This is a genomic window from Pseudomonas sp. TWP3-1 (genome assembly GCF_049896625.1).
GTDB lineage: Bacteria > Pseudomonadota > Gammaproteobacteria > Pseudomonadales > Pseudomonadaceae > Aquipseudomonas.
The window spans coordinates 228,638-286,308 of the sequence record NZ_JAFCUQ010000003.1; the positions used below are offsets into that span (position 1 = coordinate 228,638).

Here is a 57,671-nt window from a genome sequence, read left to right on the forward strand (position 1 = left end):
GAAGCGATGATTTCTGCCGGATCGCTTTCGCCTCCGAGCATGTAGGTGTTGGTCATGCGCGGCATCGGCAGGTGCGCGTAGGATTCGCGACGACCATTGCCGGTGCGCGCCACGCCCATCAGACGCGCGTTGAGCTTGTCCTGCATGTAGCCCTTGAGCACGCCGTTTTCAATCAGCGTGGTGCACTCGGTCGGGGTGCCTTCGTCGTCGACGCTCAGCGAACCGCGACGGCCGCTCAAAGTGCCGTCATCGACGATGGTGCACAGCTTGGAAGCGACCATTTCGCCCATGCGCCCGCTGTAGGCGGAACTGCCCTTGCGGTTGAAATCGCCTTCCAGGCCGTGGCCGACCGCTTCGTGCAACAGCACGCCAGACCAGCCCGAACCCAGCACCACTGGCAAAGTACCGGCCGGCGCCGGGATCGCTTCCAGATTGACCAATGCCTGACGCAACGCTTCACGGGCGTAACCCATGGCGCGGTCTTCAGCGAGGAAATAACGGTAATCGGTACGCCCGCCTCCGCCATGCCCGCCGCGTTCGCGACGGCCGTTTTGCTCGACGATCACGCTGACGTTGAAGCGCACCAATGGGCGCACATCCGCCGCCAGACCGCCGTCGGTGGAAGCCACCAAAATGCGCTCCCAGACCCCGGCCATGCTCACGGTGACTTGCTGGATGCGCGGATCAAGTGCGCGGGTGGCGACGTCGATGCGTTTCAGCAGCTCGACCTTCTCGGCGCGGCTGAGCACTTCCAGCGGGTTATCCGGCGCATACAACTGGGCGACGTCTTGGGTAGTGAATGCCTGCACTGTGCCGTTCTGCCCGGCACGCGAGATCGAACGGGCCGCGCGAGCCGCAGCGCCGAGGGCTTCAAGGGTGATCGCGTTGCTGTAGGCGAAACCGGTTTTTTCCCCGGACTGCGCACGTACGCCAACGCCTTGGTCGAGATTGAAGCTGCCTTCCTTGACGATCCCGTCTTCGAGTGCCCACGACTCGGAAATCTGCCCCTGGAAATACAGGTCGGCAGCATCGATGCCCGGGCCGGCCAGATCGCCAAGCACCGCTTGCAGGCTCTCAATAGTCACGCCGCCGGGCGCCAACAGGTGATCACTGACTGAGGACAACAACTCGCTCATAGGTTCTACGCCTTAAATTCATGTTCTGAAGCAGGTCGCTGCGCGCCCTGCGAGAAAAATCGCCGATGGCCCACCACCGGCATTCGCGCCCGGATGGACGCCTGTTCGCTGCTGTCTCTGTCGGCCAGCAGCACGGCCTCACCTTGGTCCTGCTGCGCCAGCACGCGACCCCACGGGTCGACAATCGCCGCATGGCCCCAGGTTTCCCGAGGCCCCGGATGCGTCCCGCCCTGGGCCGCCGCCAGCACATAACACTGTGTTTCTATGGCCCGTGCACGAATCAGCACGTCCCAATGCGCCGCGCCGGTCACTGCCGTGAATGCCGACGGCGCGCTAATCAATTCGGCCCCGGCCGCACGCAATTCGCTGTACAGCTCGGGGAAGCGCAGGTCGTAACACACCGTCAGGCCCAATCGGCCAACCGGGGTATCAGCAACCACCACGCCACCGCCATAAGCATAGTCATCGGATTCACGATAACGCCCGCGATTGTCCGTCACATCCACATCGAACAGGTGCAACTTGTCATAGCGTGCAACGATTTCGCCGTGATCATTCACCAGCAACGAACAGGCGTGCGACTTGGCGTCCGGTTGATCGACCGGCGGCAGCGGCAAAGTGCCGGCGACTATCCATAACTTGAGGTCGCGAGCGGTCTGTTTCAACCATGGCAGGATCGGTCCTTCGCCGAGCGCTTCGGCGCGGCCGATAGCGGCGACATCACGACGGCCTATGGCGGCAAAGTTTTCCGGCAGCACCGCGAGCCTGGCACCAGCGGCGGCCGCTTGTTCAAGCAGGCGCCGGGCATCGCGCAGATTGGCCAGCACATCGCTCTGGCTGACCATTTGAATGACCGCTAAAGACATGGCGCACTCCATGAGAGGTATGCGGCCATGCTACTCCATCGGTTCGGCGACAGGCTGATCAAAAAGGTTTGTCGAAAGTGATTTTCGGCTCTTTCCACGGGCCTTTGACCGTGTATTTGACGCTGGCAAAGCGCGCCACACGGTCGCCGATCAGCTTGTCGATCAGGAACAGCGCGCCGCCCACCGCTGGTGCACCGACGATCAGCGCGGCAATTGGCAGGTTGTTGGTCACCGGCAAGGTCACCAGCAATTTCGCATCGACCTTGTCACCAACCAGGTCCAGCGTGCCGTTGAGCTCGAGATTGCTCGAAGGCCCGGTCAGCTTGATCGGCTCCTTGGTCACGTACACACCGTTGGTCGCTTGCAGCAGGCCTTTGACCCGGTCGTAGCTCAGGCCTTTGCCGAACAGGTCGGAAAAGTCCAGACGCAGACGACGGCCAATCGAGTTGAAGTTGAGCAGACCGAACACCCGCAGCGCCTGCGCCCCGCCCTCCACTTCAACGAACTGACCCTTGTTCAGCGATGCGTCGAGGGTGCCGGAGAAACGTTTGGTCGCCAGCCATGCCGGTGATCCTGGCCAGCGGCCGTCGACGTCCATATGAAACTCTTCACTGGTGACGCTCGGCGCAAAGCCCCAGCCTTTGAGCACATCGGCGAGATTCTTGCCGCCAATGCGGCCCTTGTACCAACTGCTAGTCGCACCGGGCGCACCTTCCCAGCCGCCGCTGCCCTGCAACAAAATGCCCTTGAGACCGAGATCGAGATTGTTCAGCGCAATGCCTTTAGGCGTCGGGCGAATCTTCAGCGACCAGCCACCGACCAGATCCTGCCCCTGAAACAGCTGATTGATGGTGATATCCAGCGCCGGGATCTTCGTCGGATCGACATCGGCCAAAGGATCCGGCGCATTTTCGTCGGCCTGGACTGTCGGGTCCGGCGCCGGCAAGCGCACGTATTGCAGGTTGACCGCAATCGGCGCGGCTTTCGCATCGGGGATTGCGACCGTACCTTTGGCCTGCTGACTGTCGAGCGCCAGTGCCCACGCGGCCGGTTTGCGATTCAACTGCACCGCAGCCTGATCCAGAGTCGTGCCGAACGCCGTGAGCTTGCCGATCTTGAAGTCGGCGCTACTCAGCAGTTGCTTGGCATTGCCACCGGGGTTCTGTCCGGCGTATTTACCGAGCAGATCCTGCCACGGCTTGACGTCCAGCTCCGACAGCACACCGCGCACGCGCAGACCTTTGGCGCCGGGTAATACCGCCTCGCCGGCACCGAGGAACAGTTCGCCACGACCTTCGGCGAAATTGCTCGGCGGCGCAGCAAAGGTGAAGTTGGCCAGTTGATCGTAGTTGACCCAGTAACGCCGCTCTTGCCCCTGCAGAGTCATGCGGAAGGTAGTGTCGCGCCCGGTCTCGGCGCTCATGCCGAACGGCGCTGGCAGATCGACCGCTACACCTTTGAGATTGGAGCTGACCAGCAACTGACCGTCGGCACCGTCCAGATTCAGTTGTAACTGATAAGGAATCGTCCCGGAGACTGGCAGTGGCTGGGTCACGTTGAGCCAGTCGGTGAGTTTTTTGACCTCGACCTGCCCCGACGCGGCTACACGCGTTTTAAGCTTGCCGGGACTGCCATCGGCGAAAATCTGCGCTGTCACCGGTTTATCAAAGGCCCGTGCACTGATGTTTTGTCCGCTCAAGCCCTTCGCGCTGTCAAAGCGGAAGTCACCCTTGAGTTGCGTCAGCTCAAGCGTGGGTTCAGCCAGTTTCAGCCGCGCGTTGGCCGTTTTGAAATCGACGCGGATCTTCGGCTCGTCGCCCTTGGCCAGCGGAATATCCAGCTTGAGCTTGCCTTGCAGATCACCCGCGCCTTCCCAGCCGGCGAATGTTTCGCCCGTGCCGATCGGCGCGTCCTGCAGAATCTTCAAGCCATCGCCCAGCCCGCCAACGAACGCACCATCGAGGTACATATGCGCGCTCTGCCCGGTCGGCACATGCGGAATGTTGACGAACACATCACTGACCAGGGTATCGAGCAACTGACCTTTGCTGGCGAGAATGCGCACGCCGCTGTCCTCGATAAACACGTCACCGCTGACTTTGCTTATATGCGGCCAGCCCGGCTGGAACGCCAGTTCGGCATCATGCACCTTGAAGAACAGACTGATGCTGCGATCCGCTTCACCGGCGTTTTTGCTCAGCGATCCTTGATACTGGAAAAAGCCCTGATCGACCGCGCCTTTCAAAATCGCGGTGCGCAGCCATTCGTCGAGTGCCGGGCTCAACACTTTCGGCAAGTACTTGGCGGTGTAACGACCGTCGCCATCGACCAGGCCGACGCGCAGGTCCATGTAGTCTTCCTGGCTATGGTCGAAATGCAGACGGATCAGGAAGTCGCCGGCAATCTTGCCCTCCTCGCCCAGCACTTTCAGATACGGCGCGATCAGAGTGAAGCCTTCTTTATCAAGCTTCCATGTCAACCGCGCGTTGGCGTGAATGTATTGCCACGGCTTGGCGAAGATCGGGTCGAGGTGCAGGACGAAATCGTCGCTGTCCATGCGCAACTCACCGCCACCGAGGTTGCCGGTGAGGCTGCCGCTTACATTCCGCGCCGCCGGGGCGCCGTGATAGGCGTCGAACCCGATGCGCTCGAGGTTGGTGGCGAAGCTGAATTTAGTGTCGTCGGTGGCATTCGGCCGGAAATCCAGCAACACATTGCGCAGAACACCGGTGACTTTCAGGCGCTCGACGGCGGTGGCGACACCTTGCGGCAGAGGACCGAGGGCATTGAGTAACGGTGTAATCGGAGTCAGGTCGAGGCGGTCGGCCTGCAGATGCCAGAGCTCTTCGGCTTTATCGGTAGCAAGCGTCTGCTTGATCTGGACGCGAGATTCCCAGCGAGTTTCGCCGAAGTTCATCGCCAGCGAATCGAGAGTGACGGTCGCGCCTTCGGTACCGCGCTGGTAATAACCGTTGAGCGCCAGATTATCGAGCTGAATCGGTTTGCGCTCGGCGTAGGCACCTTTGACTTGCGGGGCGTTCAGACGGATCGCCGCGCTTTGCAGCGCGCCTTCGTTCCAGTCAACCCAGACCTCGCCGCCGGCCTTGATCGTGGAGAAATTCCATTGTTGAGTCAGACGCTCTGGCAGCCATTTCGACCAGTCACTTTGCGGCATGCTGACGTAACCTTCGACGCCGCCGTTCTTCCACTGATCGGCGCGAATCCGTGTGCGCAGACTCATGGCGACCGGTTGGCCATCGGGCAAGGTCAGTCGCGCATCGAGGCGCTGGCGGCTGGCACCGGTCTTGAGGCTGAGGCCGACGTACGTCAGGGTCATTGGCGGGTGATCCAGCGGCTGCAACGTCACCTGACTGTCGAGCACCGACAGTTGCTGGACCATTTGCATGCGATTCAACAGCTGCTTGGGATCCAGCGGCTGATCCTTTTGCACCGGCAAACCTTCCAGCGCCCACTGGCCGTCCGCGCCTTCCTTGAGGCTGATCTTCAAACCGTTGAGTTCGAGATGGGCAATGCGCACTTCGCGGGCCAGCAGACTGGCCCACAGATCCGGCACCACGCGGACCTGATCCAGACGCAAGGCATTGGCGCCATCGCCGACCATCACATCATGCGCCAGCAGGATCGGCGCGAACCCGCTCCAGTTGCCTTCCAGTTCACCGATCTGTAGCGGCATGCCCAAGGCCGCGGTGGCTTTGTCTTCAATCTCGGCACGATATTCGGCCACCAGTGGCGTGAGTTCCCGGCCGAGACTGACGTACAACGCCAGCAACACCAGAACCAACGCGCACAGGCTCAGACCCCAGCGGGTCAGTGCAGCCAAAATGCGTGTCAGACGGTCCATGTCAGGTGGCTCCCATGGCAAAAATACTGCAAAAAGCTGAGGCCAGCCGTTTCAGGAAAAATGTGCTGCAACGTTTCAGAGCAGCACCACGTCGTATTGTTCCTGCGAATACATGGTTTCGACCTGGAAACGAATCGTGCGGCCGATGAACACTTCAAGTTCGGCGACGTTGCCCGACTCTTCATCCAGCAAGCGGTCGACGACTTTCTGGTTCGCCAGCACGCGATAACCTTCGGCCTGATAGGCGCGGGCTTCGCGCAGGATCTCGCGGAAGATTTCGTAGCAGACGGTTTCCGGGGTCTTCAACTTGCCTCGGCCCTGACAGCTGCTGCACGGTTCACACAGCACTTGCTCTAGACTTTCGCGGGTGCGCTTGCGGGTCATCTGCACCAGACCAAGCTCGGTGATGCCGATGATGTTGGTCTTGGCGTGATCGCGCTCAAGCTGTTTTTCCAGCGTGCGCAACACCTGTCGCCGGTGCTCTTCATCTTCCATGTCGATGAAGTCGATGATGATGATCCCGCCCAGATTGCGCAGGCGCATCTGCCGCGCAATGGCGGTGGCGGCTTCGAGGTTGGTCTTGAAAATGGTTTCTTCGAGGTTGCGATGACCGACGAACGCGCCAGTGTTGACGTCGATGGTGGTCATGGCTTCCGCCGGGTCGATCACCAGATAACCGCCGGACTTGAGCGGGACTTTGCGCTCAAGGGCTTTCTGGATTTCGTCTTCAACGCCGTACAGGTCGAAAATCGGCCGCTCACCCGGATAGTGTTCCAGACGATCGGCAATTTCCGGCATCAGTTCGGCGACGAACTGTGTGGTTTTCTGGAAGGTTTCCCGCGAGTCGATGCGGATCTTCTCGATTTTCGGGCTGACCAGATCGCGCAAGGTGCGCAGGGCCAGGCCGAGGTCTTCGTAGATCACGCTTGGCGCGCCGATGGTTTTGATCTGCTCGTTGATTTGATCCCACAGGCGCCGCAGGTAGCGAATGTCCATGAGGATTTCATCAGCGCCGGCACCTTCGGCGGCAGTGCGCAGAATGAACCCGCCGACTTCCTTGATGCCTTCTTTGGCCACGCAATCGCTGACCACTTGCTTCAGACGTTCGCGCTCGGCTTCGTCTTCGATTTTCAGGGAAATGCCGACGTGAGCGGTACGCGGCATGTACACCAGATAACGCGACGGGATCGAAAGCTGCGTGGTCAGCCGCGCGCCTTTGGAACCGATCGGATCCTTGGTGACCTGCACCACCAGGCTCTGGCCTTCGTGTACCAGCGCACTGATGCTCTCGACTGCCGAGCCTTCGCGCTGGGAGATTTCCGAAGCGTGGATAAATGCCGCGCGATCCAGACCGATATCGACGAACGCCGCCTGCATGCCCGGCAGCACACGCACCACTTTGCCTTTATAGATGTTGCCGACGATCCCGCGTTTTTGCGTGCGTTCGACGTGCACTTCTTGCAACACACCGTTTTCAACCACCGCCACGCGCGATTCCATCGGCGTGATGTTGATCAGAATCTCTTCACTCATGGCAGGGTCTCGTTCAGGCGTGTTCACGATAATGGCCGCATCTTGATCCGCGCACCGCTTACGGCGCGCTCAGGGGTTGCCAACAGGGTATGCCGAAATGGCCGAGCAGTTCTGCGCTTTCGCATATCGGCAAACCCACCACCGCCGAATAGCTGCCGTTGAGCCCGGCGACAAACACCGCACCGAGGCCCTGAATGCCATAACCGCCGGCCTTGTCTCGAGGCTCGCCACTGGCCCAGTAGGCGGCAGCTTCCTCACGGCTGATCGGCCGGAAGCGCACCAGACTGCGTACCACTCGTGATTCGCAACGCGCGCCGTCGAGCAGAGCGATTGCGGTCAGCACTTCATGCTCTTGGCCGGACAACATCATCAGCATGGCGCATGCATCGGCTTCGTCCACCGGTTTGCCAAGAATTTTGCCGTCGAGCACCACGGCGGTGTCTGCGCCCAACACCACGCAATCTGCATCAGCGACCAGCGTGCGCCGTCCGGCCTCGGCCTTGCCGCGCGCCAGACGCTCGACATAGGCGGCAGGGGCTTCGTTGGCTTGTGCGGTTTCATCGATGTCCGCGCTGACGGCGGTGAACGGCACGCCGATCTGCGTGAGCAATTCACGTCGACGCGGCGAGCCGGAGGCGAGGTAGAGCGACTTCATCAAGACATCTCCCTGTCGAGGTGCGGGCACATGCCTGACCGAGTTAATTGATTTTGTACCGCCGGCGCAATCCACGCAGAGCGAAGCTGACCCACGGCCAGAGCAAGGCGCTGACCAGTGCCGGCAACACCAGTGCCAGCGTTGGCTGACGGTTGCCGGTCAAGGCGCTGAGCCACAACTGCACCAACTGCGCGAGGCCGAAGATCACCAGGATCACCAGGCATTGCTGCCACATCGGGAACATCCGCAAGCGCTGCTGCAAGGACAGCACGAGGAAGGTAATCAGCGTCAGGATCAAGGCGTTCTGCCCAAGCAGCGTGCCGTACAGCACGTCTTCGGCCAGCCCCAGACAAAACGCTGTGACCATGCCGACCGTGTGCGGCATGTACAGCGCCCAGAAGGTCAGCAGTAACGCCAGCCACAGCGGGCGCAGGATTTCCATGAATTGCGGCAGCGGCGAGACGCTGAGCAGCATGCCGATGGCAAACGTCAGCCAGACTATCCAGCCGTTTCGGGAGGCTTTGACACCGACCATTATTCTCGTCCCCCGGTAGTAGCAGGCGCTGTGACTGGCGGTTTGGCCGGTGGTTTGCTGGCCGCAGGTGGTTTGGCCGCAGCCGGTTTCGCGACAGGTTTGGCTGGCGTGGTGCTGGCCGGTGCGGCGGCGGGTGCCGGTTCTGCGGCAGGAACGGCCGGAGCAGTAGCGGTCGCTGGCATGACCAACGGTTTCGGCACAGTCGCCGGCAACATTGGACCACCGCCATGGGCATCCAGCGCTTCTTGCGCCTGTGCCGCATCATTGGCGCGCTCTTCGGCAGTGCGCGAGTCGCTGAACACCAGGAGCAAGTAGCGGCTGCGGTTCAATGCGGCAGTCGGCACGGCACGCACTATCGCGAACGGCTGGCCGGAATCGTGAATCACTTCCTTGACCGTCGCCACCGGGTAACCCGCCGGGAAGCGCTGGCCGAGACCGGAGCTGACCAGCAGATCGCCTTCTTTGATGTCAGCGGTATCGGCAACGTGGCGCAACTCCAGGCGTTCCGGATTACCGGTGCCGCTGGCAATCGCACGCAGACCGTTACGGTTCACCTGCACCGGAATGCTGTGAGTGGTGTCGGTCAGCAGCAATACACGCGAGGTGTAGGGCATCAACTCGACCACCTGCCCCATCAAGCCACGGGCATCGAGCACCGGCTGACCGAGCACCACGCCATCGCGCTCACCTTTGTTGATGATGATGCGATGGGTGAACGGATTCGGGTCCATGCCGATCAACTCGGCCACTTCGACCTTCTCGTTGACCAGCGCGGAGGAATTGAGCAACTCACGCAGCCGAACGTTCTGCTCGGTAAGGGCCGCAAGCTTTTGCAAGCGCCCCTGCAACAGCAGGTTTTCGGTCTTGAGTTTTTCGTTGTCAGCGACAAGTTCGGTGCGACTGCCAAACTGACTGGCCACACCTTCCCAGAGACGACCGGGCAGATCAGTGATCCAGTAGGCATCCATCAACACCAGCGACGCTTGGCTGCGTGCAGGTTTGAGCAGATTGAAGCGGGCATCGACCACCATCAATGCGACCGATAGCACGGCCAGCACCAACAAGCGCACGCCCAGTGAGGGGCCTTTGGCGAAAAGCGGTTTAATAAGCCGCTCCTCCCAGGCAAATGTTCTGTTTATTCATACGGCATCAAACCGGCCTGGATGAAGACTGACAGAAGATAAACGCCAACAGGCAGCACTGCAAAGTGCTGCCTGCGCGCTCACCCACGTATTGCAATCCGCGACTTATTCGCTGGAGAGCAGGTCCATGGTGTGCTTATCCATCATTTCCAGTGCACGGCCACCACCGCGAGCAACACAGGTCAGCGGATCTTCGGCAACGATCACCGGCAGACCGGTTTCCTGCGCCAGCAGCTTGTCGAGGTCACGCAGCAGCGCGCCACCACCGGTCAGCACCAGGCCACGCTCGGCGATGTCGGAAGCCAGTTCCGGCGGCGATTGCTCCAGCGCGCTTTTCACGGCCTGAACGATAGTGGCCAGGGACTCTTGCAGAGCTTCCAGCACTTCGTTGGAGTTCAGGGTGAATGCGCGTGGAACGCCTTCGGCCAGGTTGCGACCGCGAACGTCGACTTCGCGAACTTCACCGCCCGGGTAGGCAGTACCGATTTCCTGCTTGATGCGCTCGGCAGTGGATTCGCCGATCAGGCTGCCGTAGTTGCGACGCACATAAGTGATGATCGCTTCGTCGAAGCGGTCGCCGCCAACGCGTACGGATTCGGCGTAGACCACGCCGTTCAGGGAGATCAGCGCGATTTCGGTAGTACCACCACCGATATCCACGACCATCGAGCCGCGTGCTTCTTCAACCGGCAGGCCGGCACCGATCGCAGCAGCCATCGGCTCTTCGATCAGGAACACTTCACGCGCACCGGCACCAAGGGCCGATTCACGGATGGCACGACGCTCAACCTGAGTGGATTTGCACGGAACGCAGATCAGCACACGAGGGCTAGGCTGCAGAAAACTGTTTTCGTGAACCTTGTTGATAAAGTATTGCAGCATCTTTTCGCAGACGCTGAAATCGGCGATCACGCCGTCTTTCATCGGACGAATGGCAGCAATGTTGCCCGGCGTACGTCCGAGCATGCGCTTGGCTTCAGTGCCGACAGCGACGACACTTTTCTGATTACCGTGTGTCCGAATGGCCACAACCGATGGCTCATTCAGGACGATACCGCGCTCGCGCACGTAAATAAGGGTGTTGGCAGTGCCCAGGTCAATGGAAAGATCGCTGGAAAACATGCCACGCAGTTTCTTGAACATGGGAAAGGGACCCTAGGCAACGCGTGGGTAAAAAAGTGCGGCAAACTCTAACAACGACAGGGATTTTGGGCAAGGCGCCAATATGTTAAATTGGCCGCTTTTCTGTGCACCAAGCCCCACAATCGCGGCCGTATGACCGTAGAAGTGCGGTAGTGTTCCGACAATCTAACACACGGACGCCGTCCGTTCTGTTTTCCACTGGAGAATCCCGATGGCACTAGAACGCTCCGACGTGGAAAAAATCGCGCATTTGGCCTGCCTTGGCCTGAATGATGCCGATCTTCCGCACATCACCTCGGCCCTCAACAGCATTCTCGGTCTGGTCGACGAAATGCAGGCTGTTAATACCGACGGTATCGAGCCATTGGCCCACCCGCTGGAAGCCAGTCAGCGTTTGCGCGCTGACGTCGTGACCGAGACGAATAATCGCGAGGCCTATCAGTCCATCGCACCAGCGGTCGAAAACGGCCTGTACCTGGTTCCGAAAGTCATCGACTAAAGGGAAAGAGCCTGCAATGCATCAAATGACTCTGGCCGAGATCGCCCGCGGTCTCGCCGATAAAAAGTTTTCTTCCGAAGAGCTGACCAAAGTCCTGCTGGCGCGTATTACCCAGCTCGATCCGCAGCTCAACAGTTTCATCAGCCTTACCGAAGAGCTGGCCCTCGAGCAGGCGAAAGCCGCCGATGCGCGCCGGGCCAACGGTGAGAGCGGCGCGCTGCTGGGTGCGCCGATCGCCCACAAGGATCTGTTCTGCACCAAGGGTATTCGCACCAGTTGCGGCTCGAAGATGCTCGACAACTTCAAGGCGCCGTACGATGCCACCGTGGTCGCCAAACTGGCGGCTGCCGGCGCTGTGACGCTCGGCAAGACCAACATGGACGAATTCGCCATGGGTTCGGCCAACGAGTCGAGCTACTACGGCGCGGTGAAAAACCCGTGGAACCTCGAGCATGTGCCCGGCGGTTCGTCCGGTGGTTCGGCTGCCGCGGTTGCCGCGCGCCTGTTGCCGGCCGCGACTGCGACCGACACTGGCGGTTCGATTCGCCAACCGGCTGCGTTCACCAACCTGACCGGCCTGAAACCGACCTACGGTCGTGTTTCGCGCTGGGGCATGATTGCCTACGCTTCCAGCCTCGATCAGGGCGGCCCTCTGGCGCGCACTGCCGAAGACTGCGCAATTTTGTTGCAGGGTATGGCTGGCTTCGATCAGAACGACTCCACCAGCATCGATGAACCCGTGCCGGACTACACCGCAGGCCTGAATGGCTCGCTGCAAGGCCTGCGCATCGGCGTGCCGAAGGAATACTTCGGCGCCGGTCTCGACCCGCGCATCGCCGAGCTGATCCAGAACAGCATCAAAGAGCTGCAGAAGCTCGGTGCCGTGATCAAGGAAATCAGCCTGCCGAACATGCAGCACGCGATTCCCGCGTATTACGTGATCGCGCCAGCAGAGGCCTCTTCGAACCTGTCGCGTTTCGACGGCGTGCGCTTCGGCCATCGCTGCGAACAGCCGAAAAACCTCGAAGACCTGTACAAGCGCTCCCGTGGCGAAGGTTTCGGGCCTGAAGTACAACGCCGGATCATGGTTGGTGCCTACGCGCTGTCCGCCGGTTACTACGACGCCTACTACCTGAAAGCGCAGAAGATCCGTCGTCTGGTGAAGAACGATTTCATGACTGCCTTCAATGAAGTCGACATCATCCTCGGCCCGACCACGCCCAACCCGGCGTGGAAACTTGGCGCGAAGAACAGCGACCCGGTCGCGGCCTATCTGGAAGACGTCTACACCATCACCGCCAACCTCGCGGGCCTGCCGGGTCTGTCGATGCCGGCCGGTTTCGTCGACGGTCTGCCGGTCGGCGTGCAACTGCTCGCTCCGTATTTCCAGGAAGGTCGCCTGTTGAACGTTGCCCACCAGTATCAGTTGAACACTGACTGGCACACCCGCACCCCAACCGGCTTCTGAGGAGACACACATGCAATGGGAAGTCGTGATCGGGCTGGAGATTCATACCCAGCTCACCACCCGGTCGAAAATCTTTTCCGGTAGTTCCACCACCTTCGGTTCCGAGCCGAACACCCAGGCCAGCCTGATCGATCTGGGCATGCCCGGCGTGTTGCCAGTGCTCAACCAGGAAGCAGTGCGCATGGCGGTGATGTTCGGTCTGGCGGTTGACGCCGAGATCGGTCAGCACAACGTGTTCGCGCGTAAAAACTACTTCTATCCGGACCTGCCCAAGGGCTACCAGATCAGCCAGATGGAATTGCCGATCGTCGGCAAGGGCTATATGGACATCGCGCTGGAAGACGGCACGGTAAAACGTGTGGGCATCACCCGCGCGCATCTGGAAGAAGACGCCGGCAAAAGCCTGCACGAAGAATTCAACGGTGCCACCGGCATCGACCTGAACCGTGCCGGCACGCCGCTGCTGGAAATCGTTTCCGAGCCGGACATGCGCAGCGCCAAGGAAGCCGTGGCTTACGTCAAGGCGATGCACGCGTTGGTACGTTATCTGGGCATCTGCGACGGCAACATGGCCGAAGGCTCGCTGCGTTGCGACTGCAACGTGTCGATCCGTCCGAAAGGCCAGGTTGAATTCGGCACGCGCTGCGAGATCAAGAACGTCAACTCGTTCCGTTTCATCGAGAAGGCGATCAACTCCGAGATCCAGCGCCAGATCGACCTGATCGAAGACGGCGGCAAAGTGATCCAGCAGACGCGTCTGTACGATCCGAACAAGGACGAAACCCGTCCGATGCGTTCGAAAGAGGAAGCCAACGACTACCGTTACTTCCCCGATCCGGACCTGTTGCCGGTCATCATCGAAGACTCGTTCCTCGACGAGGTGCGCGCCACCCTGCCGGAATTGCCACCGCAGAAACGCGAGCGCTTCCAGAGCGAATTCGGCCTCTCGGCCTACGACGCCAACGTGCTGGCCACCAGCCGTGAGCAAGCCGACTACTTCGAGAAAGTCGCGAGCATCGGTGGCGACGCCAAGCTGGCGGCGAACTGGGTGATGGTCGAGTTGGGCAGCCTGCTCAACAAGCAAGGCCTGGACATCGAGCAGTCGCCGGTTTCCGCCGAGCAACTGGGCGGCATGTTGCAGCGCATCAAGGACAACACCATCTCCGGCAAGATCGCCAAAGTGGTGTTCGAAGCGATGGCCAATGGCGAAGGCCACGCGGACGAGATCATCGACAAGCGCGGCTTGAAGCAAGTCACCGACAGCGGCGCGATCTCGGCGGTGCTGGACGAAATGCTCGCGGCCAACGCCGAGCAGGTCGAACAATACCGCGCGGCAGACGAAGCCAAACGCGGCAAGATGTTCGGCTTCTTCGTCGGCCAGGCCATGAAAGCCTCCAAAGGCAAGGCCAACCCGCAACAGGTCAACGAACTGCTGAAAAGCAAGCTCGAAGGCTGATAAGGATGGAGCCAGCCAACAAGACTGGCTTGATCCCCTGTGGCGAGGGAGCTTGCTCCCGCTCGGCCGCGAAGCGGTCGCAAAACCGGACGGTGCATTTTTTCAATGAATGCGCTGTCCGATTTGGGTCTGCTGCGCAGACCAGCGGGAGCAAGCTCCCTCGCCACAATTATTTCAGGAGCCTTTGAATGAAGCGTCTGCTTATCAGCTGCGCCCTGCTCTCCCTGCTAGCCGGTTGCACCAGCACCGGTATCATTGACCCGCACGGTTACGACCAGACCGGCGTCGCCTCCTACTACGGAGCCAAACACCATGGTAAACGCACCGCCAGCGGCGAAGCGTTCAACCAGAATTCCCTGACCGCCGCCCACCGCCAGCTACCCTTCGGCACGCGGGTGAAGATCACCAACCTGAAAAACGCTGAATCGGTCGTAGTGCGTATCAACGACCGAGGCCCGCACACCCGTGGCCGCTTGATCGATGTTTCGCGCGCGGCGGCCGACCGACTCGGCATGCTGCGCAGCGGCACCGCACGGGTTCGTGTGCAGGCCCTCGACTGATGGAGCACCGACTATTTTCGGACTAACCGACCTGCCTCTGATCAGCGTGATCGAATTGCTCAGCGGCCTGCTGTTGCTGATCGTCGGCGCCGAATTGATGGTGCGTGCCGCCGTACGTCTGGCTGAGCGCTTGCATGTGCGACCGCTGATCATCGGCCTGACCATCGTCGCCCTCGGCAGCAGCGCCCCGCAAATGGCGGTCAGCCTGCAAGCCGCGCTGGCGCACAACCCCGACATCGCCGTCGGCAGCGTAGTCGGCAGCAGCATCTTCAATATCCTTGTGACCCTTGGTCTGTCGGCACTGATCATTCCGTTGCGCGTGTCGCGGCAACTGGTGCGTCTCGATATTCCCCTGATGATCGGCGCCAGTCTGCTGGTGTTTTTATTGGCGTGGAATGAAGAGATTGGACGCTTCGACGGCGTCCTGTTGCTCGGCGCATTGGCGCTGTATCTCGGCCTGTTATTGCGCCAGTCGCGACACTCGACACGTCCGCACTCCGAACAACCGCAGGGGCCGCAAGCCTCGTGGTTCACCAGCCTGCTGATGATTGTCGGCGGATTGGCGATGCTGGTATTCGGCGGGCATTTGCTGCTCGGCGCGGCGGTGGTGGTGGCGACAGATCTGGGATTCTCCGAGCGGGTGATCGGCCTGACCGTAGTCGCCGTCGGCACCTCGCTGCCGGAACTCGCCACCTCGCTGATCGCCGCATTGCGCGGGCAGCGGGATATCGCCGTGGGCAACGTGATCGGCGCGAATCTGTTCAATCTGCTTGGGGTATTGGGCGTCACTGCGCTGATCGCGCCGATGCCGCTTTCAGTGTCGCCGAATGCGCTGGATTTCGACCTGCCGGTGATGCTCGGTGTCGCGATACTGTGCCTGCCAGTGTTCTACGCCGGCTACCGCGTGACCCGCGCCGAAGGCCTGTTGCTGCTGAGTTTGTATCTGGTTTACGGGCTGCACGTGGTGTCGTTCACCACCGGCATGCCGCTGGCCGGCAAGCTCGAACGGCTGATGCTGTTTTATGTTCTGCCGCCGCTGCTGGCGTTTCTGCTGTTCACGTCAGTGCGCGCCTGGCGCCGTCAACACCACAAGAAGGATGTGCCATGAGCGAAGTGAAGAAGTCCGGAGTTGAAGTCCGTCGCCAGGTGATGGGCGATGTGTTCGTTGATCGCGCCTTGGGCAACGCCACCGAGTTCACCCAGCCGCTGCAGGATTTCGTCAACGAACATGCGTGGGGTGGTGTGTGGAATCGCGAAGGGTTGCCGCTGAAGACGCGCAGCCTGATCACCCTCGCCGCGCTGACCGCGCTCAAGTGCCCGCAAGAGTTGAAGGGCCACGTGCGTGGCGCGTTGAACAATGGCTGCACGGTCGAAGAAATCCGCGAGGCGCTGCTGCATTGCGCGGTGTATGCGGGCGTGCCGGCGGCGATTGATGCGTTTCGCGCGGCGCAGGAAGTGATCGACACTTACCAGAAACCTGAGTGACCTTCCGGGCCTCATCGCGGGCAAGCCCGCTCCCACAGGTTTTTCAGTTGTTAATCAAATTTCATCAACACTGAGATCCCTGTGGGAGCGGGCTTGCCCGCGATGAGGCCGGAAAAATCACCGAAAATCCTTCAGTCAGATCCACCCGCCCCACTGCAAAATGAAGATCCCGACGTTGGTGGTGACCGCCGCCATCAGCGTGGTCAGCACGATAATCGCCGCCGCCAGTTCATGATTGCCTTGCGCCGCCCGCGCCATGACAAAACTCGCCGCAGCGGTCGGGCTGCCGAAGTACAGAAACAGAATCCCCAACTCCGCGCCGCGAAAGCCCCACACCCACGCGCCGGCGGTGGCCAATATCGGCAAACCGATCATCTTCACCAGACTCGAACTGAGCGCCATGTTGCCGCTCTTGCGCAACGCCGCCAGCGACAGCGTGCCGCCAATGCAAATCAGCGCCAGCGGCAAAGTGGTTTGCGCCAGATACTGGCCGGAGGTTTCCAGCCACCCAGGCAAACCAATCTTGAAATAGGCAAACGGTGCCGCCGCAATCACGCTGATGATCAACGGATTGCTGAACACGCTTTTGCAGATGCTCCACGGGTCGGACTTGATCACCGGGCTGTACACCGCCAGCACGATGGTCGAGAGCGTGTTGTAAAACAGGATCACCAGCGCCGCGAGAATCGCCCCGAGCGAAATCCCGTAGTCGCCGTACATGCTCGCCGCCAGCGCCAGACCAATCACACCGTTGTTGCCGCGAAACGCGCCTTGGGTATAAATGCCGCGATCTTCACGCGGGCATTTGAAAATCGCCCAGCCCCACGCCAAGGCGAAACTCACCAGCGTCGCAATCGAGAAGTAGATCAGCAGCGCCGGTTGCAGCGCGGCGTGCAGATCGGCATGCAGGATGCCGAGAAACAGCAGTGCCGGCATGGTCACGTTGAACACCAGCGACGAGGCGGTGTGGATGAAGTTGTCGTTGATCCAGTCGATGCGCTTGAGCAGCACACCGAGAAACAGCATGGCAAACACCGGCGCGGTGATGTTCAGGGTTTCGAGGAAGATTGCCAGCATGCCGGGGAGCCTTGGGTGAGCGTAGTCAGGGGGCAATGATAAAGCAAAAGCCCCTCACCCTAGCCCTCTCCCGGAGGGAGAGGGGACCGATCGGGGGATATTCAAAAAATCCACCGACCTGAAATGACATCTTTGAATCCACAATCGACTCGGTCTTTCAGGTCGATGTATTGCGCAAGACTACTCGGTCGGCCCCCTCTCCCCCCGGGCGGTCCGACGTTTCGGGAGGGCTGGGGTGAGGGTAGCTTTTGACCTCCCCCCAAAACCATCAAGTAATCGGCGCCGGATTAAACAACGTTATGTCATTAAACAACTTGTGCTTCTCCGCCCAAGTCTGCTGCCGACCACTCGCCACATCCAGGTAGTAGTGAAACAACTCCCAGCCCAACTCCTCGATAGTCGCGCGCCCGGTCGCAATCCGCCCGGCATCAATGTCGATCAGATCCGGCCAACGCTGCGCCAGTTCAGTCCGGGTCGAAACCTTGACCACCGGCGCCATCGCCAACCCGTAAGGCGTACCACGCCCTGTAGTGAACACATGCAGATTCATCCCCGCCGCCAACTGCAACGTGCCGCAGACAAAATCACTCGCCGGCGTCGCGCAGAAGATCAGCCCCTTCTGCTTGAAACGCTCGCCGGGGCCAAGCACGCCGTTGATCGCACTGCTGCCGGATTTGACGATCGAGCCCAACGACTTCTCGACAATGTTCGACAACCCGCCCTTCTTGTTGCCCGGCGTGGTGTTGGCGCTGCGATCCGCTTCGCCCTTGGCCAGGTAACGGTCGTACCAGTCCATTTCGCGCACCAGCTCTCTAGCCACGGTTTCGGTCTGGGCGCGTGAGGTCAGCAGGTAAATCGCATCGCGGACTTCGGTGACTTCGGAAAACATCACCGTCGCCCCCGCACGCAACAGTAAGTCCGAGGCATAACCCAGCGCGGGGTTGGCGGTGATCCCGGAAAACGCATCGCTGCCGCCGCACTGCATGCCGAGAATCAACTCCGACGCAGGCACGGTTTCGCGACGACGCTGGTCGAGTTTCTTCAGGCGAGTTTCGGCTAACGCCATGATCTGCTCAATCATCTCGGTGAAACCGTGGCTGGAATCCTGCAAGCGATACAGCCACGGCTCGCTGAGATCCACCGACGCATCGTCCTCATGCATCACCTGCGCGGCCTGCAATTTCTCGCAGCCCAGACCGATCACCAGCGCCTCGCCACCCAGGTTCGGGTTGCGCGCCAGATTGCGCACGGTGCGGATCGGGATGTAAGCATCGGTGGCGGTAATCGCCACGCCGCAACCGTAGCTGTGGGTCAGCGCCACCACGTCATCGACGTGCGGGTACTTCGGCAGCAGCTCATCCTTGATGCGTTTGACCGCGTGATCGAGCACGCCGGTGACGCACTGCACGGTGGTGGTGATCCCGAGAATGTTGCGCGTGCCGACGGTGCCGTCGGCGTTGCGGTAACCCTCGAACGTGAAGCCTTCCAGCGGCTCAGGCGCGGCCGGCACTTCGGTGGACAGCGGCAAGCTGTCCAGCGGCGGTGCGGTCGGCATGCGCAGTTGATCTTCCTTGACCCAACTGCCACGGGGAATCGGCTGCAATGCATAGCCGATTACTTGGCCGTAGCGAATCACCGTGCCGCCCTCGGGAATATCCACGAGCGTGACCTTGTGGCTCTGTGGCACAAAATCCACCGTCACCAGGCCATCGGCGAATTCAGTGCCCGCAGGCACACCCTGGTCGTTGACCACTACCACTACGTTGTCCCGCTCGTGCAGGCGGATGTAGCGCGGCGAGTCGGAATGTTCAATCAACTGCATGACGCCGCTCCTCAGGAATGCGCTTGAGACAATTTACCGCTGGCTTCAATACCGCCAGTGGTTGGTGGCTCTTTGAGTACCACGCGTTTGATCGGGCCGACGATCACCAGATAGCTGAACACCGCGACCAGTGCGTTGGCACCGACGAACACCAAGGCCCATTTGAACGAACCGGTGGAGCTGATGATGTAGCCGATGACGATTGGCGTGGTGATCGAAGCGATGTTGCCGAAGGTGTTGAACAAGCCGCCACTCAGACCGGCGATCTGTTTTGGCGAAGTGTCGGAAACCACTGCCCAACCGAGCGCGCCAACGCCTTTGCCGAAGAAGGCCAGGGCCATGAAACCGACCACCATCCATTCCACGTCAACATAGTTGCAGGCGACGATGCTGCTGGAAACCAGCAGGCCAGCGATGATCGGTGCCTTGCGGGCGAAGGTCAGCGAATGACCTTTGCGCAGCAGGTAATCGGAAATCACCCCGCCGAGCACGCCACCGATGAAGCCGCAGATCGCCGGCAACGAAGCGATGAAACCGGCCTTGAGGATGGTCATGCCGCGTTCCTGCACCAGATACACCGGGAACCAGGTCAGGAAGAAATAGGTGATGCCGTTGATGCAGTATTGGCCCAGATACACGCCGAGCATCATGCGATTGGTCAGCAACTGGCGGATGTAATCCCACTTCGGACCGTCGGATTTTTTGCCGCGCTGGTCCATGTCGACCATGCCGCCGTTGTCGGCGATGTGCTTGAACTCAGCATCGTTGATACGCGGGTGTTCACGTGGGCTGTGGATAACCTTGAGCCAGATCAGCGAGAAGATGATGCCGAGGATACCCATGACGATGAACACGTGCTCCCAACCGAAGGAGTAGACGATCCAGCCCATCAGCGGTGCGAACAACACGGTGGCGAAGTACTGCGCCGAGTTGAAGATCGCCGAAGCGGTGCCGCGCTCAGCAGTCGGGAACCAGGCTGCAACAATGCGGGCGTTGCCGGGGAAGGATGGCGCTTCGGCCAGGCCCACCAGAAAGCGCAGCATGAACAGCGCAACAATTGCCGTGGACATGCCGAACTCACCGACGAAGCCTTGCAGCACGGTGAACAGCGACCAGGTGAAAATGCTCAGGGCATAGACTTTTTTCGAGCCGAACCGATCAAGCAGCCAGCCACCGGGAATTTGCCCGGCCACGTAGGCCCAACCGAATGCGGAGAAGATATAGCCGAGGGTGACCGCGTCGATGCCGAGGTCTTTTTGCAGGCTGGAACCGGCGATCGCGATGGTGGCGCGGTCGGCGTAGTTGATCGTGGTCACCAGAAACAGCATGAGCAGGATCAAATAGCGGACGTGAGTCGGCTTTTGAGTTGGTTGCATGTAGATGTACTCCCACTGATTATTTTTATGCGCGGGTGAATCTTCTTTGGTGTTGCTTGTGTGGGAGCTGGCCTGCCAGCTCCCACAGGTATTGCTTCTATCAGGAGCCGATGTAGGCGGTTTTCACCACGGTGTAGAACTCTTGCGCATAGCGGCCCTGCTCGCGGGAGCCATAGGATGAGCCTTTACGGCCACCGAATGGAACGTGGTAATCGACGCCAGCGGTCGGCAGGTTGACCATCACCATCCCGGCCTGCGAGTGACGTTTGAAGTGGTTGGCGTACTTCAGCGACGTGGTGGCGATGCCGGCCGACAGACCGAATTCGGTGTCGTTGGCCATCGCCAATGCTGCGTCGTAATCAGCCACCCGCACGATGTTGGCCACCGGGCCGAAAATCTCTTCGCGGCTGATGCGCATCGACGCTTCGCTGTCGGCAAACAACGTTGGCGCGAGGTAGTAACCCTCGGTGTCGCAGGTCACCAGACCGCCGCCGCTGACCAGACGCGCACCTTCGGACTGGCCGATGTCGATGTACTTCATGTCCTGTTCCAGTTGCGCTTGCGAGACCACCGGACCGATGTCGGTGCCAGCCTTCAGCGCGTGGCCGACCTTGATCGACTTCATGCGCTCGGCCATCGCTTCAACGAACTTGTCGTGAATCCCGGCAGTGACGATCAAACGGCTCGACGCGGTGCAGCGCTGACCGGTGGAGTAGAACGCGCTCTGTACCGAGAGCTCGACCGCTTGCTTGAGGTCGGCGTCATCGAGAATGATCTGCGGGTTCTTGCCGCCCATTTCCAGCTGAACCTTGGCCTGGCGCGACACGCAGTTGACGGCGATCTGACGACCGACTCCGACGGAGCCAGTGAAGCTGATGCCATCGACTTTCGGGCTGTTGACCAGTGCTTCGCCAACCACGCGCCCGCTGCCCATCACCAGGTTGAACACGCCGGCCGGGAAGCCTGCGCGCGAGATGATTTCGGCCAGCGCCCAGGCGCAACCCGGTACCAGATCGGCCGGCTTCAATACCACGCAGTTGCCGTAAGCCAGAGCCGGGGCGATTTTCCACGATGGAATGGCAATCGGGAAATTCCACGGGGTGATCAGACCGACCACGCCGAGGGCTTCACGGGTGACTTCAACGTTGACACCCGGACGCACCGACGGCACGTAATCGCCCGACAGACGCAGGCATTCACCGGCGAAGAACTTGAAAATATTGCCGGCACGGGTCACTTCGCCAATGGCTTCAGGCAGGGTCTTGCCCTCCTCCCGAGCCAGCAAGGTGCCGAGTTCTTCGCGGCGGGCGAGGATCTCGCTGCCGACTTTATCCAGCGAATCGTGACGGGCCTGAATGCCCGAAGTCGACCACGCCGGAAACGCAGCGCGAGCGGCTTCGATGGCCGCGTTGACCTGAGCCAGATCAGCCTTGGCGTAATCACCAATGGTATCGCTCAGCTCGGACGGGTTGATGTTGGCCGAGTAATCGGAGCCGGCGACCCATTCACCGTTGATGTAGTTGTCGTAGCGTTTTGAATCAGTCACGGAAATCGCTCCTCACGCAAAAGGCCGCTGATTGCTCAGCGGCCTTATCTATAGAGTTGTTATTGCGCACCTTGCTTGTCGATCAGCGCAGCGAGCATTTCGTACTCTTCGCCAGTCAGATCGGTCAGCGGCGCCCGCACCGGGCCTGCGTCATAGCCGGCAATTTTTGCCCCGGCCTTGACGATGCTCACGGCATAGCCGGATTTGCGGTTGCGGATGTCGAGGTACGGCAGGAAGAAGTCGTCGATGATCTTGCCGACGGTGGCGTGATCTTCGCGGGCAATGGCGTGGTAGAAATCCATCGCGGTTTTCGGAATGAAATTGAACACCGCCGACGAGTAGACCGGCACGCCCAGTGCCTTGTAGGCAGCGGCATACACTTCTGCGGTCGGTAAGCCGCCGAGGTAGCTGAAGCGATCACCGAGGCGACGACGGATCGACACCATCAATTCGATATCGCCCAGACCGTCCTTGTAACCGATCAGGTTCGGGCAGCGCTCGGCCAGACGTTCCAGCAACGGCGCGGTCAGGCGGCAGACGTTGCGGTTGTAAACCACCACACCGATCTTCACCGACTTGCACACGGCTTCAACGTGGGCGGCAACCCCGTCCTGGCTGGCTTCGGTCAGGTAGTGCGGCAGCAGCAACAGACCTTTGGCGCCCAGACGCTCGGCTTCCTGAGCGTATTCAATGGCCTGGCGGGTCGAACCGCCAACGCCGGCGAGAATCGGCACGCTGGTTTCGCAGGTGTCGACGGCAGTCTTGATGATTTCCGAATATTCGCTGGCAGCCAGGGAGAAGAACTCGCCAGTACCACCGGCAGCGAACAGCGCCGAAGCACCGTACGGGGCCAGCCACTCCAGACGTTTGATGTAGCCAGCGCGGTTGAAATCGCCCTGCGCATTGAAATCGGTCACCGGAAACGACAGCAGGCCGGCGGAGAGGATGGACTTCAGTTCTTGTGGATTCATTATTCGAACACCCTGGTAGCAACGTTTTTTTGTGATTGGATCGTTCAGCTATTCGCCGAGGTTGTAGGTCATCGTACAACTTAAATGATAACCGTCAACTGCATTTCATCGTTGGGCGTGAATTTTGTCGGACAAGAATCGGGAAATACCCGGTCATGATCGCGTCGAGCACCGCGCGAAATCGCCGGGTAACGTACGACGACTGCCGCGAAGGATCGCGGTAGAGCTATCAAGGAGAGTTATTCGACATGACGTTCGCCATCGCACAATTGCCGCAATTTCCCGACCACGCAGCTGATGTGGTCACGGTGCAGCTTTCGAGTCTGGGCGAGGATTTGATCGTCCGCGTCCCGGATGATCAGGACACGCCGTCGAACTGGGAGGTCTACCCGATTCTGGGTGCAGATCCGGATGAGCCAGATTGGCAAGGCTCGTCGGAACCGACGGGCCTGTGGAGTGATGAGCTGGAAGATATGGTCAGCGCAATGGAGATCGAACTGCGCATCCCCAAAACCGAGTTGGAAAAACACCTGAACACGACCGTGGAGCTGCGCTACAAATTCGCCGATGAGTCGAGCCTGGAGCCATGTTCAGAACCGTTGAAACTGCAAATCCAGGCCTGAAGTCTGCGCGGGCCTGATCTTTTAACGGCTCGCCGGACGTTCTCCAGTCGCGAACACCGTTCGTCGGGACTGTTATTTCTAACAGTGTCCCGCGCATTGCTGCCCCAGCGTAAATGGCTCAGGAGTTAACGAACCGGCTCCGTTGGCGCGAGCTCAGCCGTGTGCCATTCAAATGGTTTGATTCATTTCCAAAAGGATTTTGATCATGTCTTTACATCCACCATTGTTCCCGGCACTTGTAGATGAAAACGGGATTTGGGTTCTCGCTGTTGGCAAAGCGAACGACCCAGAACAGGTGCGGGTTGCCCCCTACTTTGGCGCCCAACCAGGAGACGTCGTCAAACTGATTCTTCAAACTGCGGCTCGTGAATGGAGTCATCAGCAACCTGCAGCGCAAAATGCAGACACCGTTTTCGATATCCCAAAAGCCGAGTTTATCGATGGGCTTGCCGCCGGGACTGCTGCCGACTTGCAATACACCATTACACGAAGTTCCGGCAACTCAGAGACATCTTTAGATCTGAAATTCGGGTTGAGAGCTTAAAGCCTGGTCAAGGCCGAGGTGGCATCTTGGCTGGAAGCCGTTTTAAGCAGTCTCAGTCAACCCTGCGCCTGCGCCTCTTCATGCGCCTGACGCAGCCGTTCGCGGCTGTTGGTCAGGTGCAGGCGCATGGCCGCGCGGGCTGCATCGGAATCCTGCCGCGCGATAGCCTCGTAGATTTCTTCGTGCTCGCGGCTCAGGCGACTCATGTAGTGCTGCTGATCGTCATGCGCCAGGCGCGCGGAGTTCAGACGGGTGCGCGGAATGATGCTGGTGCCGAGGTGGGTCATGATGTCGGTGAAGTAGCGGTTGCCGGTCGACAGGGCGATTTCCAGATGGAAAGCGAAGTCGGAGGCCACCGCATCGCTGGCATGAGCCACGCTGTCATTCAACGCATCGAGGGCGGCGCGCATGGTTGCCAGTTGCTCCGGGCTGCGGCGCTGCGCAGCAAGGCCTGCGGACTCGACCTCAAGGCTGATGCGTAATTCGAGAATCGCCAGCACATCACGCAGGGTCACCACGGTCGCCGGGTCGATGCGAAACCCGCTTGGGCTCGGCGTGTCGAGCACAAAAGTGCCGATGCCGTGGCGAGTTTCCACCTGGCCCGCCGCCTGCAAACGCGAAATCGCCTCACGCACTACGGTGCGGCTGACGCCTTGGGCTTCCATGATCGCCGACTCGGTGGGCAACTTGTCGCCACGCTTGAGCAAGCCGTCGCGGATCTGCTCGGTCAGCACCGTTACCAGTTCCTGAGCCAGACTGCGGCGCTTGCGCGGGAGGCGCGGGGTGTCGATCAGGTTTTCCATGGTGTGCGTTTGTCTCAAAGTTCGGCTTGGTTGCCATCATAGCTCAAGCAGGTTGTACGATCACTTTCCGCCGTACTTGTCCTCCTGTGGGAGCTGCGGTGCGACGATTCGACTTGCCAGCGATGAGGCCCTATCAGTAAACCAACAAGTCGACTGTTCGGACGCCATCGCTGGCAAGCCAGCTCCCACAGGTATTGCGTGATAATCAGGCAGTCACGGCCTGTTCTACCAAGTGCCCGTTCTCGATCCGCACATGCCGTGGATGGAAGCGCTTCAAGCTACTGCGATGGCCGACGCTGACGATGCTCAGCCCCGGCAACTCATCGATCAGCGCCTGATACAACGTCGCTTCATCTTCCTCATCCATCGCCGAAGTCGCTTCATCCATATACAGCCAATGTGGCGCGTAAAGCAGGGCGCGAGCGAAGGCCAAACGTTGTTGTTCGCCCGGCGAGAGCATGCGTTGCCAGTGATTGGCTTCATCCAGACGCGCAATCAGATGCGGCAAGCGGCAGGTTTCCAGCACTTGTGCATAACGTTCTGGCGCGTAAGTATCGCCCGGCTGTGGATAACTCAACGCCTCGCGCAGGGTGCCGATCGGCAGATAGGGTTTTTGCGGCAGGAACAGATATCGCGCCGCCGGCAGACGAATATTGCCGTGGCCCGCCGGCCATAAATGGCCCATCGCTCTGAGCAGCGTGGACTTGCCGCTACCGGAACGACCGCTGAGCATCACCCGCTCACCCGGCTCCACAGTCATGTCGGCATTGGTCAGCAGATGACGGCCGTCGGCCAGGTCCAGCCCAAGGTTGTGCACCTGCAATTCGCTGCCCTGATTCTGCACATCGATGGCCGGCGTGCGCTCCTCGTTATCCGTCATGGCCTGACGGAAACTCAGCAAACGATCACACGTGGCGCGCCACTCGGCGAGATCCGCATAAGCGCTGATGAACCAGCTGAAGTTCTCCTGCACATTGCCGAACGCCGAGTTGATTTGCATCAGCTCGCCCAGTTCGATCTTGCCGGCCAGATAACGCGGCCCGGCAACGATAAACGGGAAGATGATCGCAATCTGCGAGTAACCGGAAGTAAAAAACGTCAGGCGCTTGGACACGCGCATGATGTCCCAGAAGTTGTGCCAGACCAGTCCGAAGCGGTTGCTCAAGCGACGGTTTTCGTTTGGCTCGCCGTTGTACAGCGCAATGCTCTCGGCGTTTTCACGCACCCGGACCATGGAGAAACGCAGGTCGGCTTCGTAGCGTTGCTGGTTGTTGTTCAGACCGATCAGGCGCCGGCCGATCAAGTGCGTCAGCCAACTGCCGACCGCCGCATACAACAATGCACACCAGAACATGTAACCGGGAATGGTGAACCCGAACACCTCAATCGTGCCGGAAACGCCCCACAGAATGATCGAGAAAGACACCAGACTCACGACCGTGCGAATCAGCCCCAAACCCAGACCCAAGGTGTTGGCCGTGAATTTGTTGAGGTCTTCGGAAATCCGCTGGTCAGGGTTATCGGTGTAGCCGCCCTGCTCCATCTGGTAGTAATTCTTGTGCCCGAGCCAACGGGCGAAATGGTTTTCGGTCAGCCAGGCCCGCCAGCGAATCGTCAGCATCTGCGTCAAGTACAAGCGGTACACCGCGCCGAGGATACCCACCGCCGCGATCCCGCAGAAATACAGAATCAACTGCCAAAACGCCGCTTCATCCTTCTTTTGCAGGGCGTTGTAGAAATCCTTGTACCAACTGTTGATCCACACCGAAATGCCGACGCTGAACAGCGACAGCGCAATCACCGCTATCAGCAAAACCCAGGCCTTGCCCTTCTCTTCACTACGCCAGTACGGGGTGATCATCGCCCACACTTTACGAAAAAACTGGCCGCGCACAGTATCGTTGACCGCGGAATATTCAGCGTTCTGATTCATGGAAAAGGCTCGATAAAGAAATCAACAGACACGCACCGATCATAGATGATCGGTGCGATTTATCGCGAGAGCTGGCGATAGTCGTTCAGCGCAGGTTCAGCGACGAACCGGGCGCTTCTGCAGTTTGCGCTGCAGGGTGCGGCGATGCATGCCCAAGGCGCGGGCAGTGGCGGAGATGTTGCCTTCGTGTTCAGTCAGTACGCGCTGGATGTGTTCCCATTGCAAGCGATCGACCGACATCGGGTTTTCCGGCACCAGCGTGTCGAGGTCGGCGTGCTCGGAGAGCAGCGCTGCCAGCACGTCATCGGCATCCGCCGGTTTGCACAGATAATTGCAGGCGCCGCGCTTGATCGCTTCGACCGCGGTGGCAATGCTCGAGTAACCGGTGAGGATCACCACGCGCATTTCCGGGTCCAGCTCGAGCAACTTCGGCAGCAATACCAGGCCGGAATCGCCGTCCATTTTCAGGTCGAGCGCGGCGTAATCCGGGATATCGGCCAGAGCGATGGTCAGGCCTTCCTCGGCGGAACCGGCGGTGCTCACGCGAAAGCCACGACGGGCCATGGCTCGAGCCATCACGCGGGTGAAAGTTGCGTCGTCGTCGACCAGCAGCAAATGCGGCAGCTCTTCGCCTTCTACTTGGATCTCGTCACTCATGTTGGTCTCCTCGGGCGCCGTGGGGCAGGCGCAGCTCGGTGAGCGTGCCGCCTTCCTCATGACTATAGAGTTTCACTGAGCCGCCGGCGCGTGTCACGCTGGCCTTGCTCAAAAACAGGCCCAGGCCGAAACCTTTGCCCTTCGTGGTAAAAAACGGTTTGCCAATCTGTTCGGCAATGGCCAGCGGTACACCGGCACCGTGATCGCGAATGCTGATGGTCAGGTCTTCGGCGTTCCAGTCGAGCGTCACCTGGAGGTTTTCCGGGCAGGCGTCGGCGGCGTTATTCAGCAGATTCAGCAGCGCCTGGGTCAGATCCGGCGGCGGCGCCATGCGCGGCACCGTGCCCTGACCGAGACGCTGGAAGCGATAACTGGCCTCCGGACGCATCAGGTGCCAGCGGTTCAGCGCTTCGTCGAGCCAGTCGGTGACGTCCTGCATGTCCACCGCCAGACGCCGGTTGGCCTCAGCGGCGCGTACCAGTTGCTGCAAGGTTTCCTTGCACGCCTTGACCTGATCCTGCAGCACCTTGAGATCATCCTGCAACAGTGGATCGTGGTGATCCTGCTGCATCTCTCTGAGCAACACACTCATGGTTGCCAGCGGCGTACCCAGCTCATGTGCAGCGCCAGCGGCTTGCGTTGCGACGGCGAGTAACTGCTGGTCACGCAGGCCTTCTTCACGACGGATTGCACGTAATTCTTCCTGACGGCGCAGCTCTTCGGCCATGCGTGCGGCGAAGAAGGTGATTACAGCAGCGGCAAGCGCGAAGCTCAGCCACATCCCGTAGGTCTGCAAATTCTCCCGGGCGATGGGGAAAGTATCCAGCGGAAACGGGTAGAAGCGCGCCAGCAACAAGGTGTACAGCGCCAGCGCGATCCCGGACAGAATCACCGAATAGCGCCATGGCAACGTCACGGCGGCGATGGTCAACGGCACCAGATAATAGGAAACGAACGGGTTGGTCGAACCGCCGGAGAAATACAGCAGCGCACTGTGGATAAACAAGTCACAGGCCAGTTGCAGCGCGTATTCCAGCTCGGTTACCGGCCACGAAGTGCGCAGGCGCACGGCGGTGAACACGCAGAGCAGCGTCGAGCAGCCGAGCGTCATCGCCAGTTGCACCCACGGCAATGGCAACAGTTCCAGCCAGTAGGCAATGCCCACCGAACCGGCCTGCGCGGCGAGCACCAGCGTGCGGATGAAAGTCAGCCGCCAGAGGTTCTGGCGAGTGGCGGAAGTCAGTTGAACGGGGGCGAGCATGAGCTCTCCTGATGAGCGCTCCAGGCGGATCGCACGGAGTATAACCAAGCAGCGGGCTCGAGAGGCGAAAGTGCGGCAAACGACCACATGGCAGAAAGATCGGCGGCGTCTATAAGAACCCCATCGCCAGCAGGCTGGCTCCAGAGAATGCTTATAAACTGTTGGAGGTGCCTGCTGGCGATTGGCCGCGCAGCGACCACCGCGATTGCACAGGGAGATGATGCGCAGACAATCGGCATCTGTTATCGATCGCCGGTTTACTCGATCAGTCTGCAACCGATTCCGTAGGTGTTTCGACTGATCAACGTCTGGACGTAACTCCATGCGTCCACCTCTGCCCCATAGGGGCAACCGACCTGGTAGTTACTGAGGTAAATCCAAAACGCATGATCTCCGTTGCGCTCCTGTCGTCTGACGTCATAACCTCGTCTTCGAGCAACCACCTTTCCTTGTTCGGTCATGATCAACTTCCTTATTTATGGTTGAACGTTTTGAAGCCGACAGTCAGGTCCGACTTTCGATCATGCTCAATCAGCCGAGGAAATATTTCTACTGTCAGATCTGACAGGCACCCCGCCTCCTCCGACCAACGGCAACCCCTGATCATCTGTATAGAAGTTGTAACTGGGCGAACCGGATCATTAAAGCTAGAGTCTGATGGTTCACGCAGGCCCCCGAACCATCACCTGCGCCCTCATCAAGGAGCTTTCATGCACACATTTCGCCGCAGCGCCGCCCTCCTCGCCCTGACCGTCGGCAGCGTCGGCAGCGTCGCCAGCCTTCCAGCCTTCGCCGCTGATGAGCTGCACTACAACCAGATTGCCCTGCGCGCCGAAGTCAGCCAGGAAGTCGCACGCGACCTGATGATCGTGACTCTCTACACCGAAGAGCAAAACACCGACCCGGCCAAACTCGCCGCCGACGTCAGCACCACCATGAACAAGGCACTGGCCCAGGCCAAGCAAGTCAAAGACATCACCCTGCGCCAGGGCAGCCGCAACAGCTACCCGATCTACGACACCAAAGGCCAGAAAATTACCGGCTGGCGTGAGCGCGCCGAACTGCGTCTGGAAAGCGCCGACTTCGCCGCCCTGTCCAAACTCACCGGCGAACTGCTGACCGACCTGAAAATGGGCGGCATGGACTTTGCCATCGCCGACCCGACGCGCAAAACCAGCGAAGACGCGCTGCTCAAAGAAGCCGTAACCGCCTTCAAAGCCCGAGCGCAACTGGCCACCGATGCACTGGGCGGCAAGGGCTACAAAATCGTCAACCTGAACCTCAACAGCAACGGCTACCCTCAACCGTACATGCGCGCACCGATGATGATGAAAGCAGCGGGCATGGATTCGGCCCCGGTGACGCCTGAAGTTGAAGCTGGTACCAGCCAGGTCAGCATGACGGCGGACGGCTCGATTGAAGTGTTGATGCAGTGATTTGATTTGGGCTGAATGAAAAACCGGCGATCAGAGAATGATCGCCGTTTTTTTTGTGCCTGGGATTTATGGTGAATGATCCGACGTCATCGCTGGCAAGTCGGATCGCCGCCCGCAGCTCCCACAGGATCAGCGCGTACTTCAAAATAGCGCATGACATTGTGGGAGCTGGCTTGCCAGCGATGAACGATGACGCGGTGGTCAGCCTTGTGGATCAACCCGATCCAGCGCCCGATTCACCGCCAGCTCGGCGAGCATGATGATCTGCTGAATCGCCAACACCGAATGCCGCTGCTCGCCGCTCAGTTCGTTGGCGAAATTGCTCGCCAGCGTACTGGCCGACGCCAGCGATTCACAGGCATGGGCGAGCAGGCTTTCGGTGTCGACGTTGGGGCGAACCATGAACATGGTACTCGGTGGGCTGGGTCGGACTGGATTGGGGCAGAGATAGAAATCGAGGGCGCGTTTGATGGCTTCGCGGTTTTTGGCGAGGTCTTCGGTGCGCAGGGCTTCTTCGAGTGGGGTTTCGAGGGGTGGGTCGGGTACGGGCTTGGTCATGGAGCATTTCCTTATGAATTTGCGCCATTCATTTCCGATCTCACTCGTGAAATGAGGTGGCAACTATGTACGGAGTGAGATTACCGGTAAGGAAACCAACCCGGCCGGACCGAAGTCCGCCCGCACATAGCCGCCATAAAGAACTGCCGACAGCATGAACTGGCGGCGATTATGGGGTGGCTTGCGCTGGTTTCCAAATTCAGTAACCGGGAATCTCACTTCCCGATCGCAGAGTCTTCTGCGACAACCCAAGACTAAAGACCGCACTTCCGACGGACAACCTGAAAACCTTGTGGGAAGGATCGCGCTGGATTGTGGAGATTTAAACAACTTCAAGAGCTGCCCTCACCCTAGCCCTCTCCCAGAGGTAGAGGGGACCGACCGAGGTGCCCACGAAAAATACGCAGACGTGGAATACCGAGGTGAATTCAGTTTTTGAAAAGCACAAGCCTGCTCAGATTTTGCCCTTACACCACTCAACAGGATGAGCGTTAGCTCGGCTGCAGCTCTTGATCTCAAGCGCCCATCGGCAGGCGGAGTGGAGGGATTCATTCGGGGTGGGAGCGCAGCGACCGTTTGGCGAAGCCAAACACATCGAGAGGAGGTGCAGCGCAGCAAACCGGAGGCGATGCCCCCGGATGAAACCCGGAGCGAAGGAACCCCGAGCCTAAGCGAGCGGGCCGAACGTCAGGGTAAAGACCTTTGGTTACTTTGGGGCGTTTGCCAAAGTGACCCGACCGTCAGGGCGGAACCATAAGCAGCCATACCGCTGCTACGGATCCCTCCCATATCAACCAACCCGGTACAACCCGATCCATACCACAGGTATAAATAAGTAACACCCAGCCCCAATCCAGCGCACACATCGTGACCAGCGCACCGTTTCAGGGCTTCATTTGCACCGTAAAAACCACCCGCAAACGGTCAAATGCGTCAGAACTTATACGGATGCGACATTAAGGTACGTTCGTGCCACCGATTGGCGCCCGCGACCGCTCTGGATCTTGCATTGGGTATGGCGCCTGCATAAGTATCCGCAGGCACGACTCACGAGGTCGTACCTCAAAACTAAAAAATGACAACAAATCATGAGGCCAACATGCTTAAACACGCGGTCATTCCGTTTTTAGTCGGCGCAGGCTTGTTAGCCTCCGCACCTTTCGCATCCGCTGCGACTAACCTGGTGTTCTGCTCCGAAGGGAGCCCGGCCGGTTTCGACCCAGGCCAGTACACCACCGGAACCGACTTCGACGCCTCAGCCGAAACCATGTTCAACCGCCTGACCCAGTTCGAACGCGGCGGCACCGCTGTGATTCCTGGCCTGGCGACCAAGTGGGACATCTCGGATGACGGCCTGACTTACACCTTCCACCTGCGTGAAGGCGTCAAGTTCCACACCACCTCGTATTTCAAGCCGACTCGTGAGTTCAACGCCGACGACGTGCTGTTCACCTTTAATCGCATGATTAACAAGGATGACCCGTTCCGTAAGGCGTACCCGACCGAATTCCCGTACTTCACCGACATGGGGATGGACACCAACATCACCAAGATCGACAAAGTCGACGAGCACACCGTCAAGTTCACTCTTAAAGAAGTCGACGCCGCGTTCATCCAGAACATGGCCATGAGCTTCGCTTCGGTGCAGTCCGCCGAATACGCCGCGCAACTGTTGAAAGACGGCAAAGCCGCCGACATCAACCAGAAGCCGGTCGGCACTGGCCCGTTCGTGTTCAAGAGCTACCAGAAAGACTCCAACATCCGCTACACCGGGAACAAGGACTACTGGAAGCCTGACGACGTGAAGATCGACAACCTGATCTTCGCCATCACCACCGACCCGTCGGTACGTATTCAGAAGCTGAAAAAGAACGAGTGCCAGGTCACCCTGTTCCCGCGTCCGGCTGACCTGAAAGCGCTGAAAGAAGACAAAGCGCTGAAGATGCCTGACCAGGCTGGTTTCAACCTCGGTTACATCGCCTACAACGTGATGGACAAGGTCAAAGGCAGCGACGAGAAAAACCCGCTGGCTGACCTGCGCGTGCGCCAGGCGATGGACATGGCGGTGAACAAGCCGCAGATCATTGATTCGGTTTACCAGGGCGCCGGCCAACTGGCCGTCAACGCCATGCCGCCGACCCAGTGGTCCTACGACACCACCATCAAAGACGCCAAGTACGATCCCGAGAAAGCCAAAGAGCTGCTCAAGGAAGCCGGCGTCAAGGAAGGAACCGAAATCGTCCTGTGGGCGATGCCGGTGCAGCGTCCGTACAACCCGAACGCCAAACTGATGGCCGAAATGCTCCAGTCCGACTGGAAGAAAATCGGTCTGAACGTGAAGATCACCAGCTACGAATGGGGCGAGTACATCAAGCGTTCCAAAGGTGGCGAGAACCAGGCGATGATCATCGGCTGGAGCGGTGACAATGGTGATCCGGACAACTGGCTCAACGTGCTGTTTGGTTGCGACTCGCTGAGTGGCAACAACTTCTCCAAATGGTGCGACAAGAAGTTCGACGGCCTCGTCAAGGAAGCCAAGCGCACTACCGATCAGGGTAAACGCACCGAACTGTACAAACAGGCACAACACGTCCTCAAGGATGCTGTGCCGATGACACCTATCGCTCACTCGACGGTGTATCAACCCATGCGCGCCAACGTGCAGGACTTCAAGATCAGCCCATTCGGCTTGAACTCCTTCTACGGCGTCAGCGTCAGCAAATAAGAAAAAAGCGGCAACGTTTTCAGCGTTGCCGCTTTTTTTCTGCCGAGAAGTTGGGAATTTGCCTACAACCTTTTCCGCCCGGTCTTACTGAGGCGCTTCAGGACGTGTTGCCTTTTCCTACGAGTCTTTAGGACTCTGCGCATTTACTGCCAGGCCCGCGGCCCCTACCGTCGGGTACTGACCAGTGACTGTGTGAGCGATCGGTTTGTTGTACGTATTGGTTTGAGCTCGATGCAGCTACCACATCCCTAGGAAGGGATCGCGGCGCATTGAAAACACTAAAAAAGAGGGAGCGTCATGCGCCATACCTTGGTTTTTTCCGCATTGCTGGGCGCCGGCCTGTTGGCCGCCACGTCCACGAGTTTCGCCGCCAGCGACAGCCTGGTGTTCTGCTCCGAAGGCAGCCCGGCCGGTTTTGATACCGCGCAATACACCGCCGCGACCGATAACGACGCCGCCGAGCCGATCTACAACCGTCTGGCCGAGTTCGAAAAAGGCGAGACCAATGTCGTCCCGGGCCTGGCGACCAGTTGGGATATTTCCGAGGATGGACTGAAATACACCTTTCACCTGCGTGAAGGCGTGAAATTTCATACAACCCCGTACTTCAAGCCGACCCGCGATTTCAACGCCGACGACGTGCTGTTCACGTTTAACCGCATGCTCGATCCGCAGCAGCCATTCCGTAAGGCTTATCCAACCGAATTCCCGTATTTCAACGGGATGAGCCTGAACAAGAACATTGCCAAGGTCGAAAAAACCGGGCCGCTGACCGTGGTCATGACGCTCAACAGCGTCGACGCCGCGTTCATTCAGAACGTTTCCATGAGCTTCGCCGCGATCCTTTCTGCCGAATACGCCGACGAGCTGCTGGCTGAAGGCAAGCCGAGCGACATCAACCAGAAGCCGATCGGCACTGGGCCGTTCGTGTTCAAGAGCTATCAGAAAGATTCGAACATTCGCTACACCGGCAACCCGCAGTACTGGGACCCGAGCCGCGTGAAGCTGAAGAATCTGATCTTCTCCATCAACACCGACGCGTCAGTGCGCGTTCAGAAACTGAAAAAGAACGAATGCCAGGTCACCGTTAATCCACGCCCGGCCGATGTGCCAGCGCTGAAGAATGACCCGAACCTGCAACTGATCGAGAAGCCCGGTTTCAACCTCGGTTACATCGCCTACAACACCCGCCACAAGCCCTTCGACCAACTCGAAGTGCGTCAGGCGCTGGACATGGCGGTGAATAAACAAGGGATTCTCAACGCCGTTTACCAAGGCGCCGGGCAGCTGGCGGTCAACGCCATGCCGCCGACCCAGTGGTCTTACGACGACACCATCAAAGACACCGTCTACAACCCGGAAAAAGCCAAAGAGCTGCTCAAGGCTGCCGGCGTCAAAGAAGGCACCGAGATCACTCTGTGGGCGATGCCGGTGCAGCGTCCGTACAACCCGAATGCCAAGCTGATGGCCGAAATGCTTCAGGCTGACTGGGCAAAAATCGGTTTGAAAGTGAAGATCGTCAGCTACGAATGGGGCGAGTACATCAAGCGCACCAAGAATGGCGAGCACGACATCAGCCTGATCGGCTGGACCGGGGATAATGGGGATCCGGACAACTGGCTCGGCACGCTGTACAGCTGCGATGCCATCGGCGGCAACAACTACTCCATGTGGTGCGATCCGGCTTACGACAAGCTGATCAAACAGGCCAAGGTCGTCACCGACCGCGACCAGCGCAGCGTGCTCTATAAACAGGCCCAGCAATTGCTTAAACAGCAAGTGCCGATCACGCCTGTCGCTCACTCGACGGTCAACCAGCCGCTGAGCGCCAAAGTCGAAGGGTTCAAAGTCAGCCCCTTCGGCCGCAACGTGTTCTCGGGCGTGAGCATCGATTAAACACCAAACCGATTAGCCGCAACCCTGAGGGGCCTGTCTAGCCCCTCACGCAAGCGCTTTGCCGAATTTCGCCCATCAGGCCTTTTGCAAACGTTTGCGGTGTGTGAATAAGTTCTAAACCAAATAGCCGGACAACCAAAAAAGACCGGTATAAAAAGAAAGTAAAGGAGCTTCACCCATGAAACTGAGCAGCACTGCGATACTGGCCCTGGCCATCAGCAGCATCACCGCCGGGGCCCATGCCGAGAGCGTCAGCCAGGACTTCGTGCCGACCCAACTGGCCAGCACCAGCGCCCAGTCGGAAGCCAAAGGCTTCATCGATGGCCAGAGCCTGTCGGGTTCGACCCGTAACTGGTACGCCAACGAAGAGAAAAAGCGCGGCGGCAACTTCAAGTACGAGCGCCACGGCGAAACCCTGACCGGTTCGCGCCGGATCAACTGGGTTCAGGGCACCATCCTCAACTACACCTCGGGCTTCACTCAGGGCACCGTCGGTTTCAGCACCGAAGTGGCGGCCTACAACGCCATCGCGCTGGATCGCAGCCGTGAAGACATCAAGGGCGGTTCCAACCGTACGCTGGCCCACTCCAACGGCGACGCCGTCGATCAGTGGAGCAAACTGGGTCTGGCCAACGTCAAGGCGCGCGTTTCCAACACCACGCTGACCGCCGGCCGCATGAACTTCAGCAGCCCGATCGTCGATGTGATCGGCAACCGTCCGCTGCCTTCGAGTTTCGAAGGTGTGGCGATCCACAGTGAAGAGTTCGACAACCTGTCGTTCGACCTGGCCACCTTCGACCGCGTGTCGCCACGTACCGAACAGAGCCTGTCGAAATTCCGCTCGGAATACACCAACAACGGCGCCGAAACCGACCACGTCAACACCGCCGGCGTGAACTATCAGCCGTTGAAGAGCCTGAAAACCAGCCTCTACGCGACTCAGGTTGAAGACTTCTGGAACCAGTACTACTTCGGCGCCACTCACGAACTGGGCGACAGCTCGGTGCTGAGCCTGACCACCGGCCTGAACTACTACAAGACTGTCGATGAAGGCAAACGCCTGATGGGCAACATCGACAACGACACCTACTCGCTGTCGTTCGGCCTGACGCACCAGGCACACTCGCTGACTTTCTCCTATCAGGAAGTGAACGGTAACGAGTACTTCGACTACCTGCACGAAACCAACGGCATCTACCTGGCCAACTCCCTGCTGTCGGACTTCAACGGACCAAACGAGAAGTCGTTCCAGGTGGCTTACGGTATCAACATGGCCGAATACGGCGTGCCGGGTCTGAAGTTCAACGCTTACACCGCTCGCGGCTGGGGCATCGACGGTACTCACTACACCGGCACTGCTTACGACGTGAATAGCATGGACGGCGAACATCACTACGAATACGGCATCGGTACTTCGTACGCCGTACAGAGCGGCCCGCTGAAAGCCACCACCGTACGCGCGACTTACACCACGCACCGCGCCAGCGAAAACCAGGCTGACGGCAGCATCAACGAGTTCCGTCTGGTGACCACCGTACCATTCAACATTCTGTAAAAACGCCAACCGACGGCTGACTCATGATGAGTCGGCCGTTCGGTTGTTTGTCTTCAACCGATTGCAGAGGGTTATCGATGAAAATGCTTCCCCTACGTGCGGCCGTCGCTGCCGCGTTGTTGAGCGCCGCCATCGGCGTCTCGGCCAAACCCTTGGTGGTCTGCACCGAAGCCAGTCCGGAAGGCTTCGATATGGTCCAGTACACAACTGCAGTCACAGCCGATGCGGTGGCCGAAACCATCTTCAATCGACTGGTGGACTTCAAGCCCGGCACCACTGAAATCGTCCCGGCGCTGGCAGATTCGTGGGAGATCAGCGAAGACGGTCTGACTTACACGTTCCACCTGCGCAAAGGCGTCAAGTTCCAAACCACCGAATACTTCAAGCCGACCCGCGACATGAACGCCGACGACGTGCTCTGGAGCTTCCAGCGTCAGCTGGACCCGAATCACCCGTGGCACAAACTGTCGAGCGTGGGCTTCCCGTACTTTGAAAGCATGGGCTTCAAAGAACTGCTGAAGAACGTCGAAAAAGTCGACGACAACACGGTCAAGTTCACCCTGACCCGCCGCGAAGCGCCGTTCCTCGCTGACGTGGCGATGCCGTTCACGGCGATCTACTCCGCCGAATACGCCGACCAGTTGCTCAAGGCCAACAAGACTGGCGACCTCAACAACAAACCGGTCGGCACCGGCCCGTTCATCTTCCAGCGTTACGCCAAGGATGCGCAGGTGCGCTTCAAGGCCAACCCGGAATACTTCCGTGGCAAGCCACCGGCAGACGCGTTGATCCTGGCCATCGCCATCGATAACAACGTGCGCTTGCAAAAGCTCAAAGCCAATGAGTGCCAGATCGCGCTGTATCCGAAGCCGGATGACATCCCGAGCATCAAGAAAGACAGCAACCTCAAGATTGATGAGCTGAACGCGATGACCGTTTCGTACATCGCCATGAACACCCAGCACAAATATATGAGCGACGTGCGCGTGCGCAAGGCGATCGACATGGCCTTCGACAAAGCCGCTTACGTCAACGCAGTGTTTGGCAAAGGCAACGCAACCGTCGCGGTCAACCCGTACCCGGACACGCTGCTCGGCTACAACCACGACCTGAAAAACCCGCCGCGTGATCTGGACAAGGCCCGCGCCTTGCTCAAGGAAGCCGGGGTTCCGGAAGGCACCACGTTCACCTTGTTCACCCGTAACGGCGGCGGTCCGACCAACCCGAACCCGATGCTCGGCGCGCAGATGATGCAGGCTGACCTGGCGAAAGTCGGGATCAAGATCGACATCCGCGTGATGGAATGGGGCGAAATGCTCAAGCGCGCCAAGGCTGGCGAGCACGACATGGTGTCGGCCGGATGGGCGGGCGACAACGGCGACCCGGATAACTTCCTGACGCCTATGCTCAGTTGCGAAGCGGCCAAGAACGGCGAAAACTACGCGCGCTGGTGCAGCGAGAAATTCCAGACGCTGATCGACGAAGCACGGGCTAAAGTAGATCCGGCCGAACGCGCCAAGCTGTATGAACAAGCCCAGGCGATCTTTAACCAGGATCAGCCGTGGATCAGCATGGCCCACACCCGTATGTTCACCGCAATGCGCAACAACGTAGAGGGCTATCACATCAGTCCTCTCACCACTAATAACTTCGCCACCACCCAGGTGAAGTAGATAAGAAACTCCCGGCCTCCCTGACCCCAGGGAAGCCGGGCACGCCTAACCGGCTGATGAGGTACCACACAAGATGTTTAGTTTTATTGCCCGCCGACTGGGGTTGTTGATCCCCACGTTTTTCGGCATCACCTTGCTGACTTTCGCGTTGATTCGCATGATTCCGGGCGACCCCGTGGAAGTGATGATGGGCGAACGTCGGGTCGACCCCGAAATGCACGCTCAGGCAATGGAACGCCTAGGTCTGAACAAACCGTTGTATGCCCAGTATCTGGACTACATCGGCAAACTGGCCCAAGGCGATCTTGGCGAATCCCTGCGTACTCGTGAGAGCGTATGGACCGAGTTCACCTCCCTTTTCCCGGCGACCCTGGAACTGTCCATGGCCGCCCTGCTGTTCGCCGGCATTCTCGGGCTTCTGGCCGGGGTGATCGCGGCACTCAAACGAGGATCCCTGTTCGACCACGGGGTGATGGGCATTTCCCTCGCGGGGTATTCGATGCCGATCTTCTGGTGGGGCCTGATCCTGATCATGTTCTTCTCGGTGAGCCTCGGCTGGACCCCGGTGTCCGGGCGCATCGATCTGCTCTATGACATCGAGCCACGCACCGGTTTCATGCTGATCGACACCTTGTTGGCCGACGACATGGGCGCGTTCCTCGATGCCCTGCACCACCTGATCCTGCCAGCCATCGTGCTCGGTACCATTCCGCTGGCGGTGATCGCGCGGATGACCCGTTCATCGATGCTCGAAGTGCTGCGCGAAGACTACATCCGCACCGCCAAGGCCAAAGGCCTGTCGCCGTCGCGCGTAGTGTTCGTGCACGGTCTGCGTAACGCGCTGATTCCGGTACTGACCGTGGTCGGCCTGCAAGTCGGCACACTGCTCGCGGGTGCGGTGCTGACCGAAACGATTTTCTCCTGGCCCGGCATCGGCAAATGGCTGATCGAAGCCATCGGCGCACGGGACTATCCGGTCGTGCAAAACGGCATCCTGTTAATCGCCTGCCTGGTGATTCTGGTCAACTTCGTGGTGGACATCCTCTACGGCTTTGCCAACCCACGCATCCGTCATCAGCGCTGAGATCATGACCATGACCACTCCAGCTTCAACTGCAAATCAAGCGGCAGCAGTCGATCAAAGCCTGCTGTATCCGTCCCCGTACAAAGAATTCTGGCAAGCGTTTTCCAAGAACAAAGGTGCCGTCGCCGGCCTGCTGTTCATGCTGCTGATCGTGTTTTGCGCGCTGTTCGCGCCATGGGTCGCACCGCATAACCCGAGCGAGCAATACCGCGACTTCCTGCTGACCCCGCCAGCCTGGCTGGAAGGTGGGCAGATGCAATTTCTGCTCGGCACCGATGAACTGGGCCGCGACCTGCTGTCGCGGCTGATTCAGGGTTCGCGTCTGTCGCTGCTGATCGGCTTGTCGTCGGTGGTGATGTCGCTGATCCCGGGGATTCTGCTTGGCCTGTTCGCCGGCTTCTTCCCGAAAATGATTGGCCCGACCATCATGCGTCTGATGGACATCATGCTGGCCTTGCCGTCGCTGCTGCTGGCTGTGGCGATTGTCGCCATCCTCGGCCCTGGCCTGATCAACACCGTGATCGCAATCGCCGTGGTTTCGTTGCCGTCGTATGTGCGTCTGACCCGCGCTGCGGTAATGGGCGAACTGAATCGCGACTACGTGACCGCCGCGCGCCTCGCCGGTGCCGGTCTGCCACGTTTGATGTTCATCACCGTGCTGCCGAACTGCATGGCGCCGCTGATCGTGCAAGCGACCCTGAGTTTCTCCTCGGCGATTCTCGATGCCGCCGCACTGGGCTTCCTCGGCCTCGGCGTACAACCGCCAACCCCTGAGTGGGGCACCATGCTGGCCTCGGCCCGCGACTACATCGAACGCGCCTGGTGGGTGGTAAGTCTGCCTGGCCTGACCATTTTGCTCAGCGTGCTGGCAATCAACTTGATGGGCGACGGCCTGCGCGATGCGCTGGACCCGAAACTCAAGAACGCCGCCTGAGGAGATTCAAATGTCACTGTTGGAAATCAAGAATCTCAACGTTCGTTTCGGCGACAAAACCGCCGTGCCGGTGGTTGATGGCCTCGACATCAGCGTCGACAAGGGCGAAGTGCTGGCGATCGTGGGCGAGTCCGGTTCGGGTAAATCCGTGACCATGATGGCACTGATGGGCCTGATCGAGCATCCGGGGATCGTCACCGCCGACGCGCTGAACTTCGACGGCAAGAACATGCTCAAGCTGAGCAACCGTCAGCGTCGGCAAATCGTCGGCAAAGACCTGGCGATGGTGTTTCAGGATCCGATGACCGCGCTGAACCCGAGCTACACCGTCGGCTTCCAGATCGAAGAAGTGCTGCGTCTGCACCTGAAAATGTCCGGCAAGCAAGCGCGCAAACGTGCCATCGAACTGCTGGAAAAAGTCGAAATCCCCGGCGCTGCCAGCCGTATGGATGCCTACCCGCATCAGCTGTCCGGCGGCATGAGTCAGCGCGTGGCAATCGCCATGGCTATTGCTGGCGAACCGAAACTGCTGATCGCCGATGAACCGACCACAGCACTCGACGTAACGATTCAGGCGCAGATCATGGACCTGCTGCTGGCGTTGCAGAAAGAACAGAACATGGGTCTGGTGCTGATCACTCACGACCTCGCGGTCGTGGCCGAAACCGCCCAGCGCGTGTGCGTGATGTACGCCGGTCAAGCGGTGGAAGTCGGTCAGGTGCCGCAACTGTTCGACATCCCGGCACACCCGTACAGCGAAGCGCTGCTCAAGGCAATTCCGGAGCACAGCCAGGGCGCCGAGCGTCTGGCGACGTTGCCGGGTATCGTTCCGGGTCGTTATGACCGTCCGCAAGGCTGCCTGTTGTCGCCGCGCTGCCCATACGTGCAAGAGAGCTGCCGCGCGCAACGTCCGACCCTTGACCCGAAAAGCCACAGCCTCGCCCGCTGCTTCTTCCCGCTGAACCAGGAGGTGGCGTAATGGCCGTCGTACTTACCGCCCGCGACTTGACCCGTCACTACGAAGTGTCCCGAGGCTTGTTCAAGGGCCACGCGACCGTGCTCGCCCTGAACGGCGTGTCGTTCGAACTGGAAGCCGGCAAGACCCTCGCCGTTGTAGGCGAGTCGGGTTGCGGCAAATCCACACTGGCGCGTGCCCTGACGCTGATTGAAGAGCCATCCTCCGGTTCCTTGAAAATCGCCGGGCAGGAAGTCTCCGGCGCCGACAAGGCTCAGCGCAAGCAACTGCGCAAAGACGTGCAGATGGTGTTCCAGAGCCCGTACGCCTCGTTGAACCCACGGCAGAAAGTCGGTGACCAGCTCGGCGAGCCGCTGCTGATCAACACCAATCTTTCTGCGGCTGAACGTCGCGAGAAAGTCCAGGCGATGATGAAGCAGGTCGGATTGCGTCCCGAGCATTACCAGCGTTATCCGCACATGTTCTCTGGCGGTCAGCGTCAGCGGATTGCGCTGGCTCGGGCGATGATGCTGCAACCGAAAGTGCTGGTGGCGGATGAACCGACCTCGGCGCTCGACGTATCGATTCAGGCGCAGGTGTTGAACCTGTTCATGGATCTGCAGCAGGAGTTCAACACCGCTTATGTGTTCATCTCGCACAACCTGGCAGTGGTGCAACACGTGGCGGATGACGTGATGGTGATGTACCTCGGTCGCCCAGTGGAAATGGGTCCGAAGAACTCAATCTACGAGCGTCCGCTGCACCCGTACACCCAAGCGCTGCTGTCGGCCACCCCGACGATTCACCCGGACCCGAACAAGCCGAAGATCAAGATCGTCGGCGAGTTGCCCAACCCGCTCAACCCGCCGCCGGGCTGCGCTTTCCACAAGCGCTGCCCGTATGCGACCGAGCGTTGCAGCACTGAAGAGCCGGCCCTGCGTTTGCTCGACAACCGGCAGGTGGCTTGCCACTACGCCGAGCAATTCCTCGACGGCGTGGCGTAAGCAGATCTGGGGAAAATGCAAAACCCTGTCGGAGCGGGCTTGCCAGCGATGACGTCGTGCCAGTCACCTGATTTGTTGACTGACATACCGCAATCGCGGGCAAGCCCGCTCCCACAGGGATGATGTTGAATTCAGAGATGGCGTGTTGAGCAAACCCCTTCTGTTTCGATTGCGCATCAATCGGGAGAGAAGGGGTTTTCTTTTGCCTGCAATCTAAGTCTGGCTGTCGCCTTCGTCCGGATCATCAGTAGTCGAATCGTCATCGTCAGCACTGCCACCCTGCCCCTGATCGCCCGGTTCGGATTCGGACTTGGCGAGCATCAACCCGCTGTTCTCCACCTGTCCGTTGAACGCCTGGGAATCATGATCCTCGCACTCGGCCCAAGCCGTCGCGGTGCCGAGGGACAGCATGACCATCACTTTCAACAGCAATAAAATTCGTAGCAACCTGCTTTTCATAGCCGACTCCATCCATTTTCAGGTAAGACATGCGTGCCGGACTGGCGCTGTGTGAAATCTAGTTCCGATCAGCCGGACTCACCACTTAGGACGCTGACGAGGGGGCAGAAATGCCGTCGGCGGACAGATTGCTTTCGAATAACGTCAATAACCGGATCAGCTAAGCGGGCGGGTGGCTTGCCACGTCAAAGGGATCGACATCAACAGCAGCGCAGTACTGGCCAGCCATACGCTGTGCCCGCCGAAATTGCCGTACAACTGACCACTGAGCACCGGAGACAGCAACGCGCTGGCACTCCAGCTCATGAAGAACAGGCCGAAGTACTGGCCGCTCTTGCCACGCTGGGCGAACTGCATCGCCAACACATTCAGTGGCGGCATGAACAGCGCCTCACCCAGGGTCCAGATCACCGTCGACAGGCAGACGAACGCCAACCCGGTACCGAACGGCAACATGCCCAGACCGCAGGCCAGCAGCACACTGCCCACCACCATTTGCCGCCGCGAGCCCCAACGCTCGCCCCAGTGCGACAGCGGAATCTGCAGCGCAATCACCAGCAGCGCATTGAGCCCGAACTGCCAGCCGATCGCCTCTGTACTTAACTGATAGTAATCACGCAGATAGTTGCCCAGCGTGCTGTAAACCGTGTCGAACGCGACGCCGAGCACGGCGGTTGCCGCCAACAGCCAGAGGAACGGCTTGTCGCGCAAAGGCGCACCTGAGCCAGTCACGCCGCCATCGGTTTTCTCCTCGACAATCAGCACCGGCCGCCGCCATGTGGTGCGGACAAACCACAGCAACGCCAGCAGCGTCATCGCCGCACTACCGAAAAACACCCAGCGAAAATCGCTCTGCGCCAACACCCCACCCGCCACCCCGGCGGCAGCCATGCCGAGATTGCGCGCCACCCGGCTCAACGCCTGCGCACGCGAGCGCTGCGCCACCTCGCAATATTCCATGATCAGCCGTTGATGCAATGTGCGAATGGCGCCATCAATGGTCCCGCTGAGCAACAGTAATACAGCCAGCAACGGCACCTGCGTCACCAGCCCCAGCAGAATCAGCACCCACACCGAAACGAAGAACAGCGCCGCCGTCAGCCGCGCCGTGCGCACATGATCACTGAGCCAGCCGCCGAGCATCGAACCGACCAGCAAACCCGCGCCGTACGCCGACAGCAACCAGCCAACCGTCTCAATCGCCAGGCCGAGTTCCTGACGCAGGTACAGCGCCATGAACAACTTGACCATGCTGCTCAAGCGATTGATGAACAGCAGCGCCGCGAGCACCCAGGCCATGGTGCTGAAATAGCCATCGAGGCGCAGCAGATGAGTAAGCCGCCCTTTCATCCCATTGATCCTTGCAGGCTGCGTGAACGTCGACACTAGTGGACTTCAGACGGGTTGTCGCCCGGACAATCAGTGAAAAGCAAATCCGGAGCCCACCCACGGAAGGCTCGGAAAAGGCCTACACATAGATCCCGCGCGGCGTTTTAAATTGCGCGTAGCATCTGCCGTACCTGGACCCACGCGTGGTCACGACTCACATTCTGATTCAGTGATCTGAACCACATATTTGAGGGAGGCAGAAATTCACCACCTCCACGAACCTATAACACAAACAATTATTTGCCTTACGCCGCATAGACAGGCACAAAACAAAAAATATTTTACTTATCGACCGAGAAAGAACACGATTAAAATTCAGACCAAAAACAAAAAATATTTTCTTTGATACCGCAATAAGGCAACAAAACAAAGGAAAGTTTGCTTTATGAGAATACAACGTCAAAGCGACGATGCGATCGCAGCCCAACTGGGCGAAGGGCTACGAGAGCGTCGCGTGCGTAAAGACATCACACAAGACCAGCTCGCCAAAAACGTCGGTGTCAGCACCCCTACGATTCAAAAGCTGGAAAAAGGTAAAGGCACCTTGCAGCTACTGATTGCAGTGCTCCGAGAGCTTGATTCTCTGGATCTTCTCTCGAGCTTGATCGAGCCTCCACGTGCGAGCCCGATTGCCGCAGCTCAGACGGGCAAAACAGGACGCGTTCGCGCGCTGGGTGCCGTGCGCACAAGCGATGGCCGGTTCCATGCCTACCACAGCACGCAACCGGGAACTGACCCACATAACAAAAGCAACAAACAGGGCACAGCAAGACCATTACTGATTCCAAGGAAGAAATGACGTGGCGATAACAGCAGAAGTGTGGATGTGGGATGTCAAGGTCGGAACTGTGCTTTGGGATGATAGTCAGGCCCCAGCAACAGGAACCTTCGAATTTGATCCAGCGTTTACCGAATTCGGACTCGAGATCGCGCCACTCACCATGCGAGCAGTAGCAGGTGAGGTGTACGCATTCCCTTCACTGAACGCGCAGGCATTCAAGTCTCTCCCGCCTTGTCTTTCCGATTCGCTTCCCGATGACTTCGGTAACGCGGTGATCAACGCTTGGCTGGCCAAAGAAGGGCGCGACCCCAAAAGCTTCACGCCCGTAGAAAGATTACTGTATATCGGCGCCCGAGGCATGGGAGCGCTGGAGTTCCGGCCAGCGGTGGACAGACTCAAGAACAAGCTTGAAAAGCTGGAGCTGGAGTCTTTGGTTGAACTTGCCGGGCAGATCCTTAACCAGCGCCAGCAGCAATTTGCTGGAATGCAACTCGGCCGTAACGGCAAAAAGGATGAAGAAGCACTCAAGCATATGTTCCAGGTGGGTTCGTCAGCGGGCGGCCAGCGACCGAAGGCAATCATTGCAGTTAACGAAAAGACCGGCGAACTCTGTTCCGGACAAATCACAGCTCCAGAGGGCTACAGCTATTGGCTGTTCAAGTTCGATGTGCCCAAAGGGGCAGACTCACTCGGTGACCCTGCCGGTTTTGGTCGCGTGGAATATGCCTACCATCTGATGACAGTAGCCGCGGGGATCAACATGAGCGAGTGTCGTCTGCACATCGACGGTCCTCGCGCGCACTTCATGACTCGTCGCTTCGACCGGATGGGTGACGGCGACAAGATTCACGTTCAAACATTGTGCGCCATGGACATTGCCGACTACACCAAACCTGGCGCGTACTCTTACGAACAGGCGCTACTCGTAGCGAGAGATCTCGGCCTACCGAGAGAGGATCAGATCGAGCTGTTCCGGCGCGCAGTGTTCAATGTGATTGCGCGCAATCAAGATGACCACACTCGAAATATTGCCTTTCAGGTATGGCGGGATGGGGTTTGGCGACTGACTCCGGCATACGACATGTGTTGGGCTTACCGCGCCGACTCGCCTTGGGTATCAAGTCACCAGATGACAGTCAATGGGAAGAGGGACGACTTCACAGTCGATGACTTGCTCGCGCTGTCTAAACAGATACCCAGACTGCAGGGAAAAAAGATCATCAAAGAAGTTGCCGACTCGGTTCGCCGCTGGCGTGAGTTTGCAAGCACCGCTGACATTGAAAATGAAGCGCTGATCGAGGAAATCGAACAATCTCACAGGCTGTATCTTGCTGACGGTCTATGAAGAAAATGAAAAAGCCCTGCAAGCGTAAATCTGCAGGGCTTCTGTTCAGGCTGAGCATTAAACCCCGCAACGGTCGAGGCGGAGTTTGCGACTCAGCGCTTAGTGATGCTCACGCGTCGCACGGAATTTCACGTCCGGCCAGCGCTCTTCCATCAATGCCAGGTTAACCCGCGTCGGAGCGAGGTAGGTCAGGTGACCGCCGCCGTCGATTGCCAGATTTTCCACTGCCTTGTTGGAGAATTCCTCAAGCTTCTTCTTGTCGCTGCAATCGATCCAGCGCGCGGAGTACACGGTGATCGGCTCGTAGGAGCACTCGACCTTGTATTCCTCTTTCAGGCGGCTGGCGACCACGTCGAACTGCAGCACACCGACGGCACCGAGGATGATGTCGTTGCTGCGCTCCGGGAAGAACACCTGAGTCGCGCCCTCTTCCGCGAGCTGTTGCAGACCCTGACGCAGCTGCTTGGATTTCAGCGGATCGCGCAGACGCACGCGGCGGAACAGTTCCGGGGCAAAGTGCGGAATACCGGTGAAGCCCAGTGCTTCGCCTTCGGTGAAGGTGTCACCGATCTGGATCGTGCCGTGGTTGTGCAGACCGATGATGTCGCCGGCGAAGGCTTCTTCAAGCTGTTCACGTTCGGAGGAGAAGAAGGTCAGGGCGTCGCCGATGCGCACGTCCTTGCCGGTGCGCACATGGCGCATCTTCATGCCTTTCTCGTATTTGCCGGAACAGATACGCATGAACGCGATGCGGTCACGGTGTTTCGGGTCCATGTTCGCCTGGATCTTGAAGATGAAGCCCGAGAACTTCTCTTCGACTGGCTCGACGGTGCGCTCGTTGGCCACACGGGCCAGCGGACGCGGTGCCCAATCGACCACAGCGTCGAGCACGTGATCGACACCGAAGTTACCCAGTGCCGTACCGAAGAACACCGGGGTCAGTTGACCGTCGAGGAACTCCTGCTGATTGAACTCGTGGCAGGCGCCCTGCACCAGTTCCAGCTGATCGACGAAACGGTCGTACTCGTCACCGAGGTGCGCGCGCGCCTCGTCGGAGTCGAGTTTTTCGATGATCTTGGTTTCAGTGCGCTCGTGACCGTGGCCGGCGGTGTAGACAATGATGTAGTCGTCGGCGAGGTGATAGACACCCTTGAAGTCGCGGTAGCAACCAATCGGCCAGGTGATCGGCGCAGCCTTGATCTTGAGGACGGCTTCGATTTCGTCGAGCAGTTCGATCGGGTCGCGGATGTCACGGTCGAGTTTGTTGATGAAGCTGACAATCGGCGTGTCACGCAGACGGCAGACGTCCATCAGCGCGATGGTGCGTGGCTCTACACCCTTACCGCCATCGAGAACCATCAATGCCGAGTCGACCGCCGTCAATGTGCGGTAGGTGTCTTCGGAGAAGTCTTCGTGACCCGGGGTGTCGAGCAGGTTGACCATGTGGTCGCGATACGGGAACTGCATGACCGACGTGGTGATGGAAATACCACGCTGCTTTTCCATCTCCATCCAGTCGGATGTCGCATGGCGGTCGGATTTACGCGATTTCACCGTGCCCGCAATCGCAATCGCCTTGCCCATCAACAGGAGCTTTTCGGTGATTGTCGTCTTACCGGCATCGGGGTGGGAAATAATGGCGAAAGTGCGGCGTTTCGCGACTTCGGCGGCCTGTCTGGTCATGGGAAATCGCCTGGCGGTGATCTAAAAAAGGGCGCCGATTATAGCCCATGTCGATGCAATAACCGAACCGTTGAGCATATTAAGGGTGGCCAAATGCTGCCGCAGGTGGGAACCTTTTGAAGCACGGAGACGTCCATCCCCTGTTACGAAATTTCGTCAGGGGCTGAAAAATCAGCAAGTTAGCCTGACGAGGCTGCGCTCATGGCTCGCTTTCAGACCGCTGTTGCCGGTGCTGAGGGAGCTGCTTCTCGCGAACGTTAATGTCCCGGCAGCCAGGCATGGCATGTCACTCGGGATGGCGTTCGCCGACTATAAAAAAGGAGTCCGCCTGTGGCTATCCGCTATGGCAAAGGGCTTATTGGAGGTGCGGTGGTTATCGCGCTCCTGGCCCTGCTGGTCCACTGGATCGGCATCAACACGATCGAACACTACCGCGACGATTTGTTGTTTTACCTGCAAGCTCATCTGATTCTGGTCCTCGCTTCAATGCTGGCCGCCCTTGTCGTGGGCATCCCCGCCGGTATCTTGCTCAGTCGCCCGAGCATGGTCGGCCGCGCCGAACGCTTCATGCAGATCTTCAATATCGGCAACACCGTGCCACCGCTGGCCGTACTCGCGATTGCCCTGGGGATTCTCGGCATCGGCAGTGGTCCGGCGATCTTCGCGCTGTTCCTCGCCTCGCTCCTGCCCATCGTGCGCAACACTTACGAAGGCCTGAAAAACGTTCAGGGTTCGTTGAAGGAAGCCGCCGTCGGCATCGGCATGACCCCGCGCCAAGTGCTGTGGAAAGTCGAATTGCCCAACGCCGTGCCGATCATCATCGGTGGTGTGCGTGTGGCGCTGGCGATCAACGTTGGTACTGCGCCGCTGGCGTTCCTGATCGGCGCCAACAGCCTTGGCAGCCTGATCTTCCCTGGCATCGCCCTGAACAATCAGCCGCAACTGTTGCTCGGCGCCGCGTGCACCGCGCTGCTGGCCTTGCTGCTTGATGGTGTGGTCACCCTTGCCAGCCGTCTGTGGCTGGAACGCGGTTTGCGCACGTCTTGAGCCTTGGCAAAGGAATACTTATGAAACGATTGACCCTGATTCTGGGCTGCGTCCTGCTGTTCGCGGGATTTGCCCAAGCTGCCGAAAAACCGCTAATCCGCATCGGCGCGCGGGTGTTCACCGAACAGACCCTGCTGGCCGAAATCACTTCGCAATACCTGCGCGCCAAAGGCTACGACACGCAAGTTACCGGCGGCCTCGGCAGCAACCTCGCCCGCAGCGCTCACGAAAGCGGGCAACTGGACATGCTCTGGGAATACACCGGCGTGTCGCTGGTGGCTTACAACCATGTGACCGAGAAACTCGACAGCCAACAGTCCTACGCCCGGGTCAAAGAACTCGATGCGAAAAAAGGATTGATCTGGCTCACTCCGTCGAAATTCAGCAACACCTACGCGCTCGCCCTGCCGAAAAACGTCGCCGATGCTTACCCGCAGATCAACAGCATCAGCGATCTGAACAAAGTGCTGCGCGACGAAGCCAAGACCGAGCATCTGGTAGCGCTGGATACCGAATTCGCCAACCGTTCCGACGGTCTGGACGGCATGGTCAAGCTCTACGACATGAACCTGACGCGTAAAAACATCCGTCAGATGGACGCCGGGCTGGTCTACACCGCGCTGCGCAATTGCCAGGTATTTGCCGGTCTGGTCTACACCACCGACGGTCGCCTGAACGCCTTCAAGCTCAAGTTGCTGGAAGACGACAAGCATTACTTCCCGGACTACACCGCAGCGCCGGTGGTGCGTCAGGCGTATCTCGACGCGCACCCGCAACTGGCCGAGCAACTCAAGCCGCTGGCCGAACTGTTCGACGACGCCACCATGCGTCAGCTCAACGCGCGGGTCGACGTCGATCACGAAAGCCCATCCGCTGTTGCCGCTGATTTCCTGCGCCAACATCCACTGCAATAAAGGAGGAAAAGTCATGGAATTCTTGAACGCCTTTTCCCACCTCGACTGGCAGCAGGTAATACACCTGACCTGGCAGCACATCACTCTGGTCGGCATCGCCGTGAGCCTGGCGATCCTGTTCGGTGTGCCCCTGGGCATTCTGATGACGCGCTTCCCGAGCCTCGCCGGCCCGTTGCAAGCCAGCGCCACAGTGCTGCTGACCGTGCCGTCGATTGCACTGTTCGGCCTGCTACTGCCGTTCTACTCGAAATTCGGCCAGGGCCTCGGCCCGATGCCGGCGATCACCGCTGTGTTCCTTTATTCGCTGCTGCCGATCATGCGCAACACCTACCTCGCATTGACCGGCGTCGAGCCGGGAATTCGCGAAGCCGCACGCGGCATCGGCATGACCTTCGGCCAGCGCCTGCGCATGGTTGAACTGCCAATCGCGGTGCCGGTGATTCTTGCCGGCGTGCGCACCGCCGTAGTGATGAACATCGGCGTGATGACCATCGCCGCAACCATCGGTGCCGGCGGCCTCGGCGTGCTGATCCTCGCTGCGATCAGCCGCAGTGACATGTCGATGCTGATTGTCGGCGCGCTGCTGGTCAGTCTGCTGGCGATCTTCGCCGACCTCGTTTTGCAATGGCTGCAACGCTCGTTGACTCCAAAAGGACTACTCAAATGATCGAACTTCAAAACCTCAGCAAGACCTTCCAAAGCAACGGCAAAGACGTCAAAGCCGTGGACTCGGTAAGCCTGACCGTCAATGAAGGCGAAATCTGCGTGTTCCTCGGGCCATCGGGTTGCGGCAAAAGCACCACGCTGAAAATGATCAACCGCCTGATCAAACCGACCTCGGGCAAGATCCTGATCAATGGCGAAGACACCACCGATCTCGACGCCGTGACCCTGCGTCGCAACATCGGCTACGTGATCCAGCAGATCGGCCTGTTTCCGAACATGACCATCGAAGAAAACATCGTCGTGGTGCCGAAACTGCTCGGCTGGGACAAACAGAAATGCCACGACCGCGCCCGCGAACTGATGAGCATGATCAAGCTTGAGCCCAAGCAATATCTGCATCGTTACCCGCGTGAACTGTCCGGTGGCCAGCAGCAACGCATCGGCGTGATTCGCGCGCTGGCGGCAGATGCACCGCTGTTGCTGATGGACGAACCGTTCGGCGCGGTCGACCCGATCAACCGCGAGATGATCCAGAACGAATTCTTCGAGATGCAGCGCGCGCTGAACAAGACCGTGATCATGGTCAGCCACGACATCGACGAAGCGATCAAACTCGGTGACAAGATCGCGATCTTCCGCGGCGGCAAGCTGTTGCAGATCGATCATCCGGACACCCTGCTCGCTCACCCGGCGGACGAGTTCGTCAGCAACTTCGTCGGGCAGGACAGCACCCTCAAACGTCTGCTGTTGGTCAAGGCTGAAGACGCGGCGGACAACGCGCCATCGGTCAGCCCGGAAACTCCAGTGGCCGATGCGCTGGAATTGATGGACGAACATGACCGTCGTTATGTGGTGGTCACCGACGGTGATAACAAAGCACTGGGTTATGTTCGACGTCGCGACCTGCACCGTCAGACCGGCACCTGCGCGCAGTATCTGCGCGAGTTCAACGCCACCGCGGCGTACGACGAGCATTTGCGCATCCTGTTGTCGCGGATGTACGAATTCAACCGCTCGTGGCTGCCGGTGATGGACGCCGACCGGGTGTTCCTTGGCGAGGTGACGCAGGAGTCGATTGCCGAGTACCTGAGCTCCGGCAAGTCGCGCGGCGGCAAGACCAGCATCGTCTCTCCCGCCGAGACTGCACTGGCCTGATGGATTTGTGGCAACTCGGCCCCCCCCCGGAATTCCGTTTCCGGGGGAACATCACACTGTCATGCAGGTCGGTTACATCAGTAGATGAGCCGACCGCACGACGGAAGCGTGCAAAAACGCGACATTTTTAGTTGATCTCAGCCCCCTCACACCCTAAAGTTCGCGCCGAACGTCCATGCTGGAAACGATCCATCCGGCTCAAGTACTGACGACGAGACAGCAGGCCAGGGGCAGCACCGCTTCCATGGCCTTTTTGCTTTCGGCGACATGCCTTGGGAAGTAGGCGAACCAAAGTGGGGATACGGAGGACGTTCATTTGCACCCATTGATTACTAACGTTTGCCAGTAGGAGCTCCCTAGCATGTCGATCAACGTCGAAGATTATTTCGCGCGCGCCACTTTTGACAAAATGAAGGCGTTCGCCGACAAGCAAGAAACCCCGTTCGTGGTGATTGATACCGCGATGATCAGCCAGGCCTACGATGACCTGCGCGCCGGTTTCGAATTCGCCAAGGTTTACTACGCCGTCAAGGCCAACCCGGCTGTCGAAATCATCGACCTGCTCAAAGACAAAGGCTCGAGCTTCGACATCGCCTCGATCTACGAGCTGGACAAAGTGATGGATCGCGGCGTCAGCGCCGACCGTATCAGCTACGGCAACACCATCAAGAAATCCAAGGACATCCGCTACTTCTACGACAAAGGCGTGCGCCTGTTCTCCACCGACTCCGAAGCCGACCTGCGCAACATCGCCAAGGCTGCGCCGGGTTCGAAAGTCTATGTGCGCATCCTTACCGAAGGCTCGACCACTGCTGACTGGCCCCTGTCGCGCAAATTCGGCTGCCAGACCGACATGGCCATGGACTTGCTGATCCTCGCCCGCGACCTCGGTCTGGTGCCTTACGGCATCTCGTTCCACGTCGGTTCGCAACAGCGCGACATCAGCGTCTGGGATGCCGCAATTGCCAAGGTCAAAGTGATCTTCGAGCGCCTGAAAGAAGAAGACGGCATCGTGCTCAAGCTGATCAACATGGGCGGTGGCTTCCCGGCCAACTACATCACCCGCACCAACAGCCTGGAAACCTACGCCGAAGAAATCATCCGCTTCCTCAAAGAAGACTTCGGTGATGATCTGCCGGAAATCATTCTCGAGCCGGGCCGTTCGCTGATTGCCAACGCCGGTATTCTGGTCAGTGAAGTGGTATTGGTCGCACGTAAATCGCGCACCGCGGTAGAGCGTTGGGTGTACACGGATGTGGGCAAGTTCTCCGGCCTGATCGAAACCATGGATGAAGCGATCAAGTTCCCGATCTGGACCGAGAAGAAAGGCGAGATGGAAGAAGTGGTCATCGCCGGCCCGACCTGCGACAGCGCCGACATCATGTACGAGAACTACAAGTACGGTCTGCCGCTGAACCTGGCGATCGGTGATCGTATGTACTGGTTGTCGACCGGCGCTTACACCACCAGTTACAGCGCGGTTGAGTTCAATGGCTTTCCGCCGCTGAAGTCCTACTACGTGTAACTCTTGAACCGGTAATGCAAAAAGCCCATGACGTGTCATGGGCTTTTTTTTAGAGCGTCTTTGCCATTTGAACCAATTGTTCGGACATGCCTTTGATTTCATCAAGCGAGCCAATGACCAGCGGCAGCGAAGCCTTGGCACGAGCCATCGTCTGATGGGGATGGTGAGTTCGCAAAGTTCGTTTCGCTTCATCCAGCATGTATACCCATCGATAACAGAAATCGCCGAGATTGCTCGCTGCCACACCGGCACGCCGACGAAGATCGAACAACCGCCTGACATGCTCTCTGGCCATCGCCTGTCGTCGCTCTTCCGAATACGGTTGGCCTGGATCATAGCCCATACCCGGTAGACCGATTCGACCCAAACCGTAATAGACTTCGATCTTAGGGGTTGGGCCGTCGCAACTGCACAGTGGCATCGTCAGCGATTCGATAAAGCGAACAAAAATGCCATGGATCGATTCAGCGAGACTTGTCACTTGCGATTTGAAATCCGACACAGCACGTTGGCAAGAACCCAACCGAGCATCGAGTTCGCGCAGAATATCAATCACATCTGCACGAGGGGCACTTCCCCAATCGGCGGATCTCACGACAGTGAACTGTTGTGGATCAATCACGGAAATGGGCAATCGTCGATTCTGCGTGACGGAGACAACAGCTTCAAACTCGCTGATGAAACTGCTCACGTCGTGCAATATCCGGGCGGATGTATTGCCCAACAAAGGCACGGTGATGCCGATCGCCCGCCAGCATAGTTCGTTGGCGGACGCCACCTGGCTCAATGCCTGAGCATTGGGTGGCGGCAACATGGTGTGCCCGGTTCGGGCGATGGCATCGGAGAATCGATTGATTTCCACCAACGCCGCGGGCAGCTCATTCAAAAAATCAACGTATTGCTTCAAGGTGGCAAAATTCTTTTCTGCCAATAAATAATCAAGCATCAGTGTTTCCTCAAACATGGCAAACCATCAATGGCCAACGACCAGCTCTCGTTTGGCTAACCGTGTTAACCGATATGCCATTGCACCTCGATTAACACGGATCGATGGAGTGCTCAGCCCAACCTAGCGGTTAGGGACCGAAACAGGAGTAAGGAATGCAATGAACAATTTCGCTTGCGCCTTGAAGGTGGCGCTGCGAACGTCATCATCGGTGAAGGAGCTCTTGTCGGTAGCGGTCTGGAAAAGTTCAAAAGCGCTAATCGCGGGACTGTAACTCGCTACGTGGATTTTGCGTTGTTCTTCAATCGCGTGAAGGGCTTGCAGGTATTTGATCTTGCCGGCCGAGGCACTGACCACACCGTCTTGAAGATTGATTTCGTTGTCGAGTGCCGCGATTTTGCCTTGCAGCTTGTCGCTTTCCCGAACCATATCCAGAAAACGAATGCCTTCGCCGATATTACCAATGGTCTTTTTGAGCTGATCGATAGCTAACATCACCACCGCGACTTGCGGCGGTGTCAGGCCCAGTGCTATCACCTTATCGACCGTCAATGCGATATCTTTGCCGAGCTCCTCAATACCTTTCTTTTCCAAAGTCTCGATAGCGTCGATAACGAGCTTGCGCTCTTCCTTAAGGATTTCCCATTTTCCTTTCAAGGCGACGAATTCCGCTTTTGCCAGCACTTCATCACGTTCAAAGTCGGTGATGTACCCCCGCGTTGAACGCATGTCGAACGTATCGCTGATTTCTTTCAGGCACTTGCGTACTTGAGTGGTTTGCAGGCCAATCGCGTCTGCAACGTCGTTCAATAGGCGTTGGCGTTGAGCGTTGATCTCTTCGATCTCCTGAGCGTCGTTTTCCTCTTCGAACATCTTCTCGAGTCTGTCCAGACGTTGCAGGCTATTGTCTAATTGATCACTGCTTTCAAAGGCTGCAGTTTGCAGTCCAATAGCGCCTTGACCGACGCCTTGGACAAGTCGATTGAAGCGATCAAACAGATCGGGGAGGTAATTCAGCTTTACCCGCCATACTTGCGCCTGCGTGCGATGCTCGCTCATCTGTGAATGACTATCCCTGAGCGCAACCAAGTCGAGTTCCGGATAAGTCTGTTGAAACGATGCAGTGAACGCCATCGAACGCGATGTGTTTCCGTAATTACGCTCGTATTCTTCGTCCGCCTCTTTGAACACCTCAATCAACTTGTCCGAATCCGTTTTGATCTGCACCCATGGATTAACGACTTCTGCGAATTCAGACATGAAAATCTTGAGACCCAATGCGTCCTCGATACGGCCAACCGCGCCAGTAGAGTTCATGATGCTCCGATGCAGAACGCTCCAGACATACATCAGATTTTGCGTGGCTACATCGGCGTCGATTGCGACAATCATCAGACTTTGCAGATCATGCTTGACCCGCGCCAGCGATCCCAGGGTCTGGTTCTTGTTTGTAAGAATCAGAATGTCCTTTTCTTGTTCGGCGTACAGCTCGTTGCGCCGGGCGCGAATATTTTCCGCCTCCACCCCCATATAAATGGCCATCGCCAGCCCGACAATATTCATTCCCGCAGCAGCTTTCAGGGCTTCTTGAACAGCGGCCTTGTACTCAGTATTTTTGATATCGATTTCTTTTGCACGCTCATCGATCACCGCTTTCAGCTGTTTAACGTCTTCCGCCAAAGAACTATTTTCGATCAGACCGACTCTCAGCTTTATACCTGGCAAGATGTGTTCGCGCAGATCATAGCCAAACATATCAAGGTCTTTCTTGATACTACCCACCTCTTGTAGATTGAAATCAATTTTTTCAAAAATACGCCTCAAGTAATAATCGAGTGTACTGATGGTATCCTCTTCCAGTTCAATACCCGGAAACTTATCACCCAGTTCAAGCTGCAGTTGTTTCAACTGCTCCAGCGTCCTAACATTATGCTTTTCCAAGAGTCCCGAGGCTTTTACTTCGCTATAGACCTCTTTCATCGAAGCGCCATAGTTCACCATGCTACTGGCAAACTCCTTAAGACCACGCCCCGTCATCATGATCCGCTCGCGCAGTGGCGACCAGCGCCTGGCATGATTTCGGGTATTCAAAAAAGTAGCCAGAAAGTCGGCAGGGCTCAGTCCTGGGCCACCATCCTGACCTGCACCAAAGCGTAGATAGTCCCTGACATCCTCTAGGGTATAGGGCAACGCCAGACCGGCGGCCTCATATTTGCGCAGATCAATTACTTGTTTTTTAGTCAGCAACAACCCCGAGTCACGAGTGGATCCATCAAGTGCTCCGACAGAACCTTGAGTAAACAGCTTAGGGGCTGCAGCGGCGAACTTTGTTACTTCTTCGGGCGTTGCATTATTTAACGCATCCCCCCACAAAAAACCATTAGACATAACTACTCCATTAATTAGTCAAAGAATAAAACCGAAAAGAATAAAGACCAGAACAACTTTTAGTCTCGAACAAAGACTATCCGAGAAAACACAAACCTCAAATCACCAACTTAAATCCAAATGTATTAACTCAATCAAAAATAGCGAATTAATACTGCAGACCGTAGAAAATCAGACTTAAAAGCATTTACAGTCAAGCTGAGACTATGCAACAGGAACGCTCAAAGAGTTGCTTAACAACTTCGACCTTTGTTGATATTCCTCGGCCAATGCCTGAACACGAGGGTCCGTCGCGCTCATCAATGCCTGAGTCGCAACCTTCAGAAACGCAAGATTTCCGCCAAGCATCGCGCGGCGATACCATGCCAGACTCTCCTCGATCCTTTTCTGGTCAATCAGGATACTGGCGTAGCTGAACTGGCCACGAAAATCCCCTGCTTCAGCGGAACGGCGATACCAGTCGTGCGCAGCTATGGAATCGACCGAACAGCCCAGACCCTCTTCCAGATACCGCCCCAAGAGGTTCATCGATTTGGCATGGCCGAGTTCCGCTGCGCGGCGATAGAGAGTCAAGGCTTGCACTTGATCCTTGATCACTCC

At 58.6% G+C, this 57,671-nt stretch carries 48 protein-coding genes (2 of these 48 running past the window's edge); 24 read left to right on the top strand and 24 right to left on the bottom strand.

What is annotated here, in order from left to right:
* The 8 genes from tldD to mreB all read right to left on the bottom strand — a co-directional run.
* A protein-coding gene (gene tldD, locus ACP7BN_RS06355; protein ID WP_426202538.1) for a metalloprotease TldD crosses the window boundary here: on the bottom strand, nt 1-1,136 show its 5' portion. Its footprint begins 307 nt before the window's first position; the window shows 1,136 of its 1,443 coding nt (coding positions 1-1,136); it begins with the start codon at nt 1,134-1,136; its stop codon lies off the left edge, out of view.
* Between the two features lie 5 nt (nt 1,137-1,141).
* Nucleotides 1,142-2,002, bottom strand: coding sequence for a carbon-nitrogen hydrolase family protein (locus ACP7BN_RS06360; protein WP_426202541.1), 861 nt, complete (start codon nt 2,000-2,002; stop codon nt 1,142-1,144).
* A 58-nt stretch (nt 2,003-2,060) separates the two neighbouring features.
* On the bottom strand, nt 2,061-5,864 hold the full coding sequence (locus ACP7BN_RS06365; RefSeq protein ID WP_426202543.1) for a YhdP family protein: 3,804 nt from the start codon (nt 5,862-5,864) through the stop codon (nt 2,061-2,063).
* A gap of 75 nt (nt 5,865-5,939) precedes the next feature.
* Nucleotides 5,940-7,397, bottom strand: coding sequence for a ribonuclease G (rng, locus tag ACP7BN_RS06370; RefSeq protein ID WP_420647617.1), 1,458 nt, complete (start codon nt 7,395-7,397; stop codon nt 5,940-5,942).
* A 58-nt stretch (nt 7,398-7,455) separates the two neighbouring features.
* The gene (locus ACP7BN_RS06375; RefSeq protein ID WP_426202545.1) at nt 7,456-8,052 is read right to left on the bottom strand and encodes a Maf family protein; all 597 of its coding nucleotides are present in this window, start codon (nt 8,050-8,052) and stop codon (nt 7,456-7,458) included.
* 43 nt (nt 8,053-8,095) lie between these two features.
* Nucleotides 8,096-8,587 carry a rod shape-determining protein MreD gene (gene mreD / locus ACP7BN_RS06380; protein WP_420647615.1) on the bottom strand — a complete coding sequence of 164 codons (492 nt, stop codon included), beginning with the start codon at nt 8,585-8,587 and terminating at the stop codon, nt 8,096-8,098.
* Nucleotides 8,587-9,693, bottom strand: a complete 1,107-nt coding sequence (gene mreC / locus ACP7BN_RS06385; protein ID WP_426202732.1) for a rod shape-determining protein MreC — start codon at nt 9,691-9,693, stop codon at nt 8,587-8,589. The genes mreD and mreC overlap by 1 nt, the downstream gene beginning before the upstream one ends.
* 141 nt (nt 9,694-9,834) lie before the next feature.
* Nucleotides 9,835-10,872 (bottom strand): rod shape-determining protein MreB, encoded by a 1,038-nt coding sequence (mreB, locus tag ACP7BN_RS06390; RefSeq protein WP_002555108.1) that lies wholly within the window; start codon nt 10,870-10,872, stop codon nt 9,835-9,837.
* Nucleotides 10,873-11,083: 211 nt separating this feature from the next.
* On the opposite strand from mreB, the gene gatC reads away from it, so the two are divergent.
* From gatC to ACP7BN_RS06420, 6 genes are all read left to right on the top strand, one after another.
* Nucleotides 11,084-11,371: an Asp-tRNA(Asn)/Glu-tRNA(Gln) amidotransferase subunit GatC gene (gatC, locus tag ACP7BN_RS06395; RefSeq protein ID WP_007976465.1), complete on the top strand. Its 288-nt coding sequence runs from the start codon at nt 11,084-11,086 to the stop codon at nt 11,369-11,371.
* Nucleotides 11,372-11,387: 16 nt separating this feature from the next.
* A complete protein-coding gene (gatA, locus tag ACP7BN_RS06400) occupies nt 11,388-12,839 on the top strand; it encodes an Asp-tRNA(Asn)/Glu-tRNA(Gln) amidotransferase subunit GatA (protein WP_426202548.1) in 1,452 nt (483 codons plus the stop codon).
* A 10-nt stretch (nt 12,840-12,849) separates the two neighbouring features.
* On the top strand, nt 12,850-14,295 hold the full coding sequence (gene gatB, locus ACP7BN_RS06405; protein WP_426202550.1) for an Asp-tRNA(Asn)/Glu-tRNA(Gln) amidotransferase subunit GatB: 1,446 nt from the start codon (nt 12,850-12,852) through the stop codon (nt 14,293-14,295).
* A gap of 188 nt (nt 14,296-14,483) precedes the next feature.
* Entirely contained in the window at nt 14,484-14,855 is a 372-nt protein-coding gene (locus ACP7BN_RS06410) for a septal ring lytic transglycosylase RlpA family protein (RefSeq protein WP_420647612.1), read from the top strand.
* Nucleotides 14,856-14,901: 46 nt separating this feature from the next.
* A complete protein-coding gene (locus tag ACP7BN_RS06415) occupies nt 14,902-15,963 on the top strand; it encodes a calcium/sodium antiporter (protein ID WP_426202552.1) in 1,062 nt (353 codons plus the stop codon).
* Nucleotides 15,960-16,340 carry a carboxymuconolactone decarboxylase family protein gene (locus tag ACP7BN_RS06420; RefSeq protein WP_426202554.1) on the top strand — a complete coding sequence of 127 codons (381 nt, stop codon included), beginning with the start codon at nt 15,960-15,962 and terminating at the stop codon, nt 16,338-16,340. Before ACP7BN_RS06415 ends, ACP7BN_RS06420 begins: the two co-directional genes overlap by 4 nt.
* 135 nt (nt 16,341-16,475) lie before the next feature.
* Here the strand turns inward: ACP7BN_RS06420 and ACP7BN_RS06425 are convergent, their stop codons facing one another.
* The 5 genes from ACP7BN_RS06425 to kdgD all read right to left on the bottom strand — a co-directional run bounded on the left by ACP7BN_RS06425 (nt 16,476) and on the right by kdgD (nt 23,132).
* On the bottom strand, nt 16,476-17,417 hold the full coding sequence (locus ACP7BN_RS06425) for an AEC family transporter (RefSeq protein ID WP_426202556.1): 942 nt from the start codon (nt 17,415-17,417) through the stop codon (nt 16,476-16,478).
* Between the two features lie 268 nt (nt 17,418-17,685).
* Nucleotides 17,686-19,239, bottom strand: a complete 1,554-nt coding sequence (gene garD, locus ACP7BN_RS06430; protein ID WP_426202558.1) for a galactarate dehydratase — start codon at nt 19,237-19,239, stop codon at nt 17,686-17,688.
* A gap of 11 nt (nt 19,240-19,250) precedes the next feature.
* Nucleotides 19,251-20,615: an MFS transporter gene (locus tag ACP7BN_RS06435; protein ID WP_420647607.1), complete on the bottom strand. Its 1,365-nt coding sequence runs from the start codon at nt 20,613-20,615 to the stop codon at nt 19,251-19,253.
* Nucleotides 20,616-20,715: 100 nt separating this feature from the next.
* A complete protein-coding gene (locus ACP7BN_RS06440; RefSeq protein WP_426202560.1) occupies nt 20,716-22,161 on the bottom strand; it encodes an aldehyde dehydrogenase family protein in 1,446 nt (481 codons plus the stop codon).
* Nucleotides 22,162-22,220: 59 nt separating this feature from the next.
* Nucleotides 22,221-23,132 carry a 5-dehydro-4-deoxyglucarate dehydratase gene (kdgD, locus tag ACP7BN_RS06445; RefSeq protein WP_420647605.1) on the bottom strand — a complete coding sequence of 304 codons (912 nt, stop codon included), beginning with the start codon at nt 23,130-23,132 and terminating at the stop codon, nt 22,221-22,223.
* Between the two features lie 248 nt (nt 23,133-23,380).
* Between kdgD and ACP7BN_RS06450 the strand changes: the two genes are divergently transcribed.
* Entirely contained in the window at nt 23,381-23,755 is a 375-nt protein-coding gene (locus ACP7BN_RS06450) for a hypothetical protein (protein WP_426202562.1), read from the top strand.
* Nucleotides 23,756-23,960: 205 nt separating this feature from the next.
* Nucleotides 23,961-24,299 carry a hypothetical protein gene (locus ACP7BN_RS06455; protein WP_426202564.1) on the top strand — a complete coding sequence of 113 codons (339 nt, stop codon included), beginning with the start codon at nt 23,961-23,963 and terminating at the stop codon, nt 24,297-24,299.
* A 56-nt stretch (nt 24,300-24,355) separates the two neighbouring features.
* On the opposite strand, the gene ACP7BN_RS06460 is transcribed toward ACP7BN_RS06455, so the two are convergent.
* The 4 genes from ACP7BN_RS06460 to ACP7BN_RS06475 all read right to left on the bottom strand — a co-directional run bounded on the left by ACP7BN_RS06460 (nt 24,356) and on the right by ACP7BN_RS06475 (nt 28,953).
* The gene (locus ACP7BN_RS06460; protein WP_426202566.1) at nt 24,356-25,102 is read right to left on the bottom strand and encodes a FadR/GntR family transcriptional regulator; all 747 of its coding nucleotides are present in this window, start codon (nt 25,100-25,102) and stop codon (nt 24,356-24,358) included.
* A 205-nt stretch (nt 25,103-25,307) separates the two neighbouring features.
* A complete protein-coding gene (locus tag ACP7BN_RS06465; protein WP_426202568.1) occupies nt 25,308-27,035 on the bottom strand; it encodes an ABC transporter ATP-binding protein/permease in 1,728 nt (575 codons plus the stop codon).
* A gap of 96 nt (nt 27,036-27,131) precedes the next feature.
* Complete coding sequence (locus tag ACP7BN_RS06470) at nt 27,132-27,692, bottom strand: response regulator transcription factor (protein ID WP_426202569.1); 561 nt, start codon at nt 27,690-27,692, stop codon at nt 27,132-27,134.
* Nucleotides 27,685-28,953, bottom strand: a complete 1,269-nt coding sequence (locus tag ACP7BN_RS06475; RefSeq protein WP_426202571.1) for an ATP-binding protein — start codon at nt 28,951-28,953, stop codon at nt 27,685-27,687. The genes ACP7BN_RS06470 and ACP7BN_RS06475 overlap by 8 nt, the downstream gene beginning before the upstream one ends.
* Nucleotides 28,954-29,663: 710 nt before the next feature.
* Here ACP7BN_RS06475 and ACP7BN_RS06480 point away from each other — a divergent pair.
* Nucleotides 29,664-30,389 carry an SIMPL domain-containing protein gene (locus ACP7BN_RS06480; RefSeq protein WP_426202573.1) on the top strand — a complete coding sequence of 242 codons (726 nt, stop codon included), beginning with the start codon at nt 29,664-29,666 and terminating at the stop codon, nt 30,387-30,389.
* A 201-nt stretch (nt 30,390-30,590) separates the two neighbouring features.
* Here the strand turns inward: ACP7BN_RS06480 and ACP7BN_RS06485 are convergent, their stop codons facing one another.
* On the bottom strand, nt 30,591-30,947 hold the full coding sequence (locus ACP7BN_RS06485) for a DUF6124 family protein (RefSeq protein WP_426202575.1): 357 nt from the start codon (nt 30,945-30,947) through the stop codon (nt 30,591-30,593).
* A gap of 1,099 nt (nt 30,948-32,046) precedes the next feature.
* Between ACP7BN_RS06485 and ACP7BN_RS06490 the strand changes: the two genes are divergently transcribed.
* The 8 genes from ACP7BN_RS06490 (at nt 32,047) to ACP7BN_RS06525 (ending at nt 42,773) form a co-directional block, all read left to right on the top strand.
* Nucleotides 32,047-33,672 carry an ABC transporter substrate-binding protein gene (locus ACP7BN_RS06490; protein WP_426202576.1) on the top strand — a complete coding sequence of 542 codons (1,626 nt, stop codon included), beginning with the start codon at nt 32,047-32,049 and terminating at the stop codon, nt 33,670-33,672.
* Between the two features lie 297 nt (nt 33,673-33,969).
* Nucleotides 33,970-35,568: an ABC transporter substrate-binding protein gene (locus ACP7BN_RS06495; RefSeq protein ID WP_426202578.1), complete on the top strand. Its 1,599-nt coding sequence runs from the start codon at nt 33,970-33,972 to the stop codon at nt 35,566-35,568.
* 178 nt (nt 35,569-35,746) lie between these two features.
* Nucleotides 35,747-37,123, top strand: a complete 1,377-nt coding sequence (locus tag ACP7BN_RS06500; RefSeq protein ID WP_420647595.1) for an OprD family porin — start codon at nt 35,747-35,749, stop codon at nt 37,121-37,123.
* 77 nt (nt 37,124-37,200) lie between these two features.
* A complete protein-coding gene (locus ACP7BN_RS06505; RefSeq protein WP_426202581.1) occupies nt 37,201-38,796 on the top strand; it encodes an ABC transporter substrate-binding protein in 1,596 nt (531 codons plus the stop codon).
* Nucleotides 38,797-38,869: 73 nt separating this feature from the next.
* Entirely contained in the window at nt 38,870-39,880 is a 1,011-nt protein-coding gene (locus ACP7BN_RS06510) for an ABC transporter permease subunit (protein WP_042557626.1), read from the top strand.
* A gap of 10 nt (nt 39,881-39,890) precedes the next feature.
* Entirely contained in the window at nt 39,891-40,814 is a 924-nt protein-coding gene (locus ACP7BN_RS06515) for an ABC transporter permease subunit (RefSeq protein WP_426202583.1), read from the top strand.
* Nucleotides 40,815-40,824: 10 nt separating this feature from the next.
* Nucleotides 40,825-41,793 (top strand): ABC transporter ATP-binding protein, encoded by a 969-nt coding sequence (locus ACP7BN_RS06520; protein ID WP_426202585.1) that lies wholly within the window; start codon nt 40,825-40,827, stop codon nt 41,791-41,793.
* The gene (locus ACP7BN_RS06525) at nt 41,793-42,773 is read left to right on the top strand and encodes a peptide ABC transporter ATP-binding protein (protein ID WP_426202587.1); all 981 of its coding nucleotides are present in this window, start codon (nt 41,793-41,795) and stop codon (nt 42,771-42,773) included. The genes ACP7BN_RS06520 and ACP7BN_RS06525 overlap by 1 nt, the downstream gene beginning before the upstream one ends.
* Nucleotides 42,774-42,986: 213 nt before the next feature.
* Here the strand turns inward: ACP7BN_RS06525 and ACP7BN_RS06530 are convergent, their stop codons facing one another.
* A complete protein-coding gene (locus ACP7BN_RS06530; RefSeq protein WP_426202589.1) occupies nt 42,987-43,232 on the bottom strand; it encodes a hypothetical protein in 246 nt (81 codons plus the stop codon).
* A 156-nt stretch (nt 43,233-43,388) separates the two neighbouring features.
* Nucleotides 43,389-44,582, bottom strand: a complete 1,194-nt coding sequence (locus ACP7BN_RS06535) for an MFS transporter (RefSeq protein WP_426202590.1) — start codon at nt 44,580-44,582, stop codon at nt 43,389-43,391.
* Between the two features lie 424 nt (nt 44,583-45,006).
* On the opposite strand from ACP7BN_RS06535, the gene ACP7BN_RS06540 reads away from it, so the two are divergent.
* Nucleotides 45,007-45,420 (top strand): helix-turn-helix transcriptional regulator, encoded by a 414-nt coding sequence (locus ACP7BN_RS06540; RefSeq protein ID WP_426202591.1) that lies wholly within the window; start codon nt 45,007-45,009, stop codon nt 45,418-45,420.
* A gap of 1 nt (nt 45,421) precedes the next feature.
* A complete protein-coding gene (locus ACP7BN_RS06545; RefSeq protein WP_426202593.1) occupies nt 45,422-46,747 on the top strand; it encodes a type II toxin-antitoxin system HipA family toxin in 1,326 nt (441 codons plus the stop codon).
* 99 nt (nt 46,748-46,846) lie between these two features.
* On the opposite strand, the gene ACP7BN_RS06550 is transcribed toward ACP7BN_RS06545, so the two are convergent.
* Nucleotides 46,847-48,430 carry a peptide chain release factor 3 gene (locus ACP7BN_RS06550; protein WP_420647588.1) on the bottom strand — a complete coding sequence of 528 codons (1,584 nt, stop codon included), beginning with the start codon at nt 48,428-48,430 and terminating at the stop codon, nt 46,847-46,849.
* Nucleotides 48,431-48,760: 330 nt separating this feature from the next.
* Between ACP7BN_RS06550 and ACP7BN_RS06555 the strand changes: the two genes are divergently transcribed.
* The 5 genes from ACP7BN_RS06555 (at nt 48,761) to ACP7BN_RS06575 (ending at nt 53,737) form a co-directional block, all read left to right on the top strand.
* Nucleotides 48,761-49,477, top strand: coding sequence for an ABC transporter permease (locus ACP7BN_RS06555; protein ID WP_420647587.1), 717 nt, complete (start codon nt 48,761-48,763; stop codon nt 49,475-49,477).
* Between the two features lie 20 nt (nt 49,478-49,497).
* Entirely contained in the window at nt 49,498-50,391 is an 894-nt protein-coding gene (locus ACP7BN_RS06560) for a glycine betaine ABC transporter substrate-binding protein (RefSeq protein ID WP_426202597.1), read from the top strand.
* Nucleotides 50,392-50,404: 13 nt separating this feature from the next.
* Nucleotides 50,405-51,058 carry an ABC transporter permease gene (locus ACP7BN_RS06565; RefSeq protein ID WP_426202598.1) on the top strand — a complete coding sequence of 218 codons (654 nt, stop codon included), beginning with the start codon at nt 50,405-50,407 and terminating at the stop codon, nt 51,056-51,058.
* Nucleotides 51,055-52,212, top strand: coding sequence for a betaine/proline/choline family ABC transporter ATP-binding protein (locus ACP7BN_RS06570; RefSeq protein WP_420647584.1), 1,158 nt, complete (start codon nt 51,055-51,057; stop codon nt 52,210-52,212). The genes ACP7BN_RS06565 and ACP7BN_RS06570 overlap by 4 nt, the downstream gene beginning before the upstream one ends.
* A 361-nt stretch (nt 52,213-52,573) precedes the next feature.
* Entirely contained in the window at nt 52,574-53,737 is a 1,164-nt protein-coding gene (locus tag ACP7BN_RS06575) for a type III PLP-dependent enzyme (RefSeq protein WP_420647583.1), read from the top strand.
* 49 nt (nt 53,738-53,786) lie between these two features.
* On the opposite strand, the gene ACP7BN_RS06580 is transcribed toward ACP7BN_RS06575, so the two are convergent.
* The 3 genes from ACP7BN_RS06580 to ACP7BN_RS06590 all read right to left on the bottom strand — a co-directional run.
* Nucleotides 53,787-54,683 (bottom strand): hypothetical protein, encoded by an 897-nt coding sequence (locus tag ACP7BN_RS06580; protein WP_426202601.1) that lies wholly within the window; start codon nt 54,681-54,683, stop codon nt 53,787-53,789.
* Between the two features lie 123 nt (nt 54,684-54,806).
* Nucleotides 54,807-57,071 (bottom strand): alpha-xenorhabdolysin family binary toxin subunit A, encoded by a 2,265-nt coding sequence (locus tag ACP7BN_RS06585; RefSeq protein ID WP_426202603.1) that lies wholly within the window; start codon nt 57,069-57,071, stop codon nt 54,807-54,809.
* Nucleotides 57,072-57,275: 204 nt separating this feature from the next.
* Nucleotides 57,276-57,671 carry the 3' portion of a tetratricopeptide repeat protein gene (locus ACP7BN_RS06590; protein ID WP_426202604.1) on the bottom strand. The gene runs 378 nt beyond the window's last position, so only the last 396 of its 774 coding nucleotides appear in the window; its start codon lies beyond the right edge, outside the window — the gene reads right to left on this strand; the stop codon is at nt 57,276-57,278.

Bases quoted from the DNA above. Each gene is read 5' to 3' on its own strand.
- ACP7BN_RS06565 (WP_426202598.1), top strand. From the start codon at position 50,405: ATGGAATTCTTGAACGCCTTTTCCCACCTCGACTGGCAGCAGGTAATA.
- ACP7BN_RS06550 (WP_420647588.1), bottom strand. From the start codon at position 48,430: ATGACCAGACAGGCCGCCGAAGTCGCGAAACGCCGCACTTTCGCCATT.
- ACP7BN_RS06475 (WP_426202571.1), bottom strand. From the start codon at position 28,953: ATGCTCGCCCCCGTTCAACTGACTTCCGCCACTCGCCAGAACCTCTGG.
- ACP7BN_RS06465 (WP_426202568.1), bottom strand. From the start codon at position 27,035: ATGAATCAGAACGCTGAATATTCCGCGGTCAACGATACTGTGCGCGGC.
- rng (WP_420647617.1), bottom strand. From the start codon at position 7,397: ATGAGTGAAGAGATTCTGATCAACATCACGCCGATGGAATCGCGCGTG.
- ACP7BN_RS06510 (WP_042557626.1), top strand. From the start codon at position 38,870: ATGTTTAGTTTTATTGCCCGCCGACTGGGGTTGTTGATCCCCACGTTT.
- gatA (WP_426202548.1), top strand. From the start codon at position 11,388: ATGCATCAAATGACTCTGGCCGAGATCGCCCGCGGTCTCGCCGATAAA.
- ACP7BN_RS06495 (WP_426202578.1), top strand. From the start codon at position 33,970: ATGCGCCATACCTTGGTTTTTTCCGCATTGCTGGGCGCCGGCCTGTTG.
- ACP7BN_RS06480 (WP_426202573.1), top strand. From the start codon at position 29,664: ATGCACACATTTCGCCGCAGCGCCGCCCTCCTCGCCCTGACCGTCGGC.
- mreD (WP_420647615.1), bottom strand. From the start codon at position 8,587: ATGGTCGGTGTCAAAGCCTCCCGAAACGGCTGGATAGTCTGGCTGACG.
- ACP7BN_RS06360 (WP_426202541.1), bottom strand. From the start codon at position 2,002: ATGTCTTTAGCGGTCATTCAAATGGTCAGCCAGAGCGATGTGCTGGCC.
- ACP7BN_RS06470 (WP_426202569.1), bottom strand. From the start codon at position 27,692: ATGAGTGACGAGATCCAAGTAGAAGGCGAAGAGCTGCCGCATTTGCTG.
- ACP7BN_RS06525 (WP_426202587.1), top strand. From the start codon at position 41,793: ATGGCCGTCGTACTTACCGCCCGCGACTTGACCCGTCACTACGAAGTG.
- ACP7BN_RS06450 (WP_426202562.1), top strand. From the start codon at position 23,381: ATGACGTTCGCCATCGCACAATTGCCGCAATTTCCCGACCACGCAGCT.
- ACP7BN_RS06420 (WP_426202554.1), top strand. From the start codon at position 15,960: ATGAGCGAAGTGAAGAAGTCCGGAGTTGAAGTCCGTCGCCAGGTGATG.
- ACP7BN_RS06585 (WP_426202603.1), bottom strand. From the start codon at position 57,071: ATGTCTAATGGTTTTTTGTGGGGGGATGCGTTAAATAATGCAACGCCC.
- ACP7BN_RS06575 (WP_420647583.1), top strand. From the start codon at position 52,574: ATGTCGATCAACGTCGAAGATTATTTCGCGCGCGCCACTTTTGACAAA.
- ACP7BN_RS06535 (WP_426202590.1), bottom strand. From the start codon at position 44,582: ATGAAAGGGCGGCTTACTCATCTGCTGCGCCTCGATGGCTATTTCAGC.
- ACP7BN_RS06515 (WP_426202583.1), top strand. From the start codon at position 39,891: ATGACCACTCCAGCTTCAACTGCAAATCAAGCGGCAGCAGTCGATCAA.
- ACP7BN_RS06375 (WP_426202545.1), bottom strand. From the start codon at position 8,052: ATGAAGTCGCTCTACCTCGCCTCCGGCTCGCCGCGTCGACGTGAATTG.
- ACP7BN_RS06540 (WP_426202591.1), top strand. From the start codon at position 45,007: ATGAGAATACAACGTCAAAGCGACGATGCGATCGCAGCCCAACTGGGC.
- garD (WP_426202558.1), bottom strand. From the start codon at position 19,239: ATGCAGTTGATTGAACATTCCGACTCGCCGCGCTACATCCGCCTGCAC.
- ACP7BN_RS06520 (WP_426202585.1), top strand. From the start codon at position 40,825: ATGTCACTGTTGGAAATCAAGAATCTCAACGTTCGTTTCGGCGACAAA.
- ACP7BN_RS06410 (WP_420647612.1), top strand. From the start codon at position 14,484: ATGAAGCGTCTGCTTATCAGCTGCGCCCTGCTCTCCCTGCTAGCCGGT.
- ACP7BN_RS06365 (WP_426202543.1), bottom strand. From the start codon at position 5,864: ATGGACCGTCTGACACGCATTTTGGCTGCACTGACCCGCTGGGGTCTG.
- ACP7BN_RS06570 (WP_420647584.1), top strand. From the start codon at position 51,055: ATGATCGAACTTCAAAACCTCAGCAAGACCTTCCAAAGCAACGGCAAA.
- kdgD (WP_420647605.1), bottom strand. From the start codon at position 23,132: ATGAATCCACAAGAACTGAAGTCCATCCTCTCCGCCGGCCTGCTGTCG.
- ACP7BN_RS06490 (WP_426202576.1), top strand. From the start codon at position 32,047: ATGCTTAAACACGCGGTCATTCCGTTTTTAGTCGGCGCAGGCTTGTTA.
- ACP7BN_RS06500 (WP_420647595.1), top strand. From the start codon at position 35,747: ATGAAACTGAGCAGCACTGCGATACTGGCCCTGGCCATCAGCAGCATC.
- ACP7BN_RS06580 (WP_426202601.1), bottom strand. From the start codon at position 54,683: ATGCTTGATTATTTATTGGCAGAAAAGAATTTTGCCACCTTGAAGCAA.
- ACP7BN_RS06485 (WP_426202575.1), bottom strand. From the start codon at position 30,947: ATGACCAAGCCCGTACCCGACCCACCCCTCGAAACCCCACTCGAAGAA.
- ACP7BN_RS06455 (WP_426202564.1), top strand. From the start codon at position 23,961: ATGTCTTTACATCCACCATTGTTCCCGGCACTTGTAGATGAAAACGGG.
- gatC (WP_007976465.1), top strand. From the start codon at position 11,084: ATGGCACTAGAACGCTCCGACGTGGAAAAAATCGCGCATTTGGCCTGC.
- ACP7BN_RS06505 (WP_426202581.1), top strand. From the start codon at position 37,201: ATGAAAATGCTTCCCCTACGTGCGGCCGTCGCTGCCGCGTTGTTGAGC.
- ACP7BN_RS06435 (WP_420647607.1), bottom strand. From the start codon at position 20,615: ATGCAACCAACTCAAAAGCCGACTCACGTCCGCTATTTGATCCTGCTC.
- ACP7BN_RS06530 (WP_426202589.1), bottom strand. From the start codon at position 43,232: ATGAAAAGCAGGTTGCTACGAATTTTATTGCTGTTGAAAGTGATGGTC.
- mreB (WP_002555108.1), bottom strand. From the start codon at position 10,872: ATGTTCAAGAAACTGCGTGGCATGTTTTCCAGCGATCTTTCCATTGAC.
- ACP7BN_RS06460 (WP_426202566.1), bottom strand. From the start codon at position 25,102: ATGGAAAACCTGATCGACACCCCGCGCCTCCCGCGCAAGCGCCGCAGT.
- ACP7BN_RS06560 (WP_426202597.1), top strand. From the start codon at position 49,498: ATGAAACGATTGACCCTGATTCTGGGCTGCGTCCTGCTGTTCGCGGGA.
- gatB (WP_426202550.1), top strand. From the start codon at position 12,850: ATGCAATGGGAAGTCGTGATCGGGCTGGAGATTCATACCCAGCTCACC.
- ACP7BN_RS06425 (WP_426202556.1), bottom strand. From the start codon at position 17,417: ATGCTGGCAATCTTCCTCGAAACCCTGAACATCACCGCGCCGGTGTTT.